45 protein-coding genes and 1 tRNA gene (2 of these 46 cut by a window edge) are annotated in these 57,671 nt (G+C 36.3%); 17 read left to right on the top strand and 29 right to left on the bottom strand.

Features of this window, described 5'->3' with window-relative positions; genetic code table 11:
* Positions 1-406: the beginning of a hypothetical protein gene (locus tag AACL18_RS03160; protein ID WP_339051361.1), read on the bottom strand. It extends 917 nt beyond the left edge of the window; 406 of the gene's 1,323 nt are visible here — the first part of the coding sequence; it begins with the start codon at positions 404-406; its stop codon lies beyond the left edge, outside the window.
* Between the two features lie 242 nt (positions 407-648).
* A complete protein-coding gene (locus AACL18_RS03155; protein ID WP_339051359.1) occupies positions 649-1,161 on the bottom strand; it encodes a CvpA family protein in 513 nt (170 codons plus the stop codon).
* 182 nt (positions 1,162-1,343) lie between these two features.
* Between AACL18_RS03155 and AACL18_RS03150 the strand changes: the two genes are divergently transcribed.
* Complete coding sequence (locus AACL18_RS03150) at positions 1,344-2,984, top strand: ankyrin repeat domain-containing protein (RefSeq protein WP_339051357.1); 1,641 nt, start codon at positions 1,344-1,346, stop codon at positions 2,982-2,984.
* A gap of 62 nt (positions 2,985-3,046) precedes the next feature.
* Here the strand turns inward: AACL18_RS03150 and AACL18_RS03145 are convergent, their stop codons facing one another.
* From AACL18_RS03145 to AACL18_RS03135, 3 genes are all read right to left on the bottom strand, one after another.
* Positions 3,047-3,604, bottom strand: coding sequence for an orotate phosphoribosyltransferase (locus AACL18_RS03145; RefSeq protein WP_339051355.1), 558 nt, complete (start codon positions 3,602-3,604; stop codon positions 3,047-3,049).
* Complete coding sequence (gene gyrA, locus AACL18_RS03140; RefSeq protein ID WP_339051354.1) at positions 3,582-6,206, bottom strand: DNA gyrase subunit A; 2,625 nt, start codon at positions 6,204-6,206, stop codon at positions 3,582-3,584. Before gyrA ends, AACL18_RS03145 begins: the two co-directional genes overlap by 23 nt.
* 126 nt (positions 6,207-6,332) lie before the next feature.
* Positions 6,333-6,656 carry a hypothetical protein gene (locus AACL18_RS03135; protein ID WP_339051353.1) on the bottom strand — a complete coding sequence of 108 codons (324 nt, stop codon included), beginning with the start codon at positions 6,654-6,656 and terminating at the stop codon, positions 6,333-6,335.
* 763 nt (positions 6,657-7,419) lie between these two features.
* Between AACL18_RS03135 and AACL18_RS03130 the strand changes: the two genes are divergently transcribed.
* From AACL18_RS03130 to AACL18_RS03110, 5 genes are all read left to right on the top strand, one after another.
* On the top strand, positions 7,420-9,813 hold the full coding sequence (locus AACL18_RS03130; RefSeq protein ID WP_339051351.1) for an Rne/Rng family ribonuclease: 2,394 nt from the start codon (positions 7,420-7,422) through the stop codon (positions 9,811-9,813).
* A gap of 815 nt (positions 9,814-10,628) precedes the next feature.
* Complete coding sequence (locus AACL18_RS03125) at positions 10,629-14,174, top strand: hypothetical protein (protein ID WP_339051349.1); 3,546 nt, start codon at positions 10,629-10,631, stop codon at positions 14,172-14,174.
* Between the two features lie 221 nt (positions 14,175-14,395).
* Positions 14,396-15,385: an LD-carboxypeptidase gene (locus AACL18_RS03120; protein ID WP_339051347.1), complete on the top strand. Its 990-nt coding sequence runs from the start codon at positions 14,396-14,398 to the stop codon at positions 15,383-15,385.
* A gap of 47 nt (positions 15,386-15,432) precedes the next feature.
* Positions 15,433-16,248, top strand: coding sequence for a M15 family metallopeptidase (locus tag AACL18_RS03115; protein WP_339051346.1), 816 nt, complete (start codon positions 15,433-15,435; stop codon positions 16,246-16,248).
* Between the two features lie 117 nt (positions 16,249-16,365).
* Complete coding sequence (locus AACL18_RS03110) at positions 16,366-17,184, top strand: alpha/beta fold hydrolase (protein ID WP_422395901.1); 819 nt, start codon at positions 16,366-16,368, stop codon at positions 17,182-17,184.
* Between the two features lie 10 nt (positions 17,185-17,194).
* On the opposite strand, the gene AACL18_RS03105 is transcribed toward AACL18_RS03110, so the two are convergent.
* The 7 genes from AACL18_RS03105 to AACL18_RS03075 form a co-directional block, all read right to left on the bottom strand.
* Positions 17,195-18,013: an HAD family acid phosphatase gene (locus AACL18_RS03105; RefSeq protein WP_339051342.1), complete on the bottom strand. Its 819-nt coding sequence runs from the start codon at positions 18,011-18,013 to the stop codon at positions 17,195-17,197.
* Between the two features lie 377 nt (positions 18,014-18,390).
* Positions 18,391-19,608: a terpene synthase family protein gene (locus AACL18_RS03100; protein WP_339051340.1), complete on the bottom strand. Its 1,218-nt coding sequence runs from the start codon at positions 19,606-19,608 to the stop codon at positions 18,391-18,393.
* A 76-nt stretch (positions 19,609-19,684) separates the two neighbouring features.
* The gene (locus tag AACL18_RS03095) at positions 19,685-21,268 is read right to left on the bottom strand and encodes a cytochrome P450 (RefSeq protein WP_339051339.1); all 1,584 of its coding nucleotides are present in this window, start codon (positions 21,266-21,268) and stop codon (positions 19,685-19,687) included.
* 270 nt (positions 21,269-21,538) lie between these two features.
* Positions 21,539-21,614, bottom strand: a tRNA-Ala gene (locus AACL18_RS03090).
* Between the two features lie 246 nt (positions 21,615-21,860).
* Positions 21,861-23,339, bottom strand: coding sequence for an RNA ligase family protein (locus AACL18_RS03085; protein WP_339051337.1), 1,479 nt, complete (start codon positions 23,337-23,339; stop codon positions 21,861-21,863).
* A 460-nt stretch (positions 23,340-23,799) separates the two neighbouring features.
* Positions 23,800-25,170: a glutamate--tRNA ligase gene (gltX, locus tag AACL18_RS03080; protein WP_339051336.1), complete on the bottom strand. Its 1,371-nt coding sequence runs from the start codon at positions 25,168-25,170 to the stop codon at positions 23,800-23,802.
* 112 nt (positions 25,171-25,282) lie between these two features.
* Positions 25,283-25,909 (bottom strand): L-threonylcarbamoyladenylate synthase, encoded by a 627-nt coding sequence (locus AACL18_RS03075; protein ID WP_339051335.1) that lies wholly within the window; start codon positions 25,907-25,909, stop codon positions 25,283-25,285.
* A gap of 99 nt (positions 25,910-26,008) precedes the next feature.
* On the opposite strand from AACL18_RS03075, the gene AACL18_RS03070 reads away from it, so the two are divergent.
* Together AACL18_RS03070 and AACL18_RS03065 are read left to right on the top strand one after the other, a co-directional pair.
* Complete coding sequence (locus AACL18_RS03070) at positions 26,009-26,548, top strand: septation protein A (RefSeq protein ID WP_339051333.1); 540 nt, start codon at positions 26,009-26,011, stop codon at positions 26,546-26,548.
* A 71-nt stretch (positions 26,549-26,619) separates the two neighbouring features.
* Positions 26,620-26,814 carry a BolA family protein gene (locus AACL18_RS03065; protein WP_339051332.1) on the top strand — a complete coding sequence of 65 codons (195 nt, stop codon included), beginning with the start codon at positions 26,620-26,622 and terminating at the stop codon, positions 26,812-26,814.
* 180 nt (positions 26,815-26,994) lie between these two features.
* Here the strand turns inward: AACL18_RS03065 and AACL18_RS03060 are convergent, their stop codons facing one another.
* From AACL18_RS03060 to AACL18_RS02985, 16 genes are all read right to left on the bottom strand, one after another.
* Complete coding sequence (locus tag AACL18_RS03060) at positions 26,995-28,824, bottom strand: hypothetical protein (protein WP_339051331.1); 1,830 nt, start codon at positions 28,822-28,824, stop codon at positions 26,995-26,997.
* Positions 28,825-28,851: 27 nt separating this feature from the next.
* Positions 28,852-31,875, bottom strand: coding sequence for a type IV secretion protein IcmB (locus AACL18_RS03055; RefSeq protein ID WP_339051330.1), 3,024 nt, complete (start codon positions 31,873-31,875; stop codon positions 28,852-28,854).
* Positions 31,876-31,884: 9 nt separating this feature from the next.
* On the bottom strand, positions 31,885-32,433 hold the full coding sequence (icmJ, locus tag AACL18_RS03050) for a type IVB secretion system protein IcmJDotN (protein WP_339051329.1): 549 nt from the start codon (positions 32,431-32,433) through the stop codon (positions 31,885-31,887).
* A gap of 51 nt (positions 32,434-32,484) precedes the next feature.
* A complete protein-coding gene (locus AACL18_RS03045; protein ID WP_422395896.1) occupies positions 32,485-32,895 on the bottom strand; it encodes a type IV secretion protein IcmD in 411 nt (136 codons plus the stop codon).
* A gap of 159 nt (positions 32,896-33,054) precedes the next feature.
* Entirely contained in the window at positions 33,055-33,477 is a 423-nt protein-coding gene (locus AACL18_RS03040) for a type IV secretion protein IcmD (RefSeq protein ID WP_422395895.1), read from the bottom strand.
* Between the two features lie 46 nt (positions 33,478-33,523).
* The gene (locus tag AACL18_RS03035; RefSeq protein ID WP_339051328.1) at positions 33,524-34,018 is read right to left on the bottom strand and encodes a hypothetical protein; all 495 of its coding nucleotides are present in this window, start codon (positions 34,016-34,018) and stop codon (positions 33,524-33,526) included.
* Positions 34,019-34,148: 130 nt separating this feature from the next.
* Positions 34,149-34,865: a hypothetical protein gene (locus AACL18_RS03030; RefSeq protein WP_339051327.1), complete on the bottom strand. Its 717-nt coding sequence runs from the start codon at positions 34,863-34,865 to the stop codon at positions 34,149-34,151.
* Between the two features lie 37 nt (positions 34,866-34,902).
* Positions 34,903-37,269, bottom strand: coding sequence for a TrbI/VirB10 family protein (locus AACL18_RS03025; protein ID WP_339051326.1), 2,367 nt, complete (start codon positions 37,267-37,269; stop codon positions 34,903-34,905).
* Between the two features lie 8 nt (positions 37,270-37,277).
* Positions 37,278-38,141 carry a DotH/IcmK family type IV secretion protein gene (locus tag AACL18_RS03020; RefSeq protein ID WP_339051325.1) on the bottom strand — a complete coding sequence of 288 codons (864 nt, stop codon included), beginning with the start codon at positions 38,139-38,141 and terminating at the stop codon, positions 37,278-37,280.
* Positions 38,142-38,239: 98 nt separating this feature from the next.
* Entirely contained in the window at positions 38,240-38,878 is a 639-nt protein-coding gene (locus tag AACL18_RS03015; protein ID WP_339051324.1) for a type IVB secretion system apparatus protein IcmL/DotI, read from the bottom strand.
* A 427-nt stretch (positions 38,879-39,305) separates the two neighbouring features.
* Positions 39,306-39,827: an OmpA family protein gene (locus AACL18_RS03010; protein WP_339051323.1), complete on the bottom strand. Its 522-nt coding sequence runs from the start codon at positions 39,825-39,827 to the stop codon at positions 39,306-39,308.
* 11 nt (positions 39,828-39,838) lie between these two features.
* Positions 39,839-42,199: a TraM recognition domain-containing protein gene (locus tag AACL18_RS03005; RefSeq protein WP_422395894.1), complete on the bottom strand. Its 2,361-nt coding sequence runs from the start codon at positions 42,197-42,199 to the stop codon at positions 39,839-39,841.
* A gap of 7 nt (positions 42,200-42,206) precedes the next feature.
* A complete protein-coding gene (gene icmP / locus AACL18_RS03000) occupies positions 42,207-43,337 on the bottom strand; it encodes a type IVB secretion system coupling complex protein DotM/IcmP (protein WP_339051322.1) in 1,131 nt (376 codons plus the stop codon).
* 117 nt (positions 43,338-43,454) lie between these two features.
* Positions 43,455-44,024 (bottom strand): Dot/Icm secretion system protein IcmQ, encoded by a 570-nt coding sequence (gene icmQ / locus AACL18_RS02995; RefSeq protein WP_339051321.1) that lies wholly within the window; start codon positions 44,022-44,024, stop codon positions 43,455-43,457.
* A 19-nt stretch (positions 44,025-44,043) separates the two neighbouring features.
* Positions 44,044-44,247: a hypothetical protein gene (locus AACL18_RS02990; protein WP_339051320.1), complete on the bottom strand. Its 204-nt coding sequence runs from the start codon at positions 44,245-44,247 to the stop codon at positions 44,044-44,046.
* 58 nt (positions 44,248-44,305) lie between these two features.
* Positions 44,306-45,487: a class I SAM-dependent methyltransferase gene (locus AACL18_RS02985; protein WP_339051318.1), complete on the bottom strand. Its 1,182-nt coding sequence runs from the start codon at positions 45,485-45,487 to the stop codon at positions 44,306-44,308.
* Between the two features lie 28 nt (positions 45,488-45,515).
* On the opposite strand from AACL18_RS02985, the gene AACL18_RS02980 reads away from it, so the two are divergent.
* Complete coding sequence (locus AACL18_RS02980) at positions 45,516-46,274, top strand: pteridine reductase (RefSeq protein WP_339051317.1); 759 nt, start codon at positions 45,516-45,518, stop codon at positions 46,272-46,274.
* A gap of 169 nt (positions 46,275-46,443) precedes the next feature.
* Here the strand turns inward: AACL18_RS02980 and AACL18_RS02975 are convergent, their stop codons facing one another.
* Entirely contained in the window at positions 46,444-47,142 is a 699-nt protein-coding gene (locus AACL18_RS02975; protein ID WP_339051316.1) for a hypothetical protein, read from the bottom strand.
* Positions 47,143-48,401: 1,259 nt separating this feature from the next.
* On the opposite strand from AACL18_RS02975, the gene AACL18_RS02970 reads away from it, so the two are divergent.
* From AACL18_RS02970 to AACL18_RS02935, 8 genes are all read left to right on the top strand, one after another.
* Positions 48,402-48,623 carry a hypothetical protein gene (locus AACL18_RS02970; RefSeq protein ID WP_339051315.1) on the top strand — a complete coding sequence of 74 codons (222 nt, stop codon included), beginning with the start codon at positions 48,402-48,404 and terminating at the stop codon, positions 48,621-48,623.
* A gap of 188 nt (positions 48,624-48,811) precedes the next feature.
* Positions 48,812-51,223, top strand: coding sequence for a hypothetical protein (locus AACL18_RS02965; protein WP_339051314.1), 2,412 nt, complete (start codon positions 48,812-48,814; stop codon positions 51,221-51,223).
* Positions 51,224-51,414: 191 nt separating this feature from the next.
* Positions 51,415-52,146, top strand: coding sequence for a hypothetical protein (locus AACL18_RS02960; protein WP_339051313.1), 732 nt, complete (start codon positions 51,415-51,417; stop codon positions 52,144-52,146).
* A 297-nt stretch (positions 52,147-52,443) separates the two neighbouring features.
* Positions 52,444-52,908, top strand: a complete 465-nt coding sequence (locus AACL18_RS02955) for an SUF system Fe-S cluster assembly regulator (RefSeq protein WP_339051312.1) — start codon at positions 52,444-52,446, stop codon at positions 52,906-52,908.
* Positions 52,905-54,347, top strand: coding sequence for a Fe-S cluster assembly protein SufB (sufB, locus tag AACL18_RS02950; RefSeq protein WP_339051310.1), 1,443 nt, complete (start codon positions 52,905-52,907; stop codon positions 54,345-54,347). The genes AACL18_RS02955 and sufB overlap by 4 nt, the downstream gene beginning before the upstream one ends.
* A 24-nt stretch (positions 54,348-54,371) precedes the next feature.
* On the top strand, positions 54,372-55,136 hold the full coding sequence (sufC, locus tag AACL18_RS02945; protein WP_339051308.1) for a Fe-S cluster assembly ATPase SufC: 765 nt from the start codon (positions 54,372-54,374) through the stop codon (positions 55,134-55,136).
* Positions 55,130-56,464, top strand: a complete 1,335-nt coding sequence (gene sufD / locus AACL18_RS02940) for a Fe-S cluster assembly protein SufD (RefSeq protein ID WP_339051307.1) — start codon at positions 55,130-55,132, stop codon at positions 56,462-56,464. The genes sufC and sufD overlap by 7 nt, the downstream gene beginning before the upstream one ends.
* Positions 56,451-57,671 carry the 5' portion of a cysteine desulfurase gene (locus AACL18_RS02935; protein ID WP_339051305.1) on the top strand. Its footprint extends 27 nt past the window's final position, so 1,221 of the gene's 1,248 nt are visible here — the first part of the coding sequence; its start codon is at positions 56,451-56,453; its stop codon lies beyond the right edge, outside the window. The genes sufD and AACL18_RS02935 overlap by 14 nt, the downstream gene beginning before the upstream one ends.

The following is a 57,671-nucleotide window of genomic DNA, read 5'->3' as shown; positions in this document are numbered from 1 at the left end:
AATCAGATTTTAATCCAAGTAATTCCGTCTCATCTAGCAATCCAGTTTCAAATGAATCAGATTTTAATCCAAGTAATTCCGTCGCATCTAACAATCCAGTTTCAAATGAATCAGTCTCTATTCCCTCTATTGAAGCAATCTCTCGGCAGACTTCTATAATATCTTGGCTCTTCTTAAATTTTTCAATCGCGCTGTGGATCGCATGAACACCTTTTTCGACAGCATTAATTTGATTTTTTGCTTTATAAAGAATGGGGTCGCTAAGGTTTTCATTAACATAAATCCCCTTAATTCTGATGGCATCAGTAACGAAATTCTTCATTGTATATATACTTTGAGGATCATCTTTTCCAACATGTTCACGTACCAATTTCCATAGTTTTTTCCCATTTTTAAATTCTGACATAAGTTTATCTCTAAGATATTTATCTATTGACATTTTGCACTAAATAGATTAAGGATTTATTAAATTATCAAGAATAATTTTACAATTCTTAGAGGATTAACCATGAATAAGTGCTCGCCATTTACGATGAGGCAAAGAAAAAGCAAATATATAAATGTGTCATTATCCTAGAAAAAAGTTATTATCGTATGAAATGTTTATCTCACCTACTACCCGTATTCAAAAATAAAAGAACAATTGAATCAAAAATGATCCTGTTGTAATTCGAGATGACTATGCATGGACTCGGGCAAGAAGCTGCTTAACCAATTTTCTAGGGGTTGGAAATGCGGCACTAACATCGATTCTTGCCAAGAAGCTTCTTTAGCAAAGGGCGTTAAACTGACTAGCATCATCAATAAAACAACGACTAAGATTCCACGCGCAATACCGAAAATAATTCCTAGCACGCGATCGGTACCGCTTAAGCCTGTGTTTGCGACTAATTGACCAATTAAATAATTAATCAACATACCTAACACGAGTGTAACTAGGAATAGACCAACAAAACTAACCACCAATCTGACTGAATCGGAATGAATAAAATTCACCAATAAATCAGCAATGTAACGGTAAAAAATAAAACTCACCGCGATTGCTGCAACCCAAATAACTAAAGAAATCACTTCGCGGACAAAACCACGCATGACACTAATCAATACCGACAGTGCAATGATGGCAATAATGGTATAATCGATCCAATTAAATGTAGACATCAGAAAGCCTTAGAATAGAGTGAAATTTTAAAAACATTGATAGCAGCCAATCAAGTTGTATAGTATAAACTACTTTTTAAAAGTAGTGATATTAATCACATATAAAACACACGGACTAGTAAGCTCTAGCACAAAAAAAGAGCTAAGAAGTTTTCTTAATAAGAATTATCAAGGACATCGTTATGCAAACCAATCCTACATCTGATCCAGGAATTGAATTTCGTCGCGCTGCAGCGGAAGGCAATACAGATAAAGTTAGAAACTTATTAGATAAAAACTATATAAATCGTCAAAGTTCAAATGGTAATACCGCACTCCATTGGTCTATCATCAATCAGCATTATGCTAGCACCAAACTCTTATTAACTAGCGTCGATATAGATGTCGATGTGCAAAATAAGTTAGGCTGTACTCCCTTACATTTAGCAGCAAAGCAACATGACAAAAAAACTGTCTATCGTTTATTAAAAGCCGGCGCGGGACATAAAAATAGGTTCGATAAAGATGGATTTTCTTCCTTAGATTATGCCATGTCTGGAAACTGTAGCTTTATTGTCACTTCACTAAAAGAAAAATTTCCAGATTTGACTTTTAAGGATGAAGATGATGTAGCAAACCGGGCTTTTACTGCTTTTAAAATAGAAAACAATCATTTGCTGCACAACGTGAAAATTTTTGATCCTAATTATTTCTTTGATGAAGAAGTTGCTCGATATTTTTTACCCGGTAACCGATTTAAGTTAAGCGAAATCCAAACAGCCATAAAAAAAGGGCAACTTAATTTACATAAACTTTTTTGTTCAGGTACCTTACTGCAAAGTGCAGCTGTGTCGCGAGTGGAAATCTGCGAGAAATTTCAATGGTTACTAGAACAAGGTGTTGATCCCAATCTGCAAGCCAGTCATGAAATGAATCCTTGTTCTTACAAAAATACGGCTTTACATACCTTGATTGCTAACGAAGATGAAAAAAATGCATTAAAATTTATCGACCAGCTTATTACTATTACACATTCCAAACAAAAATTTAATTTTAATTTAACAGATAGCGAAGGGAAAACTTGTTTATGCTTAGCAGTCAAGGTAGGCCAAGTCGATGTTGTAAAAAAACTAATTGAATTAAAAGTTGATATCAATCTACCCGACGAAGACGGTAATACACCCTTGCATTTTGCTTTCCTGTTAGGACATAACCGCATTGTCAATGAATTATTGAGCAAACAAGCCAATAAAAATGCAAAAAATCTGCAACAAAAAAAACCTTATGAATTGCTTATCTCAACAGATATCGAAGATATTAGAGACTGTTTAGAAATCATCTGGATTAATCCAGATAGAAAAATTAAACATTCAAAAAAAACCTACATTGAGCTGTGCATGGAAAATCGAGAGAAAATTAAAACCGATTATCTGAACGCCTTTTATGAGACAAAAATTTCTATCCTACCAAAGAGAAAAAGCATTTGTTTTCTGTTAGCCGCAGCAACTGGCGATTTAAAAAGCCTTCAAGAAAATTGTGATGATTTTACCTTAAATCAAACGAATGCAAAAGGTAACACTGCATTGCATTTAGCCTGTCAACATGGCCACGAAACTATAGTGAAATTTCTTTTTCAGCAAGCAGCGCTTGATCTTCACCAAGAAAATTATGAACAACTTAAAGCAGTTGAGTTGCTTAGCAGTTTATTTCTAGCTACTTTATTTGAGGAAAAACTATTGGATACAACATCAACAACAGAAGAAACAAAAGAAACACTTTCGAGATTAAATAAACGCAAGGAAGTCCTCTTTACTGAAACAACGCCTGCTTTAAAAAATTATTGATTAATAGAAATGCTAAGTTAAGCTTAATTTTTATCGATCATTTTGATAATTAAACAAATAAATCAAGCATGGAGCTCAGTAAGCTCAGATAAAGTGTAGACGCTATGTAGTTGATAACCTGCGGCGAACAACGCTTCTTTGCCACCTTGTTGTCTATCGACTAACACAACAATATCTTTTACTTGTAAGCCCTGTTTTTTTAAAGAATCTGCTACCTGTAGCACACTGCCGCCAGTAGTCACGACGTCTTCAATAATTAAACAGTCTTGACCCGATTTGAAAACACCTTCGATTTGTTTTTTTGTCCCATAATTTTTAGTTTCCTTACGACACATCAACATCGGTAGGTTTTGCTCAAGCGAAATAGCGGTAGCCATCGGCAATGCCGTATAAGGCACACCACATAACAAACTCGGTTTTAAATGTTTTATTTTATCCCACAATGCCTTAGCAATATTGAGTAATAGAGGTGGGTAAGAAATAATTTCACGACAATCGATATATATAGGTGAAATTTCACCACTACGTAAGGTAAATTCACCCCATTTAATCACACCAATATTAATTAATGCACCAAGTAAGGTTTGTTTTTCCACACTAAGCTTCGGATGAGTTGTCATTATTATTAGTTTTTTCAGCCGCTAAATGGATCAAGCTATCCGTTTGCTCTGGATCGTTTGTTAAGTCTTCTTCGATACGTTCTAAGCCAACTAAGGTTTCACCCTCATTCAATCGTATCAAACGTACACCTTGTGAATGGCGGCCGGCGACACGAATTTCAGAAACACGTGTACGCACTAAGGTCGCTTTATTGGTAATGAGCATCACTTCATCGGCAGGCAATACTTGTACAGCGGCTACGACATTACCATTACGTTCTGTTGTTTTAATAGCGACGACACCACTACCACCACGACTCGTTAAACGATGTTCAGGAACAGGCGTGCGTTTACCATAACCATGACTGGTTGCCGTTAAGATTAACCCTTCGGGCTTAGCAATGATTAAAGAAATAACCTGTTGACCTTCTTGTAATTTGACACCTCTTACACCACAGGCGGTACGACCCATACATCGCACTTTACTTTCATTAAAACGAATTACCTTACCCGCATTGGTAAACAATAAAACATCTTGTTGACCATCGGTTAACGCAACACCTACTAAACGATCCCCTTCGCGTAAATCAATCGCAATAATACCGTCGTTACGCGGTCTAGAAAAGTCAATTAAGCTGGTTTTTTTTGTTGTGCCATTGGCTGTTGCCATAAAAATGAAATGTTCAGCACTATAATTCTGTATAGGTAATACCGCATTAATTCGTTCATTCTCACCTAAGGGTAATAAATTAACGATGGGTCGGCCTTTAGCGATACGACTGCCTTCAGGTAATTTATACACTTTTAGCCAATAGACTTTACCGGCACTAGAAAAACACAATAAGGTGGCATGTGTATTAGCAATTAACAAATGTTCAATAAAATCTTCTTCTTTTACATCACCAGAAGATTTTCCTCGACCACCACGACGTTGTGCTTGGTAAACATCTAAGCTTTGTCGTTTGACATAGCCTTCATGCGATAATGTCACTACCACATCTTCGGCAGGAATCAAATCTTCTTCATTAATTTCAGCATCCACACTGATAATTTCGGTACGCCTTGGATCAGCAAATTCTTCTTTAATCGCCATCAGTTCATCATGAATAACCTGACATAAACGTTCGGGTTGATTTAAAATATCTAATAAATCAACAATAATATCTAACTGATCGCGATATTCCTTTAAAATTTTCTCTTGTTCAAGACCCGTTAAACGATGTAAACGCAACTCTAATATCGCTTGTGCCTGTTCGGGTGATAATCGATAAATATTTTCACCTTTTTTTACACCATATTCATTAGCTGCATCTAGCGTTAATTGTGTCTCTAGCAAATCGGTTTTAGTGAGCATCTCAGCTACCATACCTAATTGCCAATGTTGCGCTAACAGTTGAGCTTTAGCATCTGCTGGATCCTTTGCCGCTTTAATTAATGCGATCATCGGATCAATGTTCACTAAGGCAATACCTAAACCTTCTAAAATATGCGCACGTTCTCGCGCTTTACGTAATTCAAAAATGGTGCGGCGCGTTACCACTTCACGTCGATGCGCCAAAAATTCGGTAATTAATTGTTTGAGATTGAGTAAAACGGGTCTGCCATCGACCAAAGCCACCATATTAATACCAAACGTGACTTGTAATTGCGTTTGAGCAAATAAATTATTCAATAACACATCAACGTTCTCACCACGTCGGACTTCGATGACCATACGCATACCGTCTTTGTCGGATTCATCGCGTAATGCGGTAATCCCTTCAATGCGTTTTTCTTTTACCAATTCAGCAATTTTCTCGATGAGTTTTGCTTTATTTACTTGATAAGGAAGCTCGGTCACAATAATTCGTTGTTTATTCGTTTTTTCATCTTGCTCGAGTTCGATTCTCGCTCGAACAAACACGCGTCCACGACCACTATGGTATGCTTCAAGAATCCCCTGCTTACCATAAATCAAACCTGCTGTAGGAAAATCAGGTCCTTTAATGAACTGCATTAAACATTCTATGGTCAATTCCGGATCGACTAGTAAAGCAACACAGGCATCGATAACTTCCGCGAGATTATGCGGTGGAATATTGGTCGCCATACCGACCGCGATACCTGAAGAACCATTAACGAGTAAGTTAGGAACTCGAGTGGGTAATACGGTAGGAATCTGCTCGGTTTCATCATAATTAGGCGCAAAGTCGACCGTTTCTTTAGCTAAATCCGCTAGTAAGGCATGTGCCAACTTTGACATACGAATTTCGGTATAACGCATCGAAGCGGCGGAATCGCCATCAACCGAACCAAAGTTACCTTGGCCATCAATCAACACAGAACGCATAGAAAAGGTTTGTGCCATACGCACAATCGTATCGTAAATCGCTCCATCACTATGCGGATGATATTTACCGATCACATCCCCCACCACACGGGCAGACTTTTTATGCGGCTTATTCCAATCATTGCCAAGTTCGCTCATGGCAAATAAAACTCGTCTATGCACGGGCTTTAAGCCATCTCGAACATCAGGCAACGCCCGGCCTACTATGACACTCATAGCATACGCCAGGTAGGACTGTTTTAATTCCTTCTCAACTGTTACCGAAATGATTTCATTAGCCGCTGATTCTGTCATAAAAACTCAAAGCCTATGATACATAAAATGAAAGCAGATGAAGGTCTTTTACCCTTCATCTGCAACAAATATAGTACCATAAAAGGCTTAAACTGGCAGCAGTTTTCAACGACCAGTACAATTATTTTACTTATTGTCCCCAGCTGCAGAATTAGCTGAATTATCATTATTCGCAGGTTCTTCGGGCGCTGCTGTACCTGCCGTTCCATTGTTAGATGTCGATGGCATAGCGGGCGCGGTCTCGCTAGGTGGTGTTTGCGTAGGTTCCACAGCTTGTGGATTGACCGGCATTTGCTGATCATCCGAGCTGGATGAGTTCGCAGGATTAGCCATCTGTTCTTGAACGGGCATGGCAGTATCTGACTGATCTCCTTGCTTATCAGAAGGCTGATGATTACAGCCGACTAACGCCGCCGTCAGCAGCATAGAAACCAAAAACTTCTTATACATAAGCAAAATTCCCCATCTAAAAAGTAGTGCAAAAAGCATTAAAGAACAATTTGTAAGTGAAGGACTGACAAAGCCCACTGACAAATCCATAGCCCATAGTAGAAGCCAACTTAAGCATAGCAAAACTTTCAAGTAAAACAAAATCTGATAAAAATTAGACTCTCACCCGGTTAAATCCGATGGTATGCAACCCTCCTCTTTTAATTGCCAACCCACTAAATACTGTTATAATAACCCCAGATTTAGTTTCCCGTGTCAGTTTATAGCTAGGGTTAACCCCCTCTTTCTTCTGACGCAAACAGAACGAAATGATAAGAAATCAACGTTTTGTAATTAGAGCTAACTAAAGTAAAAAATTTTAGTTTTTTATAAATTTAACTTATTTTTGGTAATAAATTTAAATCCAAAATGAGAGAATTAGTCCGGCTTCTTAAGTTTGCAACCTTTTATTTGGAATGATGTTCTTCCGATGCGAATTTTATGCTCAGTAATCATTAATATTATATGCATAAAAAAATACGGTATATTAAGAATATGCAAACCTATAATCTGTGTTAAAAATCAGATAGTTAAAACCTATGCTACTTAGCCTTATAGGCAAAGTAGCTTATGCAAGGAACCCTGTTGACGCACTCACCCTTTTTAAATTAATTAAGCGGTCATTGTTTCAGGTATTTAGTAACAGTTTTAATTTTTAACAACGATTATCGCGTTTTCAAATAAGCAAGCTTAGTTGAGCCTTCATACAAAATAGGATTCAACGATGCATAATGAAAAGAATCGAATATTGATCAATGCGAATCAACCTGGAGAAATCCGCGTTGCTTTGCTCGAAGAAAACAAGCTGTCCGACCTAGATATCGAATATAGTGGTCAAGAACAAAAAAAATCAAATATCTACAAAGGTAAAATTAGTCGCATAGAGCCTAGCTTAGAAGCAGCATTCATCGACTATGGCCCCGAACGGCATGGATTTTTACCCTTCAAAGAAATCATTCCCTCCTTCTTTAAATTCGAAAAATCGCAATCTATCCAATACCTCAAAAAAGTACTTGAGGGTCGTGAAGTGATGGTGCAAATTGAAAAAGAAGAACGTGGCAATAAAGGAGCAGCGTTAACAACTTACATTACCCTCCCTGGTAGTTACTTAGTGCTGATGCCAAATAATCCCGGCGCAGGTGGTATTTCACGTCGCATTGAAGGAGAAGAACGGCGTGAAATGCAAGATTTACTCAGTCAAATGGAACTTTCAGAGGATATGGGACTTATTCTACGCACCGCTGGCGTGGGTAGAGAATTCTACGAACTACAAAATGATTTGAATTTGCTTATTCAACAATGGAATGCCATACAAAAAGCATATAATGAGCGTTCTGCTCCTTTCCTTATTTTTCAAGAAGGCGATTTGATCACCCGTTCGATACGTGACTATTTAAGACGTGATATTGACGAAATTATTATTGATGACAAAAAAATATTCGAGAAAATTAAGAATTACATCGAGCAAATTCGACCTGATTTTGTATCACGAATTACGCTTTATCAAAATTCTATTCCCTTATTTATGTATTTTGATATTGAAGAAGCGGTTGAATCGGCATTTAAGCGTAAAATAGAACTTCCGTCAGGTGCCACCATCGTTATCGATCGCACCGAAGCCTTAGTTTCCATTGATATTAATTCAGGTAAATCTACCAAAAATGAAGATATTGAAGAAACTGCGGTCACTACCAATCTAGAAGCGGCTAAAGAAATAGCGCATCAATTGCGTGTACGTGATTTAGGCGGTTTAATTGTCATTGATTTTATCGATATGAACTCAGAAGACAATCAACGTAAAGTAGAAAATTGCTTACGTTTGGCCACTAAAAAAGATCGCGCGCGCATACAAATCGGTCGAATATCGCCATTTGGGTTATTAGAAATGTCTCGACAGCGCTTACGCCATTCTCTAGGAAAGGCCAATGAAACCTTATGTTCACGATGTAATGGAGAAGGAACAGTACGCACCATCGAATCATTAAGCTTATCTTTACTCCGTTCAATTGAAAAAGAAGCCTTGAAAAAATCGACACAGCAAATACGCGTCGAAATACCTGTGGATATGGCTACTTATCTGATTAATGAAAAACGTGCGGCTAGAGAACAGATTGAACAACGTTATAAAATAAATATATTATTAATACCTAATCCGTATTGGCAATCTCCACACTATAAAATTACTGGTCAAGGTAAAAACATTAATCTACAGGCTAGTGAAAATGCTAGCTATCAAATGTTAGATAAATCTTGCGTAGAATCTTCGCTATCTTATAGCTCGCCAGTCATTAAGCCAGTAGAAATCCCAGCGGTTAAACCACTTACTTTTGCGATTAGCAAAAATAAACCTAAAACTCAATTAGGTCTATTAAGTCGACTGCTTGGTATGTTAAAAGATCTCAGTAAAACTAAAGAGCTTAGTAAAAACTCTGTGAAAAAAGAACTAGCTACTGCTCCAATACACAATCATTCTAATAATACTCCGCACCGACACCCCCCAGAAAAACGTTATTCAAAAGCAAATCGTAATAACCGACTTCGCAATCACCGCCGTGATGACAGACGCGATAAAGAAGGAGAAGGTGGCAGCGAAGGTGGTGGCGGACAGCAGCACCCGCATAATGGCAGCAAGACATCACAAAATCGCTATAACAAACATCATCAACAGCGTTATGAGTCAGCGCCGCATCAACAACAAAGCACACATCATCATAATAAACCTGTCTCTGCTCCTATTGCTGGGGCATCAGAAAGAAAACCAGTACCCAATAAGAGACGACAACATTCAGAAAGATCGGCAATAAAACAGGAACATAAAATAAATACTCAAGTCATTCGAGAAGAAAATACCCGCTCAACGCCTAAGCCCATGTTAAATAACACGGAAAGAAAAGCCGTTATTCCACCACGATCTGTGGAACAATCTGCGCCTAGCATAGAAAAAAACCCCGTTGCTGAGCAAGTAACTAACACTGCTAACGTGAACTCTAGCAAACAGACTACTATTACTAGTAATCCATCCACACAACGTCGCAATACACGACGTTATGGTGGAGAACCCAAATTACGTCATCGTACCTATAGTCATTATGAACAGGATCAAAAAACTAAAAATTAATCCGACTAACATTATTTTATCTCAAATTGTCCATTGTAAAAAATACCAATGGAAATATGTAAAGGGGTTTCAGAAATCTTAAATAAGAAATTAAGGCCAATACAACAGACAACGTTTAGTGATAGATACCCTACTTTATCAAGGAAATTGTACTGTTGTTGCTGTTATTACCGGTTCTAGATTTACATAATGAAAAGCCTTAAGGGTATGCCGCTAAATGCAGCGCATTACCTTACATTAGATTGAAAATAATTTTCAACCATACAATTTCCATACTTTCTCCAATAAAAATATTGATAAGCTCGCACAAGAAAAAATTAAACATTTTAGATGGAATGTTGCGTTAATTTTCCAAGAAAGAAACGACATTACATTTGGAATTTGAAACACTGCAGCAATGATCAGAAAAAGCCATAGCAAGAACAATTCCTATTATCTTAGGCTTATACGCTGTCATCACTCTCATCGTTATCAATTTAAAAATTCATGTAAAACTTTTCACTAACAACGCTTGAAATATTAAAATGATTTGCCACATTTCCTGTTTTTTTTCCTGAGACGCTTTCTGAGCATTCAAGTTGTTCCTTGTAACTTTTTAAAAATCACCAAAGTCGAATTTAAGCTAAATTAAAGGGTTTAATGTTAATATTAAACGTCTGACTAAAAATTATTATAAAGGAAATCATAATGAAATATTTCATTGCTATCGATTGTTCGGATTCTACCTACTATACAGATAATGCGCAATATTGGTCTACTGTAAAAGATTATTTAATTAAGTTGTCAAAGAAAAATTCAGATGCATCCTGCATTTTATGGGATTCCATAATTCAAGAAGAGATTTCAATAATCCAATTATTAACCATTTGCAAGAGCAACCCAATTTTAAATATAAAAAAGATGGTGGTGGAACTTATCCATCATGTTTTATTAAAAAATTACCCCGCGACGAAACAGGAATTATTCTAACTATTATCAATGATGGTCAAGTTAGTAATAATGAAGTTAAAAAATGTGAAGACTTATTAAATGAAAACAAAATTAAATTTAGTGACTTAAATGTTTTTTATATTGGTCCAGAAGATAAAATGAATTTATCTGTAGTTGCCTCTTTTTTAAGAGGAGAACGCATTTCAGAAAAAGGAATGGTTTACAATCAATATATAAATGATAGCTATAAAAACTACTTTTTCGTACATCCAATTAGGGAATTGAAAAAATATTTTGATAATCTAACACTTTTCCTTAAGGAAGCTGATAAGTTAGCAGAGAAATTTGATCTGCAAAATTTGGGCCGTACTAATCAAAATAAAATTTTCCGGGATGAATTAGCTAAATTAAAAAATAACTTGTTAGATTTTATTCTCAAGAAAGATAAAAATATAGAGAAAACAAATCCAGAAAACATCGAAAAAATATTAAAAAATTTAAAGGAAAGTAAAGATACAGATGCAATTAATAATCTAAATAATTTAATAGATAATAATCAAAATTTGGCATTAGAATTAGATACTGCATTTAAAAAACTTTTTGTTGCTCTTGATAGAAAAGACGGTTACAACTTTAACCGCAATGTTTCCAATACGCACACTATGACTACTACGGTTCAAGAAGTACCTATTAATGAATTAAGCACAGCGTTAGCAAAAAAAGAAACTACTGTCTATGTTTGTCCTATAACCTTAAATGTAGATGTTCCCATTTTACCTGCTAGGAACGTTTTGCAAAAAACCAAAACCCCAAATCCATCTACTTGCGATACAAAAGATCAGCTTGGTCCAAAATACTATGCAGCTCTGGATAATTCTATTATAAGAGATTTAATTTTAAAGCGTTTTAAGCAAGAAAATTTTCCCTTAAAAGAAGAAATTTCCAAAGATAAACTTTTAAAGTTATTCGAACAAGACAAGCATGCTAAAAGATTAGTTTCATCGAAGGCTTCTGCTATAGATGAATTTATTCAACGATTTAAAACTTTTTATTTAAATAATCCCATAGCATTTTTATATGATAATGATTTGGTAAAGCAAATCGAATACCGTTTAGATAATATTATAGGCTTGGATACTATTCATTTTATATTAGACAAGAGTGATAACAATAATGATAAGAACAATTTTATATCGCCTACTACTAATCAGCGGATTTCATCTTTTATATCACCATCTAATGTAGCTTCACATATAAAAAATACTCATTACGCAATAACTGATCTCTTTTTTGGGGAACAAACCTGTTATGGTGAGCGATCTTTATGGCTAGCCATTTTATATCTGATTATAAAAAAACAAGAACGATTTAATGCTCCACTTACTGAATATCAAGATCCTAATGATAGTGTTAAGACTAACGAAAAAAGTTTTGCATTAGCATTAAAAGAAAGAGTTATCGATCAATTGTGCACTGATGAAACCAATCTTACATTATCTAATTTACCAGAACACGGCCCTATTCTAAAGGTCCCTGTTGCATTAGCTTTGTGGTATTGTGTGAGAAGTCCACAATTTATTAAAGATTTTCGTCATAATCGATTAAGATCGATAGGTACAAAGTATCATTTAGAGCTATTAGACGAATTAAACTTCCCTTACGATAAAGAATGGACTATACATCAATTAGCACGATACAAATTATTTGCTTGGATGATGGATCTCGCTAAAGAAGATCCGAAAAAATCAGAAAATTGGCTGCGTTCTTTTTATCAAAAATCCATTAACTGTGATGGGACTTTGGTTTTCTTAGATGGTGTTGCTGACTATGACTTGAACACACTTAAAATTGGAATTTTCGAAAATAATGGTTATGATACCAAAGGCTCTCCTACTTTCTTCATCAATGAAGAAGATCAAAAAAATAAAATAGTGCAAAATACTCATTTTATTGATGCTTTGTCCCCAGCAGAAGTATTCGCACTTTACAAATTAGTGGATACCACTAAAAAAACAGAAGATATAGATATCGATTCTCGAATAGACAACTTACTCGAGGATCAATCATTAATTAATTCGCAATTACCCAAGCCAGAAACTCATTACAATCTTGAATATAGCCGTATTAAATCAATAGAAGATGATCCTACTCAAGTTTGTCCTTTTACCTTACGTCCTTACAGAGACGCAAACTCACTAGAAAATTCAATCAAGACATTTGGTCTCGAGGAAAAACAACTTTTTGCTTATAAATACTTTAGTAATTTTGTAAAACAGTTTAAAAAATTTCCAACCACCCATGAATTGTTAATTTATATGGCAGAAAAGCAATCCAAAAAAGCAGATTCAAAAAATACCTTGCCCGCTACAGATATTAATTTTGCTGAGTTAATAACAAATATAATAAGTAAGTTTAAAGAAGCGATGGCGCAACTTTTATTAAACAAAGATAAGCTTCAAAACATTCTTAATGTGTCACCACTAATTAAACAATCAAAAAAAGATGAGTTTAAATTTATTTTTAATGAGTTTAATGGCTTAGCTAAACAATCAAACATAGAACTTCGTGAGGAAAAAGAAATAGCACATCAACCAGAAAAGATTAAAGATTCCAAAGAAGCCAATAGTCCTTCTAACCCCTTTGAGATAAACATTGATAAAATAATAGAACTTCTTGAGAAAAATAAGATAGTCCTCCAACCAGAGGATATTACACTCATTAGAAATAACAAAACTGTTGCATGCCAAAAATTTGGTAAATTTGAGATTGAAATTTTAGATGGAATTATGAAACTTCTTAACCAAAAAAATGCGACACTTCAACCAAAAGATATTCAAACCATCCTAGCTATCATAAAAACTAAACCTTGTGGGTACCAAAAATGTGATAAATATAAGATTGAAATTTTCGAAAACATGTTGGAGCTTCTTAAGCAGAATGAGATAGCCCTTCAACTAGAAGATATTCACACCATCCAAGCTATCATAAACACTGTTACTACTAGCCGAAGAAAATTTAATGAGTTCAAGATTGACATTGTAGAACAAGTAACGAAATTTCTTAAGCAAAAGGGGGTTCAACCAGAAGCTATTCAAGCACTTAAAAAAAGCAAGACAACTGCATCCAAAAAAATTGTTCAGCCTGAATTAATCAATGAAAATAATGAGATTTGCTTGTTTAATAGAATAACGATGTTTTTTAAGCAAGGAGGATGTAGCGAACTTCGCAAACAATTGGAAAAAGCTGGAAAAGAATTTTCAAAAATTCAATCTACTTCGAAAGATGAGCCTTCATCCTTGTTTTTTAATCAAAGAAGAGGTAATGAACTTGGAAATCAATTGGAAAAAGCTGAAGAATCAATTCCAAAAAACCAAAGTACTTTGGAAAAAGAACTTTTATCCATGCAAAATACTTATAGAAAGGCTTCATAAACAATAATTTGCCTTCATTAAGTATTGTTGCTAAATTCTAAAGTCACTGAGAAAGGCATGGGATAGAATTCCATGCTTTTCTGTCAATAATATTTATGGTTAACTAGGAATAAGTTAATAAAGTCGGCAAGAAAAATTTTCATTAAAAAATTTACTGTAAAAAATTTTATTATAATTTAGAGAAAAGCTGATAACTAAGTTACAGCAATTTAAGGTAAACGATGTTAAAAAAAATAATTTTTCTTTTTACTGCGTTAAGTTTAAGTGTTGCTAACCCTATTTTAGCAAAGACCTATCGTAGCGTAGCGCTGATTTCGAGTTCTACGCAATACAACGAAGATAATATTGAGCCCATCAAGCAAATACTTGAAAAGAAAGGCTATCTTGTTAACACAAAGTATTTAAATCAAGTCGTTTCAGATTTTGGTTATGTTAATACCGACCAAAGTCGCGCCAATGTTCTCATCGCTGCTTTATTAGATAAACAGACTGATATCCTGTGGATGGTACGTGGCGGCGCCGGCGCTATGAATTTGATTCCCGCATTATATGCAAATAAGGACTTGTTAAAAAAAACTAAACCTAAAATTATTGTTGGCTTTAGTGATGTCACTGCCATGCATTATTTTGTTAATACCATTTTAGGCTGGCCTTCAGTCCATGGTGTCGTCGCTGCTTATAATAAAGAAATGAGCAAACCCGATAGTGAAACCGCAACGATCAATGATCGAGAAAGTATTCCATGGATCAAAACGTTATTGACGCACGGCATTCTTTATAAAAATTTTATTCCTTTAAATCAGCCTGCTCTGCAACCGATACAAGGAAATTTATTAGGTGGCAATTTCACACTGATCCAATCTTTCTTTGCAACACGTTACGAACATGATTTTACTAACGACCTATTAATTTTAGAAGATACTGGCGTGAGTTTCAGGCAATTGGATCGTAGCTTGCATCAACTACTGTATAAAACTAATTTTAAACCCAAAGCGATTATCTTTGGTCAATTTTACCCTTTAGATCCTAGCGACGAGCAACGACTGATGTATAAAACGGTCATTGCAGCGTTTGCTAAAAAAACGACTATACCCGTTTACTACTATCCCTACTTTGGTCATGGTAGAGAAAATAAACCGTTTATTCTTGGCAGAGAAGCGACAATAAACTGCGCGCCGCAACAAGAATATTGTACGTTTAAACAAAAATAAATTTCTAATCCTGAATATTTTACTTAATAACAAGGGAATGCATCATTATGCTAAACAAAATATTAAAAATTTTTGGTGCATTGATTTTCTCAAACACACTGATTCTTCCCAGTATGGCTGCCATCCTGCCAATAAGCACAAAGCAATGTGAAAAAATGCAAGCTCAGCAGGTCATTACTAACAAAAATCCTATTCCCTGTGAACGCTTAAGAATCGTTAATTTCCCTATCATTAATTTTATAGGTCAAACAGATAAAGGCCAAGTCGTTGTACTCGATGTGTTAGCAAAGCATACCCAAATCATTTTTGATACGCTATATCATCGAAAATTCCCAATCAACAAAGCATTATTGATGGAAAAATATAACGGAGATGATAATGCGTCGATGAATGATAATAATACTTCTGCCTTTAATGGCCGACCGATAACCGGCGGTTCGGATTGGTCTTTACATGCCTATGGTGTTGCTATCGATATAAATCCATTACAAAATCCGTATGTTGCGTTTGACGCGCAAGGTCGTGCGACTATTTTACCTGCCCGATCTGCGCAGCAATCCATCAACCGTTTGAATTACCGACCCAAAAAACAGTTTCGTAGCGGCATGGCCGAAGATGCAATTGATATCTTGGCTGAAAATGGTTTTATTGGCTGGGGTGGCTATTGGAATTATCCGATTGATTATCAACATTTTGAAATAGGTAGTCGGAAATTTGTCCAGCAGTTAGTGAGTTTATGTCCCTATAAAGCACAGGAAGTCTTTGATCAATATGCGAAATCCTATATTAATTGTATAGCGAAAAGTTCAATCCATCCCCATGCCGCCGCACGTGCCGCTTGCGTAGCGAAGATTATTCAATAATAAAAAATTTAGAAAAATAATTGACCCTTTACCAAAAGCTTGCGAAAGTAACATTCGCAAGTGCATTTTTCTGTGCTTATTGATTCGCTACAGGAGTTTACTATGCGTTACATTCAAGTGGGCAAAGAAAATTCAGTTGACATCAACCTTTATTACAAAGATTGGGGAACCGGTCAAGCGATCGTATTTAGTCATGGTTGGCCGCTGAATGGTGATGCTTTTGAAGATCAAATGTTATTTCTTGCCGAGCACGGCTATCGGTGTATTGCACATGATCGTCGTGGTCATGGTCGTTCCAGCCAACCTTGGAAGGGTAATGATATGGATACGTACGCCGATGATCTAGCAAAATTAGTTACTGAACTTGCTCTTGAAAATGTCATTCATGTGGGTCATTCTACCGGTGGTGGTGAAATTGCGCGTTATATAGGTCGGCACGGAACAAACAGAGTAGCAAAAACTGTGCTTATTGGTTCAGTTACTCCGTTTATGCTAAAAACTGCCAGTAATCCTAATGGACTCGAAATGCAAGTATTTGATGATATACGCCACAATATATTAGCGGATCGTTCACAGTACTTCCAAGATTTTTCTGCGCCCTTCTATGGTGTAAATCGACCCGATGCCAAAGTTTCTCAGGGTCAGAGAGATACCTTCTGGTTACAAGGCATGCAAGCTGGGTTCAAAGCCGTCTTTGATTGTATCAAAGCATTTTCTGAAAGCGATTTTAGGGCTGATCTAAAAAAATTTGCTATACCCACTTTGATCATACACGGTGATGACGATCAAATCGTACCGATCAAAAATTCAGCATTACTTACAGCTAAACTTATCAAAGATTGCACATTAAAAATTTATTCAGGTGCCCCACACGGTTTATGCACAACGTTAAAAAACCAAGTTAATCAGGATCTATTGGCATTTCTTAAACAATAGCTAATGAAAATTATTTATAACGATTAGCTTGCCAACTACCATACAAAGGATTAGGTAAAATAAAATAACCCTGACCAAATTTATCGTATTGTGGTGCATTATCCGGTAAAGCATATTCTGCAACTTGCTTAAACTCAGGAAAATCTTGGATGTTATCACCAAAATAAGCAATCACTTGATGCGGTGGTAATTTATTAGACCAAACCATCTCATGCTCATCATAGCAGCCTTGTATTACTGCGTTAAAACGAGGATTTTTATCGGCTGGATGTTGTGATTGTTTATTATTGGCTAAAATAACTTGATCAAAAGTAACGTGCTGTTGTTTTAAATTATTAAGGGTGGCTTGCAAGGCGGTAATGCCAGATTTATCAATATAAGAACCATCCCGATTAGAAATCAAAGTCACATAACCACCTAATTGGTGCACCCATCGCGTAAATGCAACAACGCCGGGTAAAGCCACTGATTTTTGCGGAATAGTCACAAAATGCGAAAACTCTGCTGGCTTTTCAGCCAGGCTGGCACATTGATAAAAATACCAAGAATTATCTAAGGTTGTTTCATCAATATCCAAAATCACACCCCAGGTTTTGGCTTTAGGATGATGCTGTTCTACCCATTGTTTCACGTAAGCCGATCCAATGTTATACGCCTGTCGATAACTGGCTTTTTTTTCTGCCGAATCGCGATACCATTTGTCTGCTTGCTGTATTGAAGGATTTTTTTGCGTCGATGGCGCACAAACAATAACAAACTGATCCTTAGCGAAAACCAATTGAGCAACTAGAAGTAAACAGGCAGTTATGGCTATCAACAATTGTTTCATGTTTTTACTCAGTTATTAACTCGTTAAGATTTGATACGATCTCAACTAAAAGACTTTTAGTAGTTATAATTTATTTTTGCTTAAAAAGCTATGTCCGTAAGGTAATCTCTGAAAAATTTTGCACTGGTTCATTTTAATATCTAATAACAAAGAATTTATTCTAATATATAAATTTCTAATATATGATGTAGAAACCTTATTTCAGCATTCAGTTTAAATCACTTTAAATCCGTAATAAGCAGTATTGATTCGTAATTAAAAAAAAATGCAAAATCCCTTGGAACAAATTTATTTTAATAGAAAAAATAAGCCCCTATAATTATTGACACGATCAAGTTTATTGGAAAAATTAACTTTTTAATGAGTAAACTATCTATCTAATGCAATTTTGATGGGGTAAATAAAGAGGAAATACTTCCCAGATCTTGTCGACTTTTTAGAGGAAACTGAAAAAAGGTAGCTTTAGATAATGCCATCTCGGTAAGCTCGACAACATCAAAGACAATATTACCATAGCGTTTAGACTCCTTGTGCCCTTGTATATTCCCATCGACCATTTGAAAGGTGCTTTTTATAAATTTTTCTATATTCGGATCATCTTTAAATATTTCTTTCAATTCATTTGCGCTATCTTTAATTTTAATAATCAACTTATTTAATTTATTCAGTGTTTTATTGAATGCGGTCTGTAAAGAATATTTTTCCTGTTTTATAATAATCATATTAAATCTTTCTTCATTGGCTGCTTCCTTTTCTAAGGAAAAAATATCATTGACAAGGATCGTATGCAAACAAATTTCATTTCTGTATCTTATAAAAGCTGGGTGTAATCTTACCTCCTTAGAAAGACTTATGCCTCTAATCAAACTAATAACCTCTTGAGTAATATAAGCTCCTGAACTAAAATACCGAGTGTCTAGGTAATTTTCTTTGCGAAAAGGATGCAATTTTTCTTTTAAAAAATAATTTAATTCTAATTGCTGGCTCTGTAAATGCTGAATTAAAGCGTTGGTAAAAAAAGAAGTATCTAAATTAAATAGTCGTGCTTCTTGATGAAGACTAATTAAGAATTTACATAAAGGTGATAATAATTTGCAGTGAGCACATAGCGTCTGGTAATGAGTCTGCGAAGCCATATCGCTATTACCTTGAGCGAATTCAATAAGAATCTTTACAATTTTATTCAAATTTTCATCCGCTTTTACCTCTTCAAAAAAATCATCGATAGCAAATAAAGCTATTAAAAAATAGAAAAGAAATTTTAAATTTTCTATAGACTCATCAGGAATGAGTAATGAAGCAAATGTTAAAGCATTTAATTTACTAAAATTTTTATAAAAAAAATCTCCTTCTTCCATAAAACCTATTTTTGCAATTTCCTTTTTCCATATATATTTTTTCTCTGCTAATTCTTTTTCATTTTTTTCTAAAAAATTGTTTGGTAATAAAGGATTTAAGCATATAAAGTGCCCTTTTCTCTCTGCTCTTCCATATTTTGTGGTGATAAGCTCTCCCATGTCAAACTTTAAAACTATATTTTTTCCTATATTTTCATCTTGATCCGGAGATCCTTCTAGCCCATATTTTCTCATCATTAAATCCCTTATTAAAGTAATTATTTTTGTGAATTTTCCTATTTAATAAATTAACTACACCCATAAATTTTATCATTCAACTATGAAGTATACCGTTAGTTTTTTGCTCACAATCATCTGTTGAAACAAGCTGAATTTTAGTGAAAAACTTTGTTTTCACAATATTTTCTTTGATTGAACTTGGAAAATAGTTATCAATAACCTCTATATGATGTTTCCTATAAATGGAGGTTAAAAATAATTTAATGGTTTGTATCGAAAATTTTTGGCCAATACAGTTATGAGTGCCAATTCCAAAAGCTAGGTACGATCCAGATTCTATTTTATATTTATTGTCTTTAGCAAATCTTTCTGGGATAAATTGTTCCGGTTTTTTAAAAAATTGGACTAAACGGTGAGTAATATAAGGAGAAATAAGAATTTGATCCCCTTTAAACAAGGGTAATCCACCTACTGAGAAATTATCTTCAACTATACGTGGTAAAAGAATACGGGATGTTGGATATAATCTTAAAGATTCATTTATAACCATGTCTAAGTATTCTATTTTATTAACATTTTCTATACTTATCGTAAGCTCTCCTAAAGATTCATTAATGGCCTTTCGTAGTTTTTTTTCTTTTTCTGGATGGGCCGCTAATAGTTTGATAATAAAAAGTAAAGATGTTGCAATTCCTTGCCGTGCCGCCAGTATAGATAAACCACTATCAGCAGCAACCTCTTTCATAAATTCTAAAGGATTTTTATCCGCTTCGGCTTCGGCTTCGGCTTCCCACAGGGATTTAAGAAAATTGTTCGTGTTTCGCAGACTATCCAAGAAGGGGTAAAATATCTGTTGAAAATCGCTTTTAAATTTTAAGCGTATTTTGCTAAAATCAACGGGATTTTTATTATTTAAAAATAAATAAATAAGTGTTTTTGAAATATTGATTAAAAAATTATTTTTGTGCGTTATATGCTTAGCTACGTCATTAATACAGGAAGATAACTCGTCTAGTTTTATAGAAAAATCGGATGAGGCATTTGTTAAGCGCTCTAATATAACCAACAATCCCAAATCATTAAGTAAAAGCTTAATATCCTCGGTATAACTACCAGAAGATTGTATTTGATGAAAAAATCTATCTATTAAATCAAGTGTGTAAAGCTCAGATTGTTCAAGAAATTTTTTTTCAAAAAAATATTTTTTGTATAACTTTCTTTTTTCTAACCATTTAATCTTGTCTTTGGTTGCTATATTTTGTCCAAGTACAGAAGTTAAAATTTCTCTATTTGGAGAAACTTTATATTTATTTTTTACCAAACACTCATTAATATGATCTGGTTTTGTAATCACAAGAATAAGCTTGTTCGTTATCCAAAAATAGCACATACCGGAAACATGATGTGTAGCAAGCCAACCAGCTTGCTCTATAACATTCCATGCTTGTTCTTCTGTCGAAAAGTCTTTTAATTTGCCTACGATGGGATTACCCGATAATCGCGGTATTCCTATGTATCGGTAACCTGTAAAAAAAGAAAAATTTATTGGCGAATGGTTATAAAAATATTTGATTTTCTGAAAAAAAAATTCTGACGTTTTTGGATGATACGTATCTGTTTGAGTAGTAGAAGTGTTAGAATATTTTTTTAATAGATTTGTTTTATAGGAGTCTAACATAAAATTCCATTTTATTATCTGTTTAGTTTTCCTTTTGACAGTGAATTAAATTTTTTTATTTCTTAAATTATTATTGCTTACACAGGGTATCGTATTTTTAAACTAAAAAAAGTATTTTATTTTAAATAAGATCGTCTTCAGGAAATAAGTTAAATTTTACGAACAATAAGATTAATCCTTGCCACCAACTAGCGTTATACCAAGGTATAGTTCCTGCAAAAATTTTGTGAGCATGTTCAAAAAACATTAAGCAGAGCGTGTTGTGTGATTTGGTGGAGCTAAGCGGGATCGAACCGCTGACCTCTTACATGCCATGCAAGCGCTCTCCCAGCTGAGCTATAGCCCCGTGCTCTGCATTTTACCCAAGCGTTCAATCCTGTCAACTGTGAGTTGAGTATCGCTTTGCTTAATAGGAGAATTTTAAGTTAACTTTATAATGTCCATAGGATAGACATAAGGCAATGCGGCGACTACCTGGCCCTCGTAAAAAGTTTGAGCTATTCCTACGAATTTAGTATCAGTGATAAGATTAAATTTAGACTTACGCGAAGTTGGAATTGGGAAGTGAATACGAGAGTCTAGTTAATAAATTCTAATGCTTAGTAAATGCTATCATCTCCATTGGTTTTTTGGATGAACTTGCCGGCGTTACTGTTGCAGGCTTGACAGAAAACCAACCAAAATTTGATGAATTTAATGGTAAAGTAGATTCTAAATGTCCTTTAATTTCAGTTTCTAAACGTTCCTTTATTGTTATGATATTGTTTTGGATAACACCTCGAAACTGATTTTCTTGTTTCAATTCCTTAATGATATCGCCTATTGCCCAAGATATAGTATGCGTCATCCCTCTGTTTTCGCCGCAAAAATATTGTTTAATCTTAGTTAATCTTGATTGCGTTAAAATAGCTTTACAATAATTTTTTAGATCATCTGGAGTTATTTTTACATTTGCTCGTTTGCGTGTATGTTGTTGTTCAAATTCATTTAATTTTATCATGTCGAGATCTTTAAATTGATCAAATTTGATTTTAATAACAGGCCTATTTGAATCAGCTTTTTCTACTCCAACTACCCCCTCGGGAATGTTATTAGCTGCTATTTCTCCCGATTGTATTTTTTTGGCAAAATCCTTACCATACAAGGAGGACAGCATTTCATGTAGCAAATCTTTTCTTTCTAGTTCAGTAGCAGGGAGAGTGTCTATTTTACTAAACCATTGACGCATAAAGTAAATCTGAACCGAATTTTCTTTTGCTTCTGAAAACAGGTTTTCATGGTTTTGCTTAGCAAGTTCATGTATTTTTTTGTTATCAAGAAATTCAGTTTTTTCTCTTTTAATACCTCTTATACTATGAATAAAAAAACCGTAGAATCCAGTGTTAGGATCAAAACAAAATTCACCGCCAATGAGAATACGATCGTAATTTTTTTCTGGATAAGATTCTTTTATATTTGTCAAGATTGCAGCCAATATTTTTTCCCGATCCTCGTCAAGAAATTCTATCCATTTTTTATCGATTGGAGTAAGACTATGGCTTTTTGGATTAATTGTATGATAGCGAGTTATAGCATTTAAGCAGCTATTTTCATATCCATCATATTGAAGAGTAATATTTGCTCCATCAAGCTTAACGCTAAACTCAACAGAGTTTCCTTGCGCATGATTTTTCTTTGGACCAGGTATCTTTGGATAGATGGGAAAATATATTAAATTGCCTGAAAAAGGAAATAATTTCACTTTTATTGAAGAATTTTTGTCTTTAAAAAAATGCACCGATATACCTAAACTTTTACTTTCACCAGGTGAAAAATCTCTCTCTCTATAGTTTCTAATCTTTAATTTTTCCAATTCATCAATAAGGCGTTGTTTTTTATAATTCTTTTCTCCATTAACGATTAAAATAGAAGCGTTGTAAGGCATATTAGTGTCTTTTGCGCATTTATTTAATTTTGCCTCAATAAGACTTATCAAGGAATGTATATTGTCGACGTTGATATCCCTATTTTCCTGGTTTTTATCGATTGGAATTAGAAATATCCTTTTTGAATTAGCTTCATCCACAAGCATGAACGATCCACTCGAGGAAACTGAACTACATAAAAAAGGGTAATCTTCGAAACTTTCCATCTCTCCACAGGTATTGGTGGGTATATTTTTTTCAAAACAAGTGCTAAGAAATTTAATTGAATCTTTATCGTCAAAATTAAGTTGTATAGCAGCTGAAAAATCTGGAATAGGTTCTTTAAGTGTTTCAACATTAATAAAATTATTATTTCCATTGGTATTATTGGGCATAATATTCTCTCTTAGTTTTGTTTTGTTATATTTTTATGAATCTGTCAAATACTTACTATACCAAAGCTATCTAACACTTTCATGAAAGGATTGCTTGTATATTATCCCATTACTATTTCATTGGACATCTGATTCGGATTAATAGAATAGCGAATAGACACATGTTGAGTTGTAGACATTTCATGAAAATATTTTTTTAAATTCCTTTTTAAATGGTATTTAGTTTAATTTTTTAAGTTAAAACAGCTTGCAAGCGATTTAGCACTTCGATTCTACCTAAAACACGCAAAGTCGCATTGATGGGAGGTGAAACATTACTACCGGTGATAATCCAACGCAAAGGCTGTGCTACTTTTCCTAATTTTAAAGAAAACGCTTCAGCTGTTTCGATTAATGCCGCATGTATCGATTCGTCTGTCCAAACGCTAAGTGCTTGTAAACGATTTTGTAGAACTCTCAATACAGCCAAAATGTCCTCGGAAATAGCCTGTTTATCCAAGTGAGGTGCTAAATAAAAATAAATACTTTTCTCAGCCATTTCAACTAATGTTTTTACGCGTTCACGTTGCAAAACCACCACGTCAATTAAGTCAGGTCCGTTTTCGGTGTTAATAGTTAAGCGCTGGAATTCTTTAGCTAATAATAGTGCAATTTGTTTTGCGTCATCAGACTTTAAATAATGTTGGTTTAACCAAATGAGTTTATCGGGATTAATCGCAGCGGGTGCTTTATTTAAATGATGCAAATCAAAAAGCTCAATCATTTCTGACCGTGAGAAAATTTCTTGATCACCCTGTGACCAACCTAATTTAACCAAATAATTTAATACCGCATCCGCTAAATAACCTTGGTCTCGGTATTGTAAAATATTGGCTGCACCGGTGCGTTTCGAAAGTTTTTTACCATCACTACCTAAGATCATCGGTAAATGGGCATACACGGGTAAACTTGTACCTAAGGCTAATAATATATTGATTTGTCTTGGTGTATTATTCAAATGATCATCGCCACGTATCACATGCGTAATATGCATATCACTATCATCAACGACTACAGTAAAATTATAGGTGGGCGAGCCATCGCTGCGCGCAATAATTAAATCATCTAATTCACTATTCTGAAAAACAACTTGGCCATGGACTTGATCTTCAACAATGACTGCGCCGTTTAAAGGATTACGAAAGCGCACAACATAACTTTGAAGAGGTAATATCGCCGATCGGTTCCGACAATGACCGTCATAGCGTGGCTTTTGATGTGCGGCTAGTTGCTTTTCGCGCAATTCAGCTAAGCGTTCTTTAGAACAAAAACATCGGTAAGCCTTATTTTCTTTTAATAATTGCTCTAAGACTTCTTGGTAACGAGCTAAACGTTGACTTTGAAAGATCGGACCCTCGTCATAATCTAAACCTAACCATTCCAAGCCTTGTAAGATAACCTCGGTTGCTGCTGCTGTTGATCGTTCAGTATCAGTATCTTCGATCCGTAAAATAAATTTTCCTTGCTGTTTTTTTGCATACAACCAGGAATATAATGCGGTGCGAACACCACCAATATGTAAATAGCCTGTGGGACTAGGTGCGAAACGAGTACGAACTTTCATAAATTACTCTTTATTTTTTATATTCACAGCAATTGGATTTTTGGCAAGTGCCGTAAAAGGGTTGAGAATTGAGCGGCAACACAGACAAAAATTCGAGTGCAAAGAGTATATATTAAATAGATTGAAATGGCTTAATATCTCCCTTACCACAACGGACAATTTCTGGTGTATTGGTGGATAAATCAATCACGGTGGTTGGTTCTAAGCCGCAAAAACCTCCATCAATCACTAAATCGACGCGTTTACCTAAAATGTCACCTAGCGCTTCTGGTTCAATTAAAGGTAAATCTGTATCGGGCAAAATCAAGGTCGTACTAACTAAGGGTTGATCGATCATCTCTAAGAGCGCATGCACAATTTTATTATCGGGAATTCTTATACCGATGGTTTTACGTTTCGAATTGATTAAATAGCGGGGCGCATGTGAGGTAACAGGCAATAAAAAAGTATAAGGACCCGGTATATTGGCTTTTATTAAACGAAAAATAGGGTTTTCTAGCTGCGCGAAGAGTGCCATTTCTGAAATATCACGACACAACAAAGTCAAGCAATGCTGATCTTTTAGTTGACGTATTTGTCTAATCCGCTGTAAGCCTTTTTTATTACCTAATTGACAGCCCAAAGCATAAGCGGAGTCAGTCGGATAAACAATGACTCCTTCTTTTATCAACATATTTGCTGCCAACCGTATTAAATGCAGCTGGGGATTTTCTGGATGGATTTTGAGAAACTGGCTCACATTATTAACCCTTTCCTAAGCAAGTTGGCAGCACCTTGACAGAAACCCAACTACTGGGAGTATACTAAGGTACTATCGAATCTTTACTACCTTCATTTCATGCGCTTACTCTTCGATTTTCTGCCCATAGTGGTCTTTTTTATCGCCTACAAGCTTTTTGGTATCTATGTAGCAACTGCGGCTGCTATTATTATCAGTTTGTTACAAGTAATCAGTTACTGGATTAAGCACCGTACTGTGCCTAGTATACAACTTATTAGCTTAGTCCTCATCCTCTTCTTTGGAGGCGGCACATTATTGCTACATAATGAATTATTCATTAAATGGAAGCCGACCGCTCTTTACTGGTTACTCGCTTGCGGCGCATTAGTGACTCAATATTTTGGAAAAAAACCTTTAATTCAGCATTTGTTAGAAACTAATGTGGTCTTACCTGCTCACCTCTGGTCATCTTTAAATAGAAATTGGATTATATTTTTCACCTTAATGGGCGGTATTAATTTATGGGTCGCTTATACATTTGATACCAATACCTGGGTGAATTTTAAATTATTTGGCTTGTTGGGGATTACGTTTGTATTTATACTCGTGCAAGCTATTTATTTAGCGCGTTATATTCGATCCGATGAAAAAACATGAAAAATAATTCTACATGCGATACCGCTGCCACGATTCAAAAAAAACTCTATCAGGCGCTCGCACCCACATTTTTGGATATCATTGACGAAGGCGATCAACACATCGGTCATGCCAACGCCGGCGCCGGTCATTTTGCTGTGAGAGTCTCGTCGCCATTATTTCAAAATAAGCCCTTGGTTGAATGCCACCGACTTGTTTATGCTGCATTAGGTGATACGATGCGCAAAGAAATCCATGCATTGCGCATCGAAATCATTCAAGATTAAGCTTATTTGGAAAAATACCTTATTTGCATTTGCTCCTGCTTGTTAATTTTTTCTAAATTTAAAATAGCTGATATCTATCAGAATAACTAAACACTGTTTTATTTTGATACTGTCCAGAGATAAGACATAGAGAATCCATATCACAAAACAATCAAAAAATTATTTCTGAATAAATTTTGGTTAAAAAATAACTTGTTGCGTTGCTAAGCGCAACTTATTTTCATCAAATTGAGATTTTCTCGAGCTTTCTTTTTGATAAAATTTATATCGATTTTTAGACACTAAGTCTAGTAAATCCTTATAATGAATAGTGCAACGGATCTTTAAAAGTCCTGTTAAGGATTGATATTCCGGTTTGCGTAAGTAAGATAAGCATGCTTTTGCAGTATGGGTTTCAGCCTTAGAATAGTATCGATTCATTAGACTGACACTGATAAAATTTATTAACAAATACCGCTGTTGTTCTGTGTTTATTTCATGCGCCTGGGCTTTTTGCTGTAAAGCCAATAAGATGTTTTTTTTCTGTGATTTATTAGCAAACCAACCCATCTGATTGATCACATCTTGCATAAAACAACGCGTTTGATTCGCTAATAATAAAGTTTGTTTGTCATTTTGTAATTGAAATGTTTGTTCACGTTGATTGATTAGTTCATTCGACAATTCTTCATTTTTTTTTTCAAATATTTTTTTTTTAAAGGCTAAGTTTTGCAATTGTTTTTTAAGGACAGTTAATTCATCAAACTTTTGGTTTTCAATTTGTAATAACTGGATTTGCTGTTGTAGAGTTTTTAAATAATCCAACGCAGTGTTCTGATTATTAATTTTTATTTTAACTTGTGGAATTTCTTGCAAATAGCTATCAAACAATACATTAAAATCTTCTTGGCTAGCACCACCCACTGCTGTAAGGATTTCCTTAATAAAAGCGAGACTCTTTTCTTTTGGTAATAAAATCAACAAACATTTACACTTTTCGAAATTGCTTTTGATTAAAGCAAATGTATCTGCTGTTATAAAATTCCAGAAATTATCATAATAATTAGAGAAAGGTAGAACAGTTAGTCCACGATATTCTTGTTGATAAATTTCAGGAAAAACTGGTTTTTTACAAAAAAAATCACCTCCTGAAGCACTATAAGCTTTATCAGTTACACTTAGATCATGCTTGCCGCCGTATTGATCAGGTTTTCCTGGAGCTGATTGTTCTATGCCTAACAATAATCCAGATTGTTGAGTCAGACCTTGATAAACATTAATGTATAAATGACCATGTTCACCATTATTTTGAATAATTTGTTTTGAAGCAAAATGTTGGTTACCAACCCCACCCAATGCTATATCGATGCCATAATGTTCGGCAAAATCCACCTTATTTTGCAAATACGGATTGGAAGTAAAATTAAAATACGCATTGGCCAATCCTGAAATAGAATTTGATAATAAGTTAATCGCAGCGTGTGTACAACTGACTTTTTCCTCCTTTAAATATTTCTGTATAGGAAACTTACGCTGTTTGTCTTGAAAATTTTCTATCACTTCAGGTTTTGTTAATGCACTAATCCCATGCGTTGCTGAATAACGCCAACTGTTTTTATCAATGATAAGCCAATTTATTAATTCGGGTGCGATCTCGAAAGGAAATTCTATCAGCACCCGACTACCATGTAATAAAATAGCTGCAATAGGAAAATGCATTAACGTAGAATTTTTGAAACAAGCGTTTAATGTATTAAAAGGATAGAAGCGTTGATCAGAAACATGCCGGTAACAGACACGCCCAAAAAATAATAACAGCATACTTTTTAACAAAATACCTGCTTTAATTTTGTCTTGCTCGGATGGACCACTCTGTACAATCGCTAAACTAATTAATTCAATGTCGCGTTTAAATTGCTTATCTAAACTATTATTTCCAAAACGGATATGACTGAGTGTTTCATGCTTCGATTTACTGACTTCTTCTTCGTGTAAAAAAACAAAACTATTATCCTGGTTGTCCATCATCATTGTTACACATCCTTATTGTTAATGTTGCTAAGTGACCGGTTGTGTGGATAATTCTGGATCTTTGTTGTAATTAGCCAGAATTTCAGAAGTAATTTGTTCAATGATTCCTAAACTAGAATCTTCAGTGATGACACCCTGTTCTTCTTTTATGCTTGCTAAACGTCTTTCTACTAATTTTTTAATACTACCATTGGGAAACAAACGCGCTAATACACGTCGCGCTTCAACGGGTCCTAAATGATGATAAAGTCGATTACGTAAATTAACATCTTCCACCGTAGTACTAAACGCCCACAACTCGATAGGGCCTAAGGTTAAGGTTAACAATTGGGTATTCATGCCTTCTTTTGTAGCAAATTGTGCTAAGAAGGTAGCTCCACCTTCACGGGGACCGTGTACACGTGTTCGCAATGCAATTTTAGCGGTGGGTGACAAACCAAAGGTTTCTGCGGATTTTTCTATAGATTGTGCAGGACCCGCATCCATAATATAAATAGAGGTAGCAAACTCTACCATCACTTCATCAAAATCATCTAAGGATTGAGAAAGTAATGCAATTTGAATATTCCATTTACGACCTTCACGCATATCCACTATCACTTGATCACGGACTGCTTTGGCTTTTGAGGTTCGATGAAATTCATCGAATACAATGCGTTTAGGATCTTCGCGTAATTCTGCAATCCGTTGCTTATGGTAATCTCGATACTGACTGGCAATATCGTTTAAATTTTCTTCACTTAAATAATAATGCCGCGCTAATACGTAACGTGCCAACATATACATTACTGCCGTTTGTCTATCCGCAGCATCGCCACCGCTTTTTGCCACTTCATCTAAATCTAATGAGACTATCCTTGCTTCACCCAAATCAAAACGGGTCACACGGGATAAAATCGGATACTCACGTATTGCACTGGAAATCATCCGTGCAAAAGCATTAATTAAACTTTCTCCGGTTGGCGCGGTTATTTTCCCATACAGATCTTCAATGATAGGTGTACGACAAATAGCCGCTGCATCAGCAAGTAAAGGCATGGCATAGCGTTGTGCCAACATAGCTTCATGCGGAAATCCAGAAATAAATAAAGCATCAGTGACTTCCCACCACGTCGTACGTTGATCAGGAATAAAACCCATTTCTTCTAAAATTCCATCAACCAAAGGTTCAATACCTATGGTGTAAGGATAAGGCATGCCTTCATCCGCTAAATTTTTGTAAAGCTCGTCTATGACCAAACCGGCCATATCGGAAATACCATCGTAAGGCTTCACCGCACCTAACGGCGTCGTTAATAGCGTTAAAAAATTAACTAAAAAACTACGTTCTTGCGGTGTTGGATAACGACATCCTAGTTGCGTATCAAATGGATTAATCGAGTAATCCGCAGTCATGCGCAGACGATGATAGGCCACCCAATGCCGGTTAGCGACTGGTAAAGCTTCGCGCAATAAAGATATTAAACCACTACTCGACGGACCAATATCAATAATGGCAATACGTGGTAAACGCTGTAAACCGGCCGCCAAACAAAGCGCTAAATTTAAGGTATTAGATAATACTGATTTTCCTGAGCCAGGACGTGCATAAATCAGATCGATCCAAGTCGCTTGTTCACTAGAACCCGGCTGAAATGGCCATGGCTTACCATCAGGACTTCGAAACAATTGAGCTCCAGTTTTCCAAGGTGATGCGGGTCGTGTAATCGGTAACATATAAACGACCTGCGAAAACGGAAGTATAGTCGGCGTTGCGACACTTTCTGCGGATATACCTAAGAGTGTTGAAGCAAGGCCCCCAAATGGATCGCCTGAAACTTCAGAAACATCACAAGAACCCCAGCCTTCGATGGCTTTAGCTAATTCTGCAGCACGCGTGCGTAATAAACCTATTTGGCCCTCGGGTGCCCAAGTACAGGCGGCGACGCGTAATCTCACCACCGCATCATCGGTATTAATAGCCACGTATTGTAATAAATTATTTGCATCACTTAGTAAGCGATTTTGCGCTGAAGAAAAACTCAGTATAGAAGCTAATATCGATCGTAATTTAATACAACGTAAACCGTCACTTTCTACAAAAAAAGAAATACGCCATGGAATTCTTGCAGATAAAGTACGTTGTAGTAAGGAATTAAAGGTTTTTATTTCTTTCGGTAACAGATCAATAAAAACACACGAATAAATCTTATCCCCGAAGCGTACCGTCCTTAAATCCAAATTCTCGGCATCACGGGGTAGTACTTGTCGCGCCAATGAAGGCCATAGAATATCGGAAATCGTATTGCGAGAGCGATCATATTCTTTCAGTGAAATTTTATCCCCGGGTAATGCCGGGCGCCAATTTTTATCGGTAAAAGCGGGATCAGCTACCGAGCGTATCGCATGCAATGCATCATGAACTTCTAATAAATTGGCGGCAATATATAAATTAGCTAAATCATGGCGTATCGAACGAATAAATGCATCGTGCGAGTCGCGTAAATCTGGAATAGCAGCAATAACATTCTGTGTGAGTATGGAAGGAGGTATTTTTTTTTCGCGAATAAATTTTAATTTATCTTTGGTAGCACGCTGATACTGTTCTGTGGTTAAGCTCATTGGACGCGTCCAACAAACAAAATATACACTTTCAGAAGCACAATGTTTTGCTAGAAAATTAATGCGTTCGGCGAATAAATCACTTAAATCTAAATTTAAACGTTGACTAGTTTGTTTACCTGGTTCTAAGATTTCTTTTAGTAATTCTGAAACAACATTTCTATCATATTGAAATAAAACTTGCAATGCGTGACCTGAACGCGATAGAGCGGTTTGCAAGGTCTGTGTTAATCCTTCATGTAGTCGTTGAAATTCAGTTGTTCCTATGAGTTGCGTCACTCCAACGATCTGAATGACTGAAATGAGTGAGCCATCATGGGCAACAAGTACATTAGGACTATCGGCGGTTTCTAAATCGCAATAGGATTCCACAGTCTGCTTAAGTGAAGTACTCAACCAAGCTAGAAAGGAATCTATTCCATCTAAAAATGAATCTAGAAATTTAGCCATGCAATTTTTTTATTGTAAAAGTGTTGTGATCGAACGTGACCAATCTGTACTTTGATACCTAAACCCTGCCCGTGAAGGCAATAAACGAATCGTGCTAAAAATTTTCTTGTCTAATAAACTTTTATTTTCAGATTCAATGATAAGCTGACCGAAAATTGAGGGTTGCTGCAATTGCGCTCCCCATTCATCTTCAATAATCTCGGCACGTAATTTTAAATTTCGATAAGCATTTTGCGCGGTTTCTTTATATTTACTTTCATTATTCATTGCCGTAAATAATAAGTGACAAAATCCATTCAAATGATTTTGCGATGCTTCAGGCAAATAAATTAGCACTCCTCCGCCATAGGTTTCAACTGATTCTAAAAAAAAGCATTGGGTGCATAAACTACAAGCCGTCACTAAATTAGATAGTTTATTGTTATGATAATTTTGATCCAAATTAACTACTTCTTGGTGTTTTTTTGATTGTAAGCCACAAAATTGACAGGTAAATTCATCGCGTTGCCAAATTTTTTGACTAAATTCCTCAAAACGCGGATCGAACTTACGTTGCATAAAAAGGCGCCAACCATGAGGATTTACATTCAATTTAATCGAATACATAGTTTAAAGACCTGGCAATCCAGTTGTACCATATATTCCAGCTGCACCACTGGTCCCGCCAAAAATTGTGTAACCGGCAATAATAAATATATGCGGTAAAAAAATTAATGCTGATCCGACAAATAATAAGGCAATCGGCGTTCCTATCGGAATTTGCGTCGGATTATCTTTGTGCGCTTTAAACTTCAACATCGAGGCCATTACAAAACCGATTCCTGCCATATACGCACCCGCAGTAATCAACTTCGCTAAACCATAAAATGATTGGGTAATCTTTAAGGCCATTTCGCCTAATGTCAGCACCTCGGCTTTACTTATTGCCGCGTAAACTAAGCTACTCAGCATCACTGTAAGTACGAATATGCATCGCTGGAGACTTAATTTTTTAACCAAAATCACCTTCTTATTTTTCATGCATTTTTTAATCCTCAAATCATTCATCTATTGTAAACTAAATGATGGCTTTTGCTTGACTCATTCAAAACAAAAGACTCCTTAATAATAAGGATCTAAATAAGTTAGGGTGTTTAGTGTAAACACCCTAACTCGCATAAGAGACCTTTCCAGGATGTTTTATTGGCCTGCTCCTGGAAGCCCAGTCGTACCATAGACGCCACCTGCTCCACTGGTTCCACCAAAAACCGTGTAACCGGCAATACGGAATATATTTGGTAAGAATATCAATGCGGCACCAATAAACAATAAAGCAATGGGTGTACCAATAGGGATTTGTGTAGGGTTATCTTTATGCGCTTTAAACTTCAGCATCGATGCCATACAAAAACCAATACCCGCCATATAAGCACCTGCGGTAATCAATTTAGCAAGTTGACTAAAAGAACTAGTAATCGTGCTAGCCACCTTGCCTAAATTATCATCTGTGTCCGCAGCTAAGGCTAAGCTGGTATAAAAATAGGCGCTCATCAAAAGGGATAATTGACCTAAACAAGTTATACCGCGCTGAATGAGCTTAGGTTTAAGGAATTTATTCTTCATTTTTTAAACTCTCCACATACTAAATTTATATACTTTTTATTACATACTACGTAAAACTAGCTTGTAGTATTTCTTTTGTGCCTTCGATATTAATCGCTAAAAGACCAGCAACAATATGCGTAACGGCTTTACCCATGGAACTCCTGCCATTAGGATTAGATACATGGGTCAGGCTGACCCAACCTTTTATGAACGAGATAGTACCTATTAATTGGACAAAGAGCAAAACCGCCCTTGAGGCTAATAGCGTGGTTATATCATGGGCCTGCACATAACTCATTGGATCCTTCACATCGGTGGTCGCAAAGGTCGATAACATCATGCTGTTAAAAGCAGTCGGTGCATAGAGCAATGCCGTGCCGGCAAAAAAGACCATCATTGTCGCTTTAAAGTTAGTTTGGACTGACATCATGGTACGTAAATCCCCGTACACCTTTAATTGATAGACGCCTCGAAAAATAAAAGCTATCCCCATTAAATAAGCTAAGGCGGTAATTAGACGATAAATATTCGGAAATTGATCGGTGATATGGAGCAACATGGTTTCAAGATTCGCATACTGCGTGCTACTACCACATCCACTAAGCAACAAGCAACACAAGAGAAAAAGAGCATTCCTCCACTGTTTTTTTATTAAATTGTTGTCGCCTTTAAATAAGTACATATATTAATTATCTATCGTCTGGATTATAGCCAATAATAGCCCCCGAACTTAACGTAATCGTTCCCTGACTAGGATCTATCGCGGTTATAACACCATAACCTGCTAATTTATCTCCCATGCTTAAAGTCAATGTCGAACCATCTTGCAAGGTTAACCACACGCGACCTGGAATAATAGCGCGTACATAATAAATAGGTTTAGGTGCGGATTTTTTTCTTTCGATAAGTTTAGTTTCTGCTTTTTGTTGTTTTTGCAAAAAAGCTTCTTGCTGCGTATGGAGTAGCTGAGTTTGTTCATTGATATCGGCTAATCGCGAATTAAGATCCGCTAAAGTTGATCTAATATCACTTAAATCTGAATCGAAAGTTTGCAAATGCGTTTGCAATTCACGTTGCTCTTGTTCTAAATGATTAAAACGATTATCAAGCACCCTGTTTGCTTGCACAGCTGCTGGGATTACCGGGACAAGTTTTTGTGCAATTGCGACAACTTTAGGCTTAGGCGTAGCATGCATCTTATGAATTAATGTACTTACTATTTTATAAATGCCCAAACTAGCAAAAATTATAAATACAATTAAAAAAATATGGTGACGCTGTGTCTTTTCCAGAATAGCAGAGGCCGGATCTGCATTATTTGTTGCGCCAGAAAAGTGCGACGCAGATTCTGTTGTCGAATCCTGAAGCTTGTATTCTTCGTCAGAATTATATTTTTTATTATCCATTATTGCCTCACTCTTTGTAATATTTTAAGCATAAAAATTAACTTGTCGGTAATGCCGCTAAATCAGAAAGGAATAATATCCCCATCGGTGTTCCCGAAAAAACCTTCACTGTCGGTGGTGTATTGAATACATTTCTTAATGCCGATGAATATTGCAGACCCACTTGACCTAAACCGACAAAAATTCTATCCCGTGGGGATAAAAGATTTTTCTCCGGCTGTGGATTGGGTCCCGGTCCTGGAGGAATCAATGAAAAATAATAATTTGGCGCTGAATTAATAAAGGATTGTCCATAACCTTGGATGAAAGCGGAAGCAAATAATGTCCCATAACGCAACCAATAATGATTATTGGTGTCGCTGGATAGAGCGGTACGAGCGGTATTCTCATCAATCGCAACGCTATTAATTGCAACACTTTCGGATAATTTAGGTAGTGTTAAGGTATTAAAGGAAAGTAAAACCTTTTGGCCTTGATTACTTAAAGTACCCATTATACGAGCACCTTTAAATTTACCTTGTACTATCTCAGCGAGTACCGGACCTGGTTCATCACTATTAACCGCCGTTAAAAGTACTGCATACATAATCGTCCCAGCTTTTACTGCAGGGGCTATGGCGCGTGCTGGAGATCCAGACAAAGCGCCACCTAAACCCGCCCCAAGACGATTTAAGTCTGGAGTTCCTGTCACATATTGTTGATTAGGTGAAACCCAAGCTGCAAAAAGTTGACTGGCTTGGGTACTCATCGAACTCTGCATTTGTTGTTGTAATTGATCGGCTTTCTGAGCTGAAATTTGTTGCGCTTGTCTATCTAAAATGCTTTGTAGTTCTGGATTGGGTTTATTTGAATTATCAGGAAGTAAGCTCACAGCAGCATTAGTTACATTATCACTATTGGTTGTTGACGCTAAAGGAATATTATTATTTTTATGTGGCGGTGTAATGCTGCCAATCGGATTGCCTTGCCTATCGCGAACAATTCCATCAGCACTTAATTTTCCTAATGCTTTACCTTGTACATCCCTAACAATGCCATCGCTACCCACCGTTCCAACGAGGTGACCTTGACCATCATACACCGGCGTGCCAGGTGCGGTTGCGCCAAGTTCTCCAATAATTTCATTATGTAATCCACGTACCAAACCATCGCTATCTAACTTACCAATCACCTTTCCTTGTGCATTTCGTACTTCACCGTCGCTATCCAGCGTCCCTAATAATTTGCCCTGTCGGTCATAAACGGGCGTGCCTGGAATAGCCTGTCTTTTTTCATGCGTTCCCTTTAAATAGGCATGTCCAATAATTTTTCCAGCAGAATTACGCACCACACCATTTGCATCAACTTCACCGATAACATTTCCTGCTGCATCTCTTAACTTACCGTCAGTACCGATAGTACCCAGCAAATGACCTTCAGGATCATAAACCGGAGCGCCGGCCATATTAACACCGGTTTTACCGATAACATCACCCTCAGCATTACGCACAGTACCATCAGCATCCACTTCACCAATAACATGACCATTGGCATCTTTTAATTTACCATCGGCATCCACTGTACCAATGAGATGGCCTTTTTTATCATAAGCGGGGATAACAATACTGGCTTTAGGGACAACTACTTTACCAATCACTGCGCCTTTTAGACTACGTACAATACCATCAGGACCGACTATGCCAATAACGCGACCTTTTGCATCTCTCACTTTTCCATCTCGACCTACCGTACCTATTAAACGCCCGGCCACATCATAAACTGGATCTCCCGTAGCAGGGACCGCAGCACTCCCTATCACGGTGCCATCTTCAGATCGAACTAAACCATCGGGCCCTACTTGTCCTATTATTTGCCCATTACCATCTCTTACTTTGCCGTCAACACCCAGATGTCCAATAACTTTTCCTTGTATATCGTAGATTAAGGTTCCCGATTTCAATTGGCTGGGCTGTAAAGAAGATATCAAGGGTGTTGTCGACTGTATGCCCGCACCTGCCATATATTTTGCACAGGCATCGCACGGCGAACAACCATTATTCATCATTGGACAAGGCGAGTTGCCATTAATGCTCTGTCCGATTTGATTTTGATTGAATTGATTAGAATCCAATAAGGTTGGGATAGAACTAGCACCGGTTTTTTCGGCTATAGCGGCTTGCTCACGATTTTGTTGTGCTTGTAAACGTTGATAGTCGGCAGAAGGAGATTGCGTTAAACCACCCGGAACGGATTGGATATCAGGAGAATCTTTCAATTGGATTGAAGTATCTCCGGTTTTTTTATGTGTAAGATGGAGATAGCCATACAAAAAACCGAATACAAGTATGCAACCTGTTACGATAATAATACTACGCGTACGTATATTTTTAAATAAATTGGCAATATTTTGTAATTGAAGTTTCATAAGATTATTTAAAACCCTTCAACTTTTAATTGGATAGACTGTCCATCTTCAAAACCCAAGATAAGAGGTGTTTTAGGCATTTCATAGGCCTTCATACCATCTGGACTCGACATTGTTGCAATCCAGGCGGGTGAAATTAAGGTTAAACGCGTGCGCACGTAAAGATGATCGCCAACTAACCAAACTTGAGCGAGGCCACCGGAAATTTTTAAGGCGGAATTCCCTGCGGGCGGAACACCTTCTAAAATATTTAATAGCTCAGGATCAGCGCTTTGCGGTAGATTTCTTCCTAAGAGCGCTTTTGCATTAGGACCATTACCGGGAATACGTAAATCAATACGATAATCTACTGCTTTTTGCCCAGATATAAGCGTCACCATCACCGGAGTTTCTAAACCGCGTAACTGCACAGCAAGATTTCCAACGTTGTATAAAGAAGTCGCTTGTATCATCAACAGATTACTTTTTTTATCCCATTGAATATTAAAGGCTTGTGGATTACCGATATCATAATTATCCACAGGCCAGGGTTGGCCTGTGGAATCAAGAAATGCGAGTGTCGTTACATAACCTTCCGCTAAACGAATAACCGTGGGAGTAGCGCCGGGTTCTAATTTCACATATTGAGATGAAATAGTGGGACGTGGAGGCGTACCAGGTGTCGTGACCGCTGCTGCTTGTGTTTGATTGAAAAGTTCTCTTAAGCGTTTTATTTGCTCCGGCGACATCGGCAACATCGTTTGTGCCATTGTTCCAAACGCAGCTTTATTCAGCGCTTGAATTGAGACTGAATCTTTATCGTTATCATTAACAACGTCTGATGATTTGCTAGGAGGTGAGTCTTGTTTAACAAAATTTTCTGCAGCTGCCATCGACACCGCCAATAGGTTGACTAATATTATTGATGCTAAAAAACTGAAAATAGTACGCAGTCGCTTTTTTGTTTGAACAGAAAAAAAATACATAGCTGTTAACCGGTTATACCCCCGCCTCCCGATACAATAAATTGTGCAATACCGATACCACGTGGCGATGTTAATGTCGAAACACGAACAATCAACATCGTGATTGTCACTGCTTGCTGAGAAAATTGACTGGCACTTTGGAAAGTAATCAACATCGGAATTTGCACTTTCCAGGTATAACGATCCGCTAATAAGCCTTGTTCTAATATGACCGGAACACCCGTCGCCACAGCAGAAACAATTAATTTTTTGCTGATCACAGCTTGCAAGTTATTCGAGCTCTTTATTGCCGCAAAAAACATTTGTTTTCCTTCTGGCGTAAAATAATCGGCGGCTTGTTGTAATGCTTGTCGATAATTTACAAAGTTATAACTATAGGCTGCGGTAGCCGCGGTATTAGACCATTCCAATACGGCAGCATTACTTAAATTCGGGTGTGTAAAAGCCACCAAAGGGACAATACGACCATCAGGGGTCATTGCAACATAACGTGGTTCAGGTGGATGTGTAACGATATAAAATAATGCGCCCGCTAAAATCAACATAACGAAAAAACTGGATATTAAAGCGGCGACAACTTTTCTATAATTATCCCGATAAAATTCGTTACGTAATTTAACGACTTGTAAGGCATCTTCATTCATGGTCATCTCAATTTTAAAATTATTCTTATTAATTAAGTACGCGTCGTGTTAGGGAAATTTGATAAAACTAAACGTGTTAACTTTCCGTCTTGAGAACTTGCATAAAAATCTGGAGTAGCAGAAAAAATAGCGAAATAAATAACGAGTACACTTAATATTAAAATTATCAATAAACTCAGCAAGAGCGCACTACAAACTCGATTGTAATTATACCGATAAAACCCTTTACGCGATTTAAGCAACTCAATCCGATTCCCCACGGCGACCCTCTTCTTGTCTAATTTGGCCTTATTTCAAGGAACTATAACCCAATAGCCGTCGAAAAAGCTAGTTTTAAATACATCATTAAATTTTCCAAAAAAAGCTTTTAATTATAATTTATTGGCTCATTTCCTAAATTTTAATGGAATCTTTAGCTCAGCTACCTTCACTCACTATCTTCTGGAAGTAAATGGCGGGTTCTTATCTCGGTGGATAAGATTTGAGGTTGATCTCCGTCAAACCTCACCCCTCGTTCATCGCTTTTATCATTTCTTTCCCATGCTCTAGCCACAATAATTCGTGTACTTAAACCATGGTCTAACAAATAGTCCTCGATAGCTAAGGCCTGTTGTTTGGCTAAATCTGATGTTTCTTGTTGTAAATCGGGCGTTGGTGTAAACGTCATCACATCAATACCCAAATTTTTTCTTTGATTAAGCAAAGTAACTAGCTTAGTTAATGTAGGATAAGCGCTGACTTTTAGTCGAGCAGTTCCTTTAATAAAAAAACAGTTATTTGGAAGAATTAATCTTAATTCATCACCCACTTCCAACCTACGAACACCGCCTTCACTAATAGCGCTTAACAAATTAGTCTGTTGCACAGCTGGGCTGAGCGGTTTTTTGGGTGTGCTCGCACACGCGACAAGCAACAAAAAACTAAATAATAAAAAAATTCGATTTTTCATAATAAACTCGTTTATGACTTTTCTTCACGTGCTGCTTGCGCCTGTTTAATAGCTGACAGCAATTTGTCTACATCCTTTGCCACTTCCACTCCTGGCAAGATATGATGCAACGCAGGCGGATAATGTGTCGCAATCGCCATATCCTGAACAATTTCTGTAGCGATACTGTTGGCATGTTTTTCAAATTTACCCGATACTTTTTCTATCACCGCAACTTGTTTTTGTATTACAGAACGTTTTAGAAATGCCGCGTTAAATTGATCCGGATTATCTACCATCATCAGACTCACTAATTGCGGTGTCGCAGTTAAAGGAGTGAATATATTCAGTTCATTTGCAGGTAATGATGCTGTTTCCTCTCCAAGAGTTTCCTGTTCGCTACTGTTTTCTGCGGACTCATCTAAGGCCAATAAAGCGGGCAGCGCCGCCTGAATGGGGCTGAGATCAGCTTGCCCAGATAAAGTTTGTGACAACTTGGTAATAATGGCTGACTCATCGAGTTTTTTGAGTAAAAATTGTTCTTTCTCAGTCACTAAGCGAAAACTTTGCAGGCGTGATTGCAAATCTAACAAATAGCGATTAGTCGGCAGACCCACTTTCAAAAATTGATTCAGGCGCATGCGCGCCACCGGCCGTGGGTTTGCATAAAATAATCGTGCTCGAATAATCTTAGATTTAAACAAAATATGTGCTTCACCTTCTCGTTGTTCTTTTAAATCGAGCAAATCGATACGTGCGCGTTTTTCTGAAGAAGCACTGCGTGTATCCGCATAATTATTCATTACACTTTCTGCACGTGTTTGAAAAGCATCGACTTTAGTGACCCATGCTTCGCCGGCACTTTTGGAAAAGAAATCCCAAGTTTCTAATGGATCTTCCAATTTCATACAAAGTTTTATATTACAGTTTGCACCTATCGATGCCGCTTCTTCTTTAGAAGCTTTTTGAAAGGCGGGTAAATCTTGGCCTGCGAAAACAATGGAAAATCCTAAAGACCGTGCTTGCGCAGGAACCACTGCAAATCCAGGGACTGCGTAATAACCATATTCATCAAGTACACATAAATACGGGGTTAACGCATTGGTGGGCTTACGTTCAATAATATCGCGGTAATCTCCTTCCACTTCCTCACCTAAACCTGCGGCTAACATAGCCTTTAAGGAAGCAATAATCACTTTACCTAAATTAGATAACTCATCAGGGGATTTCTCAAAAGCCGGCAGTAACACTAAGAGTATACGACGATTTAAAACCACATCTTTTAAATCCACTTCTGCCAAATTAGTTCGTAAAATATGACCGTAGGTATCAGCTAGGGATCCAAACACTCGGGTTAACTGCATGGTAATAAAACCATGCTGCTCTAATACTTGTGAGACTTGTTTTCCTTTTTTGGATTTATCATAGCCCGGTAAATTAATCAGATAATTAGTAATCGGCTCTAATACGACTTCGGGTATATCCATCAAGCTTAAAGGCTCTTGGCCATCGCGCGGGAATATTTTATCGATAACAATATTTTCTACGCGTGTTAACTCAAAATAATTACGCACGACGTTAACATCTAATAAAATTCCACCTTGATCACGAATATAAACCAATAATTTCATTAAGGCTTCAACGAATACTATCGCTCTACCTTTCCACATATCCCCATCGGGAGTATTACTACTACTATCCATTAAACTGACAACGAGCTGCGATAACATACTCGAAGAACCATTAGCAAAGGGATTCATCGTATTTGACAAGCGTTTTTCTTGCGGTCCGACAATATCCCGTGCACCGGTCATGAAATTAACGACCAGAATATCGTCTTCACGCCCCATTGAACGGGCCATAGAGAAAACTTTAGCAAATAAACTGTTATCTCCCTTTCCATCGACATAAATAAAACCACTACCCTGTACCAATGCATTGAAAGCCAATGATATTAATGCTTCGGTTTTACCACTTCCGGTGGAACCAAAAATTAAACAGTGCGTGCGCATGTCATCGTTGCTAAACCACAATTCCTCACCACTGGATATTTCATTACCAAACAAACAAATACCACGTGCTTTTTGTGGTTTATCACTTCCGGCTTTTAAATCATTGTGATCTAATTTATGCGAACGTTGCGGCATGCGAAACGGCAAACTAGTTTTACGTGTATAGGCGTAAAGAAAAGATAGAATACCCAATAAAAAAATAACGTCGGCAATTGCTGGAATAAAAAATGCGCCTGAAGCAAAACCTACGAGTAAAATAGTCACTGCTGAAGGATTTTTGAAAAAATCGACAAAACGCTGCGATAGCGTACGTGTATCGCGTAATAACTTACGCGGATCTTGTTCGTGTTTTTGTTCTAAACCACGTGCTATAGCTACCATACAGCTCTCACCCTTCTTCTTCAGAATCAGGAATATAAAGTATGTCTTTAATCGCAGCTTCCAGGCCATTCACCGCTTCTTCTACCATAGGAACCATGAGTCTTCTACCCATCGCCTGCTCGACATTCCAGTGCGCAAATGGACCACTCACTTCTGCAAAAGCGGTTTGACGGCCGACAGAATTTAACATAAACCACAATAATCTATCTGTCGGTTTAAGCCACAAAAAATCTGCAGTCGCTAAAACTCCTTCTTTTCTTGCTAATACCAGCATCGAGGCCATTACCGATAAAACATAAGCATGACTATGCATCACGCGTTGGACTAATTTATTATTTTTATGTTTTTCTAACAAGGCATCAGCCCCAGAAAAATCCAACCGTCCGTTAGCTGTCGATTCTGCGATTTTCAGTAATAATTTCAATGCACCATCACGATCGCGATTAGCCCTAGCAGCAAATACCGCAAATAATGCCTTGGTTGCCGGTTTTAAATAATGGAAACCTTGCCAATACTCTCCACACTGCATCACAAAAACGTGATGCGCAGCCTCTCTTTTTATACTCACTGTCCTTTGATTATGCTTTTTTGCAGTCATCGTCATGGAAGAAATAATTTTTTCTTCATGTAATAATTGATATTTTTTGGCAAATTGCATCGGTGATAAAGCCATTGCCCAAGGACCTTTATCAATATCTTCTTTGATTAAATCCAGCTTAATGACCGGTGAAATTTGTGGCCAATTTTTTCTTTCCGCTTCGGCAAGCGTCTCCATATTATAAAATCTTTTAAATTGTAAATTAATGTGGCCAAAATAAATAATTAACGCCAATATTACAAGGATCACGATGATCGGATAACGTAAGTAATTGCCGACTTCACGGCTGACATCTAGCAGTTGTGGAAAAGGTACGTCTGCAGGAATTAGACGATGAATATTTAAAGGAAGTTGCCACATGGAAGGCAAGGCAAATGAAATTAAACGCGACTCCCAGAATTTAATCTGTAATGCACAGGCAACAATTTGTGTATGAAAAAAAGCCCATAGCAACCATCCTAAAAGAAAGATACAAAGAACGATCCATAATGGAGCAAGTGAATTATCTCCAGATTGCTGTTGTTGTGGGGGAGCAGCCATAATTGTTATTTATTTTTTATATTCTTCGCCCTTGAATTTTTGTTACCGCTTAATTTTTATTCACGGCACTTGCCAAAAATTCTATTGCTGTGAGTATATTTTTATATTTTTTTAAATTCAATTTTGCTTAACTAAAAAATTTCTAACCAATTTATATTGTCCCGTCGCATGCACTAAGCGAACAATATTCTTCAGCTGTATCGCCGCTTCACGCAAGCTAATTAACTTGCGCCCTTCGCGATCGGTACGAACTAAATCCGTCGTATCCGATAAAATAGCATCGCTATGTACTTTAACTACAGCGTAGGCATGATTTAAATTTCTATCGTTTAAACGTATTGCGGCTTGTACATCCGCTTCATTGTAGTAAATGGGCCGTCCCATCGTATAATTAACTAAAGATACCACCACTTCTTGCCATTTACTCATATTGCACCCTTGCGATTGATAAAGCGCAATATACACTTCGGTATGTTCACAACTACCCGCTGCTAGCAAATCATTCGTGGTTTGCTCATGATGTTGATCTAGACCGACTTTAATAACAAAATTATCACGTAACTCTTCGAGTTTTTTCTTAATCCCTTTCAAAAACAAATTGGATTGCCACGGACCCGCTACTATTCCTTCGTCTAATATTTTCTTTATTTCTAAAGCGACTTGAATTTCTTCCTCAGTCTGAAGCATAAATTTAAGCCCTCGTTCATCAGCGACTAAAAGTTTGCGTTCGTGTCGGTGTAAGCACCGATGCTGATGTTTCGACTTTTTCGGATAAAACCCCTAAACAATCACGGGCCTGTCGGAAGGCAGGGCTAGGGCTTTTCGCCATTATTCTGTCAGTAGCCTTTTTAATACTAGCTAATTCTGCTGAAACATTTTCTATTCCATCTTGTAAAGATCTGTCTGTCACTGCCACTATAGTCAGCTCCTTCCAAATTATTTTTTGATAAAATTAATACAAACCAAAACTATAAACGCATCCGTTTATCGTATAACTTAAATCCATTTAATGGGAAAAACTCATAGTTTCGGGTCAAGCCCATCACTTTAATAAGCTCTCCCATTTCACTCGGTGATGTTAGTAAATGCACCTGTCGGTTAACATCCATCGAGGATACCTCATCATAACATTTTTCTGTTAAAGGTAACAAATCATTGTTAAGCAAGAACGCTGCTTGCGAGGTGAAACCAGCCACTTTTAAACCTGATTGAAGTGCTGCTTGTGCCATACTGCTAAAATCCACGGAGGCCGTAATATCCTGTAAACCCACTAAACTTAAGGGATCAGCATGGGCACGATGTTGGTAATAACACAGGAGTGTCCCGTTCGCTCTATCGGGGTGATAATATTCTTGCGCTGGAAAACCATAATCGATAATTAACGCCAAACCCTGATCTAAAGCGCAACTCAGTTTGCCCACCCAATCAGGGAGTCGCCTGCACATTTCTGATTGATAGATTTTTATCTCTGAAAAATAGTTTGCCTGCAATTGAGTTAATTGACTTATTAGCAAGTCATCTACTGGAGCAAGATGATAAATAAATCGATGTTTTTCACAAGCAACTCGCACCTCTTGAATACAATCTTCAGTCCATAAATATTGATGTACCGGTAATGCATCTACCACTTCATTAGCCAAAATTACACCTTTAATAGGCAGCGCTGGCCATTCGTCTAACCATTCTACTAACGAGAATAAATGAGGGATATCTTGTTGCAAGCGTTCTTGTTGACGCTTTTTAAGTGTTGGACTAATTTCGAAAATCTTATAGGTGCAAGGCAAGCTTTGTTCTTGTTCTAAGAACAACAATAAATCAATAGCTAGTTGGCCAGTGCCCGCTCCTATCTCTAAAATATCCGCCTGACCTAAATTTGCCAAAACTTGTTCACACTGTCGACCGATGCAGCGTGCAAATAATGGAGAAATCTCAGGTGCGGTAGTGAAATCGCCTGCTTTCCCAAATTTATCTAAAGCCGCTGTATAATATCCGAATTTTGGCTCGTATAATGCTAACTCCATAAATCGTGCGAAACTAATAGAGGCTAATGGCTCATGACTTATTTCGTCGCTAATCAACTGACACAACATAGCACTTTGTGCTTGCAATGCATCCGTCGGAACCGGTAGACCTAGCGGTATTTTTATCATTGTTGCTCTAACTATTTAAGGTAAAACCATGCCAGATAATTCTATAGTAAACAATAAGGTAGTGCTAATAACTGGCGCCGCAAAGCGTGTCGGTGCAGCTATTGCTCAACATTGTCATCAACAGGGCATGCGCTTAGCCATACATTATCGAGAATCTGCCCAGCACGCTTCTACCTTATGTGCAAGTTTTAATCAACAACGCAAAAATTCGGCTATCGCATTAAAGGCTAACTTATGCGATACCGACAAATTGCAAGGCTTAATCGCACAGGTACTTGGCGAATGGGGCCAACTCGATGTTTTAATCAATAATGCTTCTAGCTTTTATCCAGTGCCTTTAGCCAAAGTAACATCTAAAGAATGGGAAGAATTGATGACGAGCAATTTAAAAGCCCCGTTTTTTTTATCCCAGCTGGCTGCCCCCCATCTCAAACAGCAAAAAGGTTGTATTATCAATCTCGTCGATATTCAAGCACGACGTCCCTTAAAGAATTATTCTGTGTACTGTATTGCTAAAGCTGGCTTAGTGATGCTCACAAAGAGCTTAGCCAAGGAATTAGGACCTGAGATTCGCGTCAATGCCATCGCACCGGGTATAGTATTGTGGCCAGATGACGAAACTGAATTTAATGAAGCTTTACGTGAAAAAATCATCGCCCGCAACGCCTTGAAGCGCGCCGGAACACCTCAAGACATTGCTAAAACAGCGGTTTTTTTAATTAACCACGCAGACTTTATCACTGGTCAAATTATCACTGTCGATGGCGGCCGTTCATTGGGATATTAGACACAAACCAATTTTTGCCCTAAGTGAGTTTTGCGGTAAATTTTTTTCACAATCAGAATTAGGGTTTATTGAATATCAAACCCGCGCCCATACAGGCCTATAGCTCTTAGTAAACATCCCTGTTAACACAAGCTTCCATTCAAAAAAACTTTTATTCTATAAATTGGTTTTATATTTTCACGGAACTCGGAGAAATATGCGGTACTGTTTCAGACAGCAATTGCTCATTAGATGCATCAATTTGGTTGGTCGTTTTTTGGAAAAAAGAGCCAAAATTGTGAGGGGTACCAGAGTGATTTTCAACAGATTTTTTTTGATCGTGGCTTGCGATTTTCGTTTCATCCATAAGTTCCATAGCTTCCATAGAGTTTTTAAGTATACTCAAAGTTTCAATCTCAGTTTGGTCCGACAGAGAAGGACTGGGAAATGGATTTATACTGACAAACGTAGCTGCAGCTATAAATACACCAGCAGCAGAACTGGCAAACGTCGCATAAATAATCCCAAGTGTGGTTAAGGGAGAAATAACTATACCAAACACAACTCCTAAACCTAATGCCACAGTTGCAAATGCAAATACAAGCGCACATGCAATAAATACAGTGAGCGCCAGCATTCGTAAGGTATTCAAGGCTATTTCTTTGTAAAAACTTTTCGTTGTTCTCTGATTAACTCGTACCTCTTGAATTTTTATCAAGCCCTTTAACTGTTCATCATCTAAAAGTATTTCCCCATCAGAATTTATGGATTCTATGCTGCGTGTTAGACGATCAGCTAGTTCTTCTGTAATTATACTCTTTTCTTTACCCAAGTTAATGATTTCTTGAAGTTTTTCGGTAGAAATTTTTGTAGTGGTAAGTATAGGCATAAACACTCTTTAAAAAAATAAATTTTTTATTAGTATAACAATTAATTCTTAAGAGTTTATTAACCAATTAATTAAATGAGTCTTTGTAGGACAAAGCAATCAATCGCATTCTGAGATTTGGATTTAATTAATTTGTTATGGACTTGATTAGAAAAAAACAAATCCCCTATAGTTTTAGAATCTATGATATAAATATGAATAGAAAAAAGTGATCTAACGCAGCAATAAAATAAAAGCGGAAGATCTAAAAGGCTGAACCAACAGATCAAGTATTTTTCTTTAATAAGTGCACTGGCAGTTGCATGAATACCGTAGACAATCTTTTAACGCACAAGTGATGAAAAAGGCGGGTTCTTAGATAAAATAGAAAAAAGTCCCGTTAGTGTCTTAATCTACTTGAAAGCGACAACGCTACGATGGCGATTTGTGAAGCACTTTAGGCTTCCTACTTAAAGTAGGCATGCACACCATGCTTCAAGACTATCTCCAACCTTCTAGGATCAAACTTCAAGCGCAATCCAACGGAACTTTCATACTCAAGTTTAGCGCTTAATTTGAATAATGCAAATTATCGAGCTAGGTCATTTTTTGATCTATTCCTACTTTTTCCATAAATATTGAAGTTGCCTATGCAAAAAAAAACTGGATGCTTAATTTTTTACTTCAGGCGTAACAACATCAGGGTTTAATTAAGAAACATTGATTCGCCTCTTTTACATCAAAGTGGATTCCAGTAAGCTATTTCAAGCTTATTAATTTAATATTTAGTTAATGTTTTAACGATAAACTTAAAAGGAATAAAATAATAAAAATTTTAATATGGCGACAATCACTGTACATCTTTTAAATTTTCATGGCCCCTTTTCTCATATTGAGATTGTATTAGAAACACATCATCCAAGGACAATGAATTTTATAGAATTAATCGTTGGGAAACAGATCCGCCCAACCGTTCATGGGATTCGGACTATGAATTAAACTCTTGTAAAAAATGTATTCAAGCAGCAAGTTGTGTATTCAGCTTCAATATTGAAGCAAATCCTGATGATATCACTCGAGAATGGAAAAATTATTGGAATGAAACTCAGCAAACAGCAAGTATTTTTGATAATAATTGTGCTGTGACAACTCAATGGTTTTTAAATAAATTCGCAAACATTCCGGATCCTGATTTTTTATATGTTAGTCTCAATCATCTTGCTTTTGGAATTGTGTGGCCAAGTTTAATACCATGTTTCGTAACACTCCCCGGGCGAATCATGTCGAATGCTATGGGGATTTTCTGTTTTAGCATATCTATCGCTGCGAACGTTTTAACCGGAGGAATTGCTAGCGTTGCTGCAGTAGCTTGTGTAACTTTGGGGGCTGTCAGTGCCTATGGATTTTTTAAAGCTTATAACTTATCGTCAAAAAAAATTATTTCAGATTGTTTATCTGACAAACATTTAACTTATACGCCTGGCCAGTTTCTTAGTAACTGATCATTCAATCTATATATTTTTTATTACTCGCTGGCTTCGTTCTTCTCCGGTTTTTGTCAACTGAATTATATAACTTTTTTTATCCCTTAGATTTTTTGTCCTGAGATTATTTCTCTTTTCAGAAGTACTTAATAAATATTTAAGATTAAAATGTTATTTTATATCAAATTTATTTATAACGCTATGCAATGACAACATCGTCCATAGACAGAAAATCCATCACTTTAAAAGTATTGCAACGCTTGGGCCAAATTAAAGCAGCTAATATCTTTAACAAATACCAAGAACAAATGGATATGCAACCTCTAGACGTTAATCTAGAATACTTAAAACTACAAGTTAAAGCTTTATTTCTAGAGCGTGAAGAAAATATAAAAGTAATAAATGTTTTTTTACAACAGCTAGAGAAAAAATTAAACACTATTAAACAAGTTCCCTCCGAACAAGAACTAAAAAAACTCAAGGACTTACTATCGGATTTTTTGAAAAAACTTGCTGATACCATAGACTGCCAACAAGGCACCAATAGCTACATCATTAAATCTATACATTTAACTGTTTTTTCGAGTGAGTATATTATTAAAAAAATGTCGCTAATTTTAAAGGAGAAGGCACAACAAGGATCCATAGAAGAATTTCTGAAAGCCGATTTAAGAACCCATTTTGAAAAATACGACGTCGCTGAATTGAACTCACTTAAAGATTCTACTTATAAAAATAAACTAACATTCTTGAGAAATTCTCTGGAAAAAAAAATAATATATAACTGCTTTTTAGAAAAAAATGAACTCGAAAACATAAATAAAATTAAATTATTTGATGAAAAAAAATTAAAGTTACTTAAAAAAAAATCTTTGCTTGATTTCATTAGGGTCAACGAACTTCAATTACATTTAAAATATATTATTAAGCAAATAAACCTATTATACGATGCGGATAATTTTAAAAAATTCCTTGGTGATTTTGTATCATCTTATACTTTAGTATTACCTCTAAATAATATTCTTATAGAACATATAAAAAAATTAAAAACTTTGTTAATTGCTTTAAACCATAGTGACATTAAAAAATTAGATTTAAAAAATTTAATTGAAGAAGTTAACAATATAGCTTTTATTAGCTATGATCTCCTTTTTGCTAAACCTGCAAAAAATTTAGATGAGAAAAATCAACTACTAGGTTTTTTAACACAGCTATTTCGAACATTAAACGAGCAATTAATGGATAGGATTTATTTAATCAAAAATGAATCGCTAAGAAATAATTTTTTAGAATCTATCAAAAATATGACTCAAGCCGTTAAGCTTACTAAAGAACATCTATTATATATTACAAATATTCTGCAAAATTCAAAAGGAAAAAAAGATTGCTCTTATGCTGGATGCCAAGAATTAAAGCAAACGATACTCAATACCTACTTTATTGTTACTTTAGAGTTTCCTAAACAAAACTTCAATAAATTAAAAAACAAAATTGCCAAATTGATTGATCTTGAACTAAAAGATGAAAGTAATAAAAAATCATCTTATTTACATACTATAATTTATCTAGACACCGTTTTAGAAAGTCTACAATCTAAACAATCTAAGGAAGCTCATCTACAGACTGAACTGAGCATGATTCGTTCTCACTTAACTAGGGCAAAAATAGCCTTATTAACTGCTACTCATTTAAAACCAGCCAATCAGAATCTTGATTCTACTAAAAATCAAGAACAAAACCTAATAACATCTCACCCCAATCCCCCTAGAAAAAATCCTATAGGCATTAAAAAAATCCTTCTGGAGCAAATTAGAGGCACTATTAATTGCTTAAACAGTGATTTTGAAATTTTAGAAAAAAATAGACCATTAAAATATCAAGGTGAGTTATTCTCAATATTTTTTAGTGCTAATTGTAATATTCCTTCTAACATTCAAGGGATGATGAAAGAAATAACCTGTTTATTAAATTCTAATCATCCTAACATTAAACCTATACAAACAAAACTTCATAGCATTCATTTAAAACTTGATTTTCTGAAGCATTTGATAGAATTACATAAAAAAGCTTCGGATCAAGAGAAAACTGAAGATAGCCGTTTTCTAGCTTTATATGGCTTAGTCGAAATGGAAAATGAATTCATTCAAAAATTGTTAAAAATAAAAAAATTATTTAAAAACACCTCAGTTTTTGATAAATTTTTAAGATTAGAGAAAATTATTTTTAATCCTATGAATTCAACAAACATCGTTGATGCTGTTGATATAGAATTGGCGCGAGTAAAACTACAAAATATTAAAAAAATATTAGATGAGCTTTCACCCTATATTATTCAAATAAAAAATGAGAAAGATAAAGAAACGGTGAATTCTTTATTAGATAAGTTTAAAACATTAATCACTAGCTCACAAGTTAATGATTTATTAAATGATCTTTTTATTACTATTAAAGAAAATTCACTTAAAAAAAATGAAAGCCATGCGCAGAACCAGCAAAGTTCGCCCCCATTGCTACCTCCTAAAAAAAATTGTTTTTTCAAGCCTACCGGTCAAATTTGCCCTGTGAATAATACTACAAACTTCCCCAATGCTAATACTCACAATAGCAAAAATACATAAAAAAGTAACGTAAGTCTCAAAACTTAAACTTTTTTTATTTTCATTTGTGCCTCTTATTGCACAACCTTTACATAGCCTTTTTTGTTTTTTGTCTTGTGCTGAGTCTTAATGAATAGTGTGTCTTAATATTTTCTTAAGTTATGTAAAATAACATGATAAAGTTTTCTTACTATTTAAACTGCGAGATAATTATGTTTACAATACCACTTCAGACATTAGAGGCTCTACATAAATTTGGAATTAAAAATCAAATATTTTCCTCAGAAGATAACGACCCTCTTAAAGCTTTATTTTATGATACAAAGGATAAGGCCTCTAAGAATGCAAAGGCAGAGAATTTAAGTGTAGATTTAGAAAAGTTGAACAAAGATCAACTAGAAAAATTTATTAAAATTCAAAATTCAAAAATTTTCGCGCTAAAATCTAATCATCATGCGCCATCAAAAAAATACTCAGTTGAAGAATCAGTTGAAAATAAATTTTGGGCAAGACTTAAAACATCATTGAAAATGGGTTTAGCATTCCTTCCAATAGCTATTTTCGTATCGTTCATGATTGCATTGGTTGCACCACACTTAGTTGCACCTGCCTTATTTTTAACGTGTCTCGCATATGGTACCCCTATTTTTTTTTCCATTGGTGCAATACTAGGTGCATTTATCAAAACTCCTAAGGAATTTCAAAAAGATAAATATGAAAGAAACTATGAAAAATCTTTATCGGCTGAAAATTCACTATTGAATACTTTTGAAAAAGAATTGGGAACTCGCACTCCACATGAGAAACAAAATTCGCTCGAGGTTAATAACACGATTATAAACACGAACAACCCGCGTTACACTGAAAAAATGTTTACAGATCCTACACCAGAAGATAGTAACTCAAATCAAACCTATAATAATCGCTCACCATCGTACAAATAACTGATTTAATTGATTCAAGCACTCGAACAATAAATAGATTTTATTATTCGAGTGGATCTTTTAATCTGTAGAAATAAGCGCGCTAATCAATAAACACCGTGCGACTCACCATCACTCCTTACTTATTCGAAGTATCATAGGCTTCCATCCTCCTATTTCTCCCAATCCCTTTATACAAAAGTTGTTCGTATATTAAAATTTTTTTCCTCTTTTAGTAGAGAGAAGCTTGTTTTTGACAAGGAATAGGACTAAAATGGTCCCATTTCAGACGGGTATAATAAAAACTTACTTCTTATTATGTTAAGGCTCAGCAAACTAACCGATTATGCCGTGGTCATCATGGCGTATTTATCGCAACATCCTGGACTTGCCATCAATGCGAAAAACATTGCCGAGCATACTGGCATCTCTTTACCGACAACCAGCAAGCTGCTGAAACGTTTGAGCCATGAAGGCCTTTTACACGCTAATCGGGGTGTTAAAGGAGGCTATCAACTCGCTTATCCGGCGACAGATATTTCACTAGGAACGGTAATTCAAACCCTAGAGGGTCAAATAGCACTCACCGAATGTAGTCATACCACACTAGCCTGTAGCTTAGAAAAACAGTGTACGATACGTGATAACTGGCGTAGGATTAGCGCCTTTATTCAAGCGACTTTAATGCATATTAGTTTGGCAGACCTCATTCAACCCGTTAGACTCAACCCATTAGAAACGATAAAAATTCCACTTCATTTGCTGCCAGAGAACAATCCATGACCCAAGCTGCTTTAAACAAATTATTACAACAAGATTATCAACATGGCTTTGTCAGTGATATCGACGCGGACACACTGCCTTGCGGTTTGAATGAAGACGTTATCCGGCATATTTCTGCTAAAAAAAATGAACCGGAATTTTTATTGGCTTGGCGTTTAAAAGCCTACCGTCATTGGTTAAGCTTATCCGAACCGCACTGGGCGGATTATATGCATTATCCGGCTATCGACTACCAAGCAATTAGCTATTATTCGGCACCCAAAATAAAAAAACAACTGAATAGTTTAGATGAAGTCGATCCGGAATTGTTGCGTACGTATAATAAATTAGGTATTTCACTTCAAGAACAAGAACGTTTATCCAATGTTGCCGTCGATGCCGTCTTTGATAGTATTTCTGTCGCTACCACGTTTAAAGAAAAATTGCGTGGTATGGGTATCTTATTTTGTTCCTTTTCCGAAGCGGTACAAGAATATCCAGAACTCATCAAAAAATATTTAGGCACAGTCGTTCCCTTTACCGATAATTTTTATGCCTGTTTAAATGCGGCGGTGTTTACCGATGGCTCCTTTTGCTATATACCACCAGGCACACGCTGCCCCATGGAATTATCTACCTATTTTCGTATTAATGCCGCTAATACGGGCCAATTTGAACGCACATTAATCATTGCGGATGAAGGTAGTTATGTTAGTTATTTAGAAGGATGTACTGCACCACAACGAGATGAAAATCAATTACACGCCGCGGTGGTCGAGCTAATAGCCTTAGATCATGCTCAGATTAAATATTCAACAGTGCAAAATTGGTATCCTGGCGATAAAGATGGCAAAGGTGGAATTTACAATTTTGTTACTAAACGCGGCCATTGTCGTGGTGTACATTCAAAAATCTCTTGGACACAAGTCGAAACCGGTTCAGCCATTACTTGGAAATATCCGAGTGTTATTCTGCAAGGCGATGCTTCTGTCGGCGAATTTTATTCCGTTGCGCTAACCAATCATAAACAACAAGCCGATACCGGAACCAAGATGATACATATTGGTAAAAACACTAAAAGTACGATTTTGTCGAAAGGGATTAGTGCAGGCCATGGTCAAAACAGCTATCGTGGTTTAGTCAAAATAGCAGAAACAGCAGACCATGCGCGCAATTATACGCAATGTGATTCACTCTTGATTGGTGGTGACTGCAAAGCACATACCTTCCCTAGCATCGAAGTTAAAAATCAAACCGCACAAATAGAACATGAAGCCTCTGCTTCTAAAATTAGTGAAGATCAACTTTTTTATTGTTTACAACGCGGTCTCGATAGCGAAGAAGCCCTTTCATTGATCGTGAATGGTTTTTGCAAAGCGGTATTTAAAGAATTACCTATGGAATTTGCGGTTGAAGCACAAAAATTACTGGGTCTTAGTTTAGAAGGGTCCATTGGTTAATTACTCATTTAAAGAAAGAAAAATATGTTAACTATTAAAAATTTACACGCAGAAGTCGATAACAAGAAAATATTACGTGGGATTAACCTACAGGTAAAACCCGGCGAAATACACGCGATCATGGGTCCTAATGGATCGGGTAAAAGTACCTTAGCCAATGTTTTAGCAGGCCGCGGCAATTACACACTCACGCAAGGCGAAATTAATTATTTAGGTGAAGATTTAACCCAATTAACACCTGAGCTACGCGCGCGTGCCGGAATATTTTTAGCGTTTCAATATCCCGTCGAAATCCCTGGCGTTAGCAATGTTTATTTGCTGAAAGCTTCGTTAAATGCTATCCGCAAAGCACGTGGTGAAACTGAGCTTGATGCCATGGATTTTTTAAAACTCATTAAGGAAAAGCTAAAGTTTGTCGAAATGGATCAAGATTTTTTGTACCGATCAGTTAATACAGGTTTTTCTGGCGGTGAGAAAAAGCGTAACGAAATTTTACAAATGGCACTTTTAGAACCTAAATTAGCACTTTTAGATGAAACAGATTCCGGTTTAGATATTGATGCTTTAAAAATAATTGCCGAGGGTGTGAATAATCTGCGTTCGCCACAACGTGCTATGGTGCTCATTACGCACTATCAACGTTTACTCGATTATATTAAACCAGACCATGTACATATACTGGCAAGCGGAAAAATTATTCGTTCCGGTAATTTTTCTTTGGCGCAAATCTTAGAAAAAGACGGTTATAGCGCTATTTTAGAAGAAGAATCCTTAGGTGAAACATGTTAACAAATAAAAAAAATGTTGACCTTAACGCCGTAGCCCACTATTGCCAGGAATACCAACGCGTTGAAAAAAAATTAATCGGTCAAGGAGAAAAACATTTGCATCGATTACGCTTGGATGCTTTAAAGCAATTTTCTACACACGGTTTTCCTAGTAAAAAACACGCCGATTGGAAATACACCTCTTTAACGGCATTATATCAAACTCCTTATTCTTTAAGTATGTCTACGTCTGTCAACGACGTCGCAACAAGCATGTTGGGTCCACTGAACGGCGATTATCGCTTAGTATTCGTGAATGGTTTTTTTGCCGCACATTTATCTACAATTCCGATGTTAGCGAATAACAGCATAATATCGAATTTATGCACTATGTTGCATCAATATCCTGATCAATTAAATGCGACTTGGAAACCTAAGGAAACGGTAGTAGAAAATAGTTTTACACATTTAAATACTGCCTTTATGCAAGAAGGTGTTTATATTTATTTAGCGGCTAACACGCGTTTGAGCTCTCCGATAGAAATTTTGTTTATTAATACAGAAGAAATATCCCAGCGCTTTATTCCATTGCGTAACATCATTATTGCTGAAGAAAATAGCCAAGCCACTATTATCGAAAAATACATCGATTTGACCTACAAAAATAATGCTAATTATTTTACGAATACCGTTACTGAATGCCGTTTAGCGACAAATAGCCATATTGAACATTACAAAGCCATCACCGAGAGTAAACAAGCACAGCATGTTGGCAATCTTTATGTTACACAACAACAACAGAGTCAATTTTCTGCTTATTCCTTGGCTTTAAGCGGCGCTTTAATTCGTAGCGATGTTACTGTTAAATTATTAGCACCCGATGCACATTGCCAATTAAAAGGTCTCTATTACGCTGTAGGTCAGCAACAAGTGGATCACACTACGCAGATCGATCATGTCAGCCCGCATACTCGCAGTGAAGAATTTTACAAAGGCATTATTGATGATCGCGCACGTGCTGCATTTAATGGCAAAGTGATTGTTCGTGAACAAGCGATTAAATCTAAAGCTCAACAGCTGAATAAAAATTTATTATTATCACCCCTTGCCGAAGTGAATAGTAAACCACAGTTAGAAATATTTACCGATGATATCCAATGTACGCATGGAGCTAGCATTGGTCAACTCGATAAAGATGCCTTATTTTATTTACGTACACGTGGATTAAGTGTAACTGCAGCGACGGAATTACTCGTTAAAGCCTTTATTCAAGACATCATTGAACAAATGCCGCTATTTAGTGATGTTACTTTACCCAGTTTAATTAAAAAAACATATGAAAGCATTTGACATAAAAAAAATAAGATCTGACTTTCCTATTTTACAACAAAAAATAAAAGGCAAGTCTTTAGTTTACCTTGATAATGCAGCAAGCACGCAAAAACCACGTTCTGTTATCGAACGTTTAGACCATTTTTATCGTTATGAAAATAGTAATGTGCATCGTGGTATCCATACCTTAAGTGAATTAGCTACTGAAGAATTTGAATTAAGTCGTGAAAAAATTCAACAGTTTATTCATGCAAAATCGTTTACAGAAATTATTTTTGTACGCGGTACCACTGAAGCCATTAATTTAGTTGCGCAGACCTATGGTTTAAGCCAGATCAAAGCGGGCGATGAAATTATTATTTCGTATATGGAACATCATGCCAACATCGTCCCTTGGCAAATTTTATGTGCACAAACCGGCGCCAAACTAAAAGTCATCCCAATTAATGATGCAGGTGAATTACTACTGGAAGAGTATCAACGTTTACTCAACCAAAAAACTAAACTCGTCGCTATCTGCCATATTTCCAATACACTCGGAACTATTAACCCGATTAAACAAATTATTGATTGTGCCCATGCGAATAGTCCAAATACCAAAGTATTGGTCGACGGCGCGCAAGCAGTCGCTCATCAAAAAGTTGATGTACAAGCTTTAGATTGTGATTTCTATGTGTTTTCCGGTCATAAGTTATTTGCGCCGACGGGTATAGGTGTTTTATATGGTAAACAGGAATTATTAGCTGCCATGCCCCCTTATCAAGGTGGTGGCAGTATGATCACCGAAGTGAGTCTAGAAAAAAGCTATTACCGCGAACCGCCGTATAAATTTGAAGCCGGCACACCACACATTGCAGGAGCTATTGGTCTAGGAGCCGCAATTGACTATCTTAATCTATTAGATTTTGCTGCTGTACATCTTCATGAACAGCAATTATTCGACTATGCTAGCAAAAATTTACAAACGATTCAGGGCTTGCACTTAATCGGTACTGCCAAAGAAAAAGCGGCTATTTTGAATTTTACGGTCAGTGATTCACGTGGCATACGTATCCATGGACATGATATCAGTGACGTATTAAATACTGAAGTCGGTGTTGCAGTGCGCGCCGGCCAACATTGCACCATGCCATTAATGCAACGTTTTAATGTCGATTCTACTGTGCGCGCTTCCTTAGCGTTCTACAATAATAAAGCAGATATTGATGCCTTAATAAGCGGTTTA

It is taken from the genome of Rickettsiella endosymbiont of Xylota segnis (assembly GCF_964019545.1).
GTDB lineage: Bacteria > Pseudomonadota > Gammaproteobacteria > Diplorickettsiales > Diplorickettsiaceae > Aquirickettsiella.
The sequence above is the reverse complement of the archived record's forward strand: the minus strand, read 5'-3'. Positions and strand labels throughout refer to the sequence as shown.

What these genes read in the sequence shown, in the direction of transcription:
- AACL18_RS03155 (WP_339051359.1), bottom strand. Translation starts at nt 1,161, where the DNA reads ATGTCTACATTTAATTGGATCGATTATACCATTATTGCCATCATTGCA.
- AACL18_RS03150 (WP_339051357.1), top strand. Translation starts at nt 1,344, where the DNA reads ATGCAAACCAATCCTACATCTGATCCAGGAATTGAATTTCGTCGCGCT.
- AACL18_RS03145 (WP_339051355.1), bottom strand. Translation starts at nt 3,604, where the DNA reads ATGACAACTCATCCGAAGCTTAGTGTGGAAAAACAAACCTTACTTGGT.
- gyrA (WP_339051354.1), bottom strand. Translation starts at nt 6,206, where the DNA reads ATGACAGAATCAGCGGCTAATGAAATCATTTCGGTAACAGTTGAGAAG.
- AACL18_RS03135 (WP_339051353.1), bottom strand. Translation starts at nt 6,656, where the DNA reads ATGTATAAGAAGTTTTTGGTTTCTATGCTGCTGACGGCGGCGTTAGTC.
- AACL18_RS03130 (WP_339051351.1), top strand. Translation starts at nt 7,420, where the DNA reads ATGCATAATGAAAAGAATCGAATATTGATCAATGCGAATCAACCTGGA.
- AACL18_RS03125 (WP_339051349.1), top strand. Translation starts at nt 10,629, where the DNA reads ATGGGATTCCATAATTCAAGAAGAGATTTCAATAATCCAATTATTAAC.
- AACL18_RS03120 (WP_339051347.1), top strand. Translation starts at nt 14,396, where the DNA reads ATGTTAAAAAAAATAATTTTTCTTTTTACTGCGTTAAGTTTAAGTGTT.
- AACL18_RS03115 (WP_339051346.1), top strand. Translation starts at nt 15,433, where the DNA reads ATGCTAAACAAAATATTAAAAATTTTTGGTGCATTGATTTTCTCAAAC.
- AACL18_RS03105 (WP_339051342.1), bottom strand. Translation starts at nt 18,013, where the DNA reads ATGAAACAATTGTTGATAGCCATAACTGCCTGTTTACTTCTAGTTGCT.
- AACL18_RS03100 (WP_339051340.1), bottom strand. Translation starts at nt 19,608, where the DNA reads ATGATGAGAAAATATGGGCTAGAAGGATCTCCGGATCAAGATGAAAAT.
- AACL18_RS03095 (WP_339051339.1), bottom strand. Translation starts at nt 21,268, where the DNA reads ATGTTAGACTCCTATAAAACAAATCTATTAAAAAAATATTCTAACACT.
- AACL18_RS03085 (WP_339051337.1), bottom strand. Translation starts at nt 23,339, where the DNA reads ATGCTTGTGGATGAAGCTAATTCAAAAAGGATATTTCTAATTCCAATC.
- gltX (WP_339051336.1), bottom strand. Translation starts at nt 25,170, where the DNA reads ATGAAAGTTCGTACTCGTTTCGCACCTAGTCCCACAGGCTATTTACAT.
- AACL18_RS03070 (WP_339051333.1), top strand. Translation starts at nt 26,009, where the DNA reads ATGCGCTTACTCTTCGATTTTCTGCCCATAGTGGTCTTTTTTATCGCC.
- AACL18_RS03060 (WP_339051331.1), bottom strand. Translation starts at nt 28,824, where the DNA reads ATGATGATGGACAACCAGGATAATAGTTTTGTTTTTTTACACGAAGAA.
- AACL18_RS03055 (WP_339051330.1), bottom strand. Translation starts at nt 31,875, where the DNA reads ATGGCTAAATTTCTAGATTCATTTTTAGATGGAATAGATTCCTTTCTA.
- icmJ (WP_339051329.1), bottom strand. Translation starts at nt 32,433, where the DNA reads ATGCAACGTAAGTTCGATCCGCGTTTTGAGGAATTTAGTCAAAAAATT.
- AACL18_RS03045 (WP_422395896.1), bottom strand. Translation starts at nt 32,895, where the DNA reads ATGAAAAATAAGAAGGTGATTTTGGTTAAAAAATTAAGTCTCCAGCGA.
- AACL18_RS03040 (WP_422395895.1), bottom strand. Translation starts at nt 33,477, where the DNA reads ATGAAGAATAAATTCCTTAAACCTAAGCTCATTCAGCGCGGTATAACT.
- AACL18_RS03035 (WP_339051328.1), bottom strand. Translation starts at nt 34,018, where the DNA reads ATGTTGCTCCATATCACCGATCAATTTCCGAATATTTATCGTCTAATT.
- AACL18_RS03030 (WP_339051327.1), bottom strand. Translation starts at nt 34,865, where the DNA reads ATGGATAATAAAAAATATAATTCTGACGAAGAATACAAGCTTCAGGAT.
- AACL18_RS03025 (WP_339051326.1), bottom strand. Translation starts at nt 37,269, where the DNA reads ATGAAACTTCAATTACAAAATATTGCCAATTTATTTAAAAATATACGT.
- AACL18_RS03020 (WP_339051325.1), bottom strand. Translation starts at nt 38,141, where the DNA reads ATGGCAGCTGCAGAAAATTTTGTTAAACAAGACTCACCTCCTAGCAAA.
- AACL18_RS03015 (WP_339051324.1), bottom strand. Translation starts at nt 38,878, where the DNA reads ATGAATGAAGATGCCTTACAAGTCGTTAAATTACGTAACGAATTTTAT.
- AACL18_RS03010 (WP_339051323.1), bottom strand. Translation starts at nt 39,827, where the DNA reads ATGAAAAATCGAATTTTTTTATTATTTAGTTTTTTGTTGCTTGTCGCG.
- AACL18_RS03005 (WP_422395894.1), bottom strand. Translation starts at nt 42,199, where the DNA reads ATGGTAGCTATAGCACGTGGTTTAGAACAAAAACACGAACAAGATCCG.
- icmP (WP_339051322.1), bottom strand. Translation starts at nt 43,337, where the DNA reads ATGGCTGCTCCCCCACAACAACAGCAATCTGGAGATAATTCACTTGCT.
- icmQ (WP_339051321.1), bottom strand. Translation starts at nt 44,024, where the DNA reads ATGCTTCAGACTGAGGAAGAAATTCAAGTCGCTTTAGAAATAAAGAAA.
- AACL18_RS02985 (WP_339051318.1), bottom strand. Translation starts at nt 45,487, where the DNA reads ATGATAAAAATACCGCTAGGTCTACCGGTTCCGACGGATGCATTGCAA.
- AACL18_RS02980 (WP_339051317.1), top strand. Translation starts at nt 45,516, where the DNA reads ATGCCAGATAATTCTATAGTAAACAATAAGGTAGTGCTAATAACTGGC.
- AACL18_RS02975 (WP_339051316.1), bottom strand. Translation starts at nt 47,142, where the DNA reads ATGCCTATACTTACCACTACAAAAATTTCTACCGAAAAACTTCAAGAA.
- AACL18_RS02970 (WP_339051315.1), top strand. Translation starts at nt 48,402, where the DNA reads ATGTCGAATGCTATGGGGATTTTCTGTTTTAGCATATCTATCGCTGCG.
- AACL18_RS02965 (WP_339051314.1), top strand. Translation starts at nt 48,812, where the DNA reads ATGACAACATCGTCCATAGACAGAAAATCCATCACTTTAAAAGTATTG.
- AACL18_RS02960 (WP_339051313.1), top strand. Translation starts at nt 51,415, where the DNA reads ATGTTTACAATACCACTTCAGACATTAGAGGCTCTACATAAATTTGGA.
- AACL18_RS02955 (WP_339051312.1), top strand. Translation starts at nt 52,444, where the DNA reads ATGTTAAGGCTCAGCAAACTAACCGATTATGCCGTGGTCATCATGGCG.
- sufB (WP_339051310.1), top strand. Translation starts at nt 52,905, where the DNA reads ATGACCCAAGCTGCTTTAAACAAATTATTACAACAAGATTATCAACAT.
- sufC (WP_339051308.1), top strand. Translation starts at nt 54,372, where the DNA reads ATGTTAACTATTAAAAATTTACACGCAGAAGTCGATAACAAGAAAATA.
- sufD (WP_339051307.1), top strand. Translation starts at nt 55,130, where the DNA reads ATGTTAACAAATAAAAAAAATGTTGACCTTAACGCCGTAGCCCACTAT.